The organism is Streptomyces sp. 2A115 (assembly GCF_052245575.1).
In the GTDB taxonomy this organism is placed as follows: domain Bacteria; phylum Actinomycetota; class Actinomycetes; order Streptomycetales; family Streptomycetaceae; genus Streptomyces.
The window spans coordinates 1-56717 of sequence record NZ_JBQQCG010000053.1; the positions used below are offsets into that span (position 1 = coordinate 1).

The 56717-nt window shown below is 69.7% G+C and carries 48 protein-coding genes and 2 pseudogenes (1 of these 50 running past the window's edge); 32 read left to right on the top strand and 18 right to left on the bottom strand.

Annotated elements, in window-relative coordinates; all coding sequences use genetic code 11:
• Positions 1–875 (top strand): LLM class flavin-dependent oxidoreductase (locus tag ACTWQR_RS35385; protein WP_443231321.1); only part of this gene is annotated, 875 nt, incomplete at its 5' end.
• Positions 876–1101: 226 nt separating this feature from the next.
• Here the strand turns inward: ACTWQR_RS35385 and ACTWQR_RS35390 are convergent.
• On the bottom strand, positions 1102–1617 hold the full coding sequence (locus ACTWQR_RS35390; protein WP_443231322.1) for a DinB family protein: 516 nt from the start codon (positions 1615–1617) through the stop codon (positions 1102–1104).
• Positions 1618–1782: 165 nt separating this feature from the next.
• Here ACTWQR_RS35390 and ACTWQR_RS35395 point away from each other — a divergent pair, with 165 nt between their 5' ends.
• On the top strand, positions 1783–2559 hold the full coding sequence (locus ACTWQR_RS35395) for a methyltransferase domain-containing protein (RefSeq protein ID WP_443231323.1): 777 nt from the start codon (positions 1783–1785) through the stop codon (positions 2557–2559).
• A 131-nt stretch (positions 2560–2690) separates the two neighbouring features.
• Here the strand turns inward: ACTWQR_RS35395 and ACTWQR_RS35400 are convergent, their stop codons facing one another.
• On the bottom strand, positions 2691–3041 hold the full coding sequence (locus ACTWQR_RS35400) for an ArsR/SmtB family transcription factor (RefSeq protein WP_443231324.1): 351 nt from the start codon (positions 3039–3041) through the stop codon (positions 2691–2693).
• Positions 3042–3120: 79 nt separating this feature from the next.
• Here ACTWQR_RS35400 and ACTWQR_RS35405 point away from each other — a divergent pair, with 79 nt between their 5' ends.
• Both ACTWQR_RS35405 and ACTWQR_RS35410 read left to right on the top strand, forming a co-directional pair.
• Positions 3121–5070: a heavy metal translocating P-type ATPase gene (locus ACTWQR_RS35405; protein WP_443231325.1), complete on the top strand. Its 1950-nt coding sequence runs from the start codon at positions 3121–3123 to the stop codon at positions 5068–5070.
• Between the two features lie 144 nt (positions 5071–5214).
• Positions 5215–5601: a winged helix-turn-helix transcriptional regulator gene (locus ACTWQR_RS35410; RefSeq protein ID WP_443231326.1), complete on the top strand. Its 387-nt coding sequence runs from the start codon at positions 5215–5217 to the stop codon at positions 5599–5601.
• 303 nt (positions 5602–5904) lie between these two features.
• Here the strand turns inward: ACTWQR_RS35410 and ACTWQR_RS35415 are convergent, their stop codons facing one another.
• A complete protein-coding gene (locus ACTWQR_RS35415; RefSeq protein WP_443231327.1) occupies positions 5905–6240 on the bottom strand; it encodes a DUF192 domain-containing protein in 336 nt (111 codons plus the stop codon).
• 569 nt (positions 6241–6809) lie between these two features.
• Here ACTWQR_RS35415 and ACTWQR_RS35420 point away from each other — a divergent pair.
• From ACTWQR_RS35420 to ACTWQR_RS35450, 7 genes are all read left to right on the top strand, one after another.
• Complete coding sequence (locus ACTWQR_RS35420) at positions 6810–7583, top strand: isoprenyl transferase (protein WP_443231328.1); 774 nt, start codon at positions 6810–6812, stop codon at positions 7581–7583.
• A gap of 321 nt (positions 7584–7904) precedes the next feature.
• Positions 7905–9230, top strand: coding sequence for a PhoH family protein (locus ACTWQR_RS35425; RefSeq protein ID WP_443231329.1), 1326 nt, complete (start codon positions 7905–7907; stop codon positions 9228–9230).
• Positions 9231–9647: 417 nt separating this feature from the next.
• Entirely contained in the window at positions 9648–10361 is a 714-nt protein-coding gene (locus tag ACTWQR_RS35430) for a transglycosylase SLT domain-containing protein (protein ID WP_443231330.1), read from the top strand.
• A 126-nt stretch (positions 10362–10487) separates the two neighbouring features.
• Positions 10488–11864 (top strand): AI-2E family transporter, encoded by a 1377-nt coding sequence (locus tag ACTWQR_RS35435; protein ID WP_443231331.1) that lies wholly within the window; start codon positions 10488–10490, stop codon positions 11862–11864.
• 144 nt (positions 11865–12008) lie between these two features.
• On the top strand, positions 12009–12533 hold the full coding sequence (locus tag ACTWQR_RS35440) for a PadR family transcriptional regulator (protein WP_443231332.1): 525 nt from the start codon (positions 12009–12011) through the stop codon (positions 12531–12533).
• Positions 12530–13216: an ABC transporter ATP-binding protein gene (locus tag ACTWQR_RS35445; RefSeq protein ID WP_443231333.1), complete on the top strand. Its 687-nt coding sequence runs from the start codon at positions 12530–12532 to the stop codon at positions 13214–13216. Before ACTWQR_RS35440 ends, ACTWQR_RS35445 begins: the two co-directional genes overlap by 4 nt.
• Positions 13213–15552: an ABC transporter permease gene (locus ACTWQR_RS35450; RefSeq protein WP_443231334.1), complete on the top strand. Its 2340-nt coding sequence runs from the start codon at positions 13213–13215 to the stop codon at positions 15550–15552. Before ACTWQR_RS35445 ends, ACTWQR_RS35450 begins: the two co-directional genes overlap by 4 nt.
• Positions 15553–15596: 44 nt before the next feature.
• Here ACTWQR_RS35450 and ACTWQR_RS35455 read toward each other — a convergent pair whose 3' ends face one another.
• Both ACTWQR_RS35455 and ACTWQR_RS35460 read right to left on the bottom strand, forming a co-directional pair.
• Positions 15597–15869: a hypothetical protein gene (locus tag ACTWQR_RS35455; protein ID WP_443231335.1), complete on the bottom strand. Its 273-nt coding sequence runs from the start codon at positions 15867–15869 to the stop codon at positions 15597–15599.
• Positions 15866–16801, bottom strand: a complete 936-nt coding sequence (locus tag ACTWQR_RS35460; protein ID WP_443231336.1) for an SPFH domain-containing protein — start codon at positions 16799–16801, stop codon at positions 15866–15868. Before ACTWQR_RS35460 ends, ACTWQR_RS35455 begins: the two co-directional genes overlap by 4 nt.
• A 260-nt stretch (positions 16802–17061) precedes the next feature.
• On the opposite strand from ACTWQR_RS35460, the gene ACTWQR_RS35465 reads away from it, so the two are divergent.
• The gene (locus ACTWQR_RS35465; protein ID WP_443231337.1) at positions 17062–19377 is read left to right on the top strand and encodes a transglycosylase domain-containing protein; all 2316 of its coding nucleotides are present in this window, start codon (positions 17062–17064) and stop codon (positions 19375–19377) included.
• Between the two features lie 93 nt (positions 19378–19470).
• Here the strand turns inward: ACTWQR_RS35465 and ACTWQR_RS35470 are convergent.
• The 4 genes and pseudogenes from ACTWQR_RS35470 to ACTWQR_RS35485 form a co-directional block, all read right to left on the bottom strand.
• Positions 19471–19825: pseudogene (locus tag ACTWQR_RS35470) on the bottom strand (catalase); the annotation flags it as partial.
• Positions 19826–19954: 129 nt separating this feature from the next.
• Entirely contained in the window at positions 19955–22156 is a 2202-nt protein-coding gene (locus ACTWQR_RS35475; RefSeq protein ID WP_443231338.1) for a SpoIIE family protein phosphatase, read from the bottom strand.
• Positions 22157–22537: 381 nt separating this feature from the next.
• The gene (gene fomD, locus ACTWQR_RS35480) at positions 22538–23230 is read right to left on the bottom strand and encodes a cytidylyl-2-hydroxypropylphosphonate hydrolase (RefSeq protein WP_443231339.1); all 693 of its coding nucleotides are present in this window, start codon (positions 23228–23230) and stop codon (positions 22538–22540) included.
• Positions 23231–23302: 72 nt separating this feature from the next.
• A complete protein-coding gene (locus ACTWQR_RS35485; protein WP_443231340.1) occupies positions 23303–24688 on the bottom strand; it encodes a class II fumarate hydratase in 1386 nt (461 codons plus the stop codon).
• Between the two features lie 117 nt (positions 24689–24805).
• Between ACTWQR_RS35485 and ACTWQR_RS35490 the strand changes: the two genes are divergently transcribed.
• From ACTWQR_RS35490 to ACTWQR_RS35500, 3 genes are all read left to right on the top strand, one after another.
• The gene (locus tag ACTWQR_RS35490) at positions 24806–25606 is read left to right on the top strand and encodes a helix-turn-helix domain-containing protein (protein ID WP_443231341.1); all 801 of its coding nucleotides are present in this window, start codon (positions 24806–24808) and stop codon (positions 25604–25606) included.
• Positions 25599–25820: a DUF397 domain-containing protein gene (locus ACTWQR_RS35495; protein WP_443231342.1), complete on the top strand. Its 222-nt coding sequence runs from the start codon at positions 25599–25601 to the stop codon at positions 25818–25820. Before ACTWQR_RS35490 ends, ACTWQR_RS35495 begins: the two co-directional genes overlap by 8 nt.
• 62 nt (positions 25821–25882) lie before the next feature.
• Positions 25883–26386: a hypothetical protein gene (locus tag ACTWQR_RS35500; RefSeq protein WP_443231343.1), complete on the top strand. Its 504-nt coding sequence runs from the start codon at positions 25883–25885 to the stop codon at positions 26384–26386.
• Positions 26387–26434: 48 nt separating this feature from the next.
• On the opposite strand, the gene ACTWQR_RS35505 is transcribed toward ACTWQR_RS35500, so the two are convergent.
• A complete protein-coding gene (locus tag ACTWQR_RS35505; RefSeq protein ID WP_443231344.1) occupies positions 26435–28093 on the bottom strand; it encodes a fumarate hydratase in 1659 nt (552 codons plus the stop codon).
• Between the two features lie 204 nt (positions 28094–28297).
• Here ACTWQR_RS35505 and ACTWQR_RS35510 point away from each other — a divergent pair, with 204 nt between their 5' ends.
• Both ACTWQR_RS35510 and ACTWQR_RS35515 read left to right on the top strand, forming a co-directional pair.
• Complete coding sequence (locus tag ACTWQR_RS35510) at positions 28298–28993, top strand: DUF1707 SHOCT-like domain-containing protein (RefSeq protein ID WP_443231345.1); 696 nt, start codon at positions 28298–28300, stop codon at positions 28991–28993.
• Positions 28994–29156: 163 nt separating this feature from the next.
• Positions 29157–29528: a WhiB family transcriptional regulator gene (locus ACTWQR_RS35515; protein ID WP_443231346.1), complete on the top strand. Its 372-nt coding sequence runs from the start codon at positions 29157–29159 to the stop codon at positions 29526–29528.
• Between the two features lie 271 nt (positions 29529–29799).
• Here the strand turns inward: ACTWQR_RS35515 and glpX are convergent, their stop codons facing one another.
• Positions 29800–30831 carry a class II fructose-bisphosphatase gene (gene glpX, locus ACTWQR_RS35520; protein ID WP_443231347.1) on the bottom strand — a complete coding sequence of 344 codons (1032 nt, stop codon included), beginning with the start codon at positions 30829–30831 and terminating at the stop codon, positions 29800–29802.
• 125 nt (positions 30832–30956) lie between these two features.
• Between glpX and ACTWQR_RS35525 the strand changes: the two genes are divergently transcribed.
• The gene (locus ACTWQR_RS35525) at positions 30957–31475 is read left to right on the top strand and encodes a DUF4245 domain-containing protein (RefSeq protein ID WP_443231348.1); all 519 of its coding nucleotides are present in this window, start codon (positions 30957–30959) and stop codon (positions 31473–31475) included.
• A 196-nt stretch (positions 31476–31671) separates the two neighbouring features.
• On the opposite strand, the gene ACTWQR_RS35530 is transcribed toward ACTWQR_RS35525, so the two are convergent.
• The 3 genes from ACTWQR_RS35530 to xseA form a co-directional block, all read right to left on the bottom strand.
• Positions 31672–32262: a malonic semialdehyde reductase gene (locus ACTWQR_RS35530; protein WP_443231349.1), complete on the bottom strand. Its 591-nt coding sequence runs from the start codon at positions 32260–32262 to the stop codon at positions 31672–31674.
• Positions 32263–32556: 294 nt separating this feature from the next.
• A complete protein-coding gene (locus ACTWQR_RS35535; protein ID WP_443231350.1) occupies positions 32557–32793 on the bottom strand; it encodes an exodeoxyribonuclease VII small subunit in 237 nt (78 codons plus the stop codon).
• A gap of 19 nt (positions 32794–32812) precedes the next feature.
• Positions 32813–34021, bottom strand: a complete 1209-nt coding sequence (gene xseA / locus ACTWQR_RS35540; RefSeq protein WP_443231351.1) for an exodeoxyribonuclease VII large subunit — start codon at positions 34019–34021, stop codon at positions 32813–32815.
• 353 nt (positions 34022–34374) lie between these two features.
• Between xseA and ACTWQR_RS35545 the strand changes: the two genes are divergently transcribed.
• Together ACTWQR_RS35545 and ppgK are read left to right on the top strand one after the other, a co-directional pair.
• Positions 34375–35391 carry a 4-hydroxy-3-methylbut-2-enyl diphosphate reductase gene (locus ACTWQR_RS35545; RefSeq protein WP_443231352.1) on the top strand — a complete coding sequence of 339 codons (1017 nt, stop codon included), beginning with the start codon at positions 34375–34377 and terminating at the stop codon, positions 35389–35391.
• A gap of 29 nt (positions 35392–35420) precedes the next feature.
• Entirely contained in the window at positions 35421–36167 is a 747-nt protein-coding gene (gene ppgK, locus ACTWQR_RS35550; protein WP_443231353.1) for a polyphosphate--glucose phosphotransferase, read from the top strand.
• 160 nt (positions 36168–36327) lie between these two features.
• Here the strand turns inward: ppgK and ACTWQR_RS35555 are convergent, their stop codons facing one another.
• Positions 36328–36963 (bottom strand): DUF6542 domain-containing protein, encoded by a 636-nt coding sequence (locus tag ACTWQR_RS35555; protein ID WP_443231354.1) that lies wholly within the window; start codon positions 36961–36963, stop codon positions 36328–36330.
• Positions 36964–37168: 205 nt separating this feature from the next.
• Here ACTWQR_RS35555 and ychF point away from each other — a divergent pair, with 205 nt between their 5' ends.
• Complete coding sequence (gene ychF / locus ACTWQR_RS35560) at positions 37169–38257, top strand: redox-regulated ATPase YchF (RefSeq protein ID WP_443231355.1); 1089 nt, start codon at positions 37169–37171, stop codon at positions 38255–38257.
• A 259-nt stretch (positions 38258–38516) separates the two neighbouring features.
• Here ychF and ACTWQR_RS35565 read toward each other — a convergent pair whose 3' ends face one another.
• Entirely contained in the window at positions 38517–39464 is a 948-nt protein-coding gene (locus tag ACTWQR_RS35565; protein WP_443231356.1) for a LysR family transcriptional regulator, read from the bottom strand.
• A gap of 96 nt (positions 39465–39560) precedes the next feature.
• Here ACTWQR_RS35565 and ACTWQR_RS35570 point away from each other — a divergent pair, with 96 nt between their 5' ends.
• From ACTWQR_RS35570 to ACTWQR_RS35580, 3 genes are read left to right on the top strand one after another with little or no spacing between them, the layout of a single operon-like run.
• A complete protein-coding gene (locus ACTWQR_RS35570; RefSeq protein ID WP_443231357.1) occupies positions 39561–40415 on the top strand; it encodes an alpha/beta fold hydrolase in 855 nt (284 codons plus the stop codon).
• Positions 40412–41224, top strand: a complete 813-nt coding sequence (locus tag ACTWQR_RS35575) for an LLM class flavin-dependent oxidoreductase (protein WP_443231358.1) — start codon at positions 40412–40414, stop codon at positions 41222–41224. The genes ACTWQR_RS35570 and ACTWQR_RS35575 overlap by 4 nt, the downstream gene beginning before the upstream one ends.
• A gap of 12 nt (positions 41225–41236) precedes the next feature.
• Complete coding sequence (locus ACTWQR_RS35580) at positions 41237–42013, top strand: class I SAM-dependent methyltransferase (protein WP_443231388.1); 777 nt, start codon at positions 41237–41239, stop codon at positions 42011–42013.
• A gap of 239 nt (positions 42014–42252) precedes the next feature.
• Here the strand turns inward: ACTWQR_RS35580 and ACTWQR_RS35585 are convergent.
• Positions 42253–43353: pseudogene (locus ACTWQR_RS35585) on the bottom strand (pectate lyase family protein); the annotation flags it as partial.
• A 634-nt stretch (positions 43354–43987) separates the two neighbouring features.
• Between ACTWQR_RS35585 and ACTWQR_RS35590 the strand changes: the two are divergent.
• On the top strand, positions 43988–46183 hold the full coding sequence (locus ACTWQR_RS35590; RefSeq protein WP_443231359.1) for a DEAD/DEAH box helicase: 2196 nt from the start codon (positions 43988–43990) through the stop codon (positions 46181–46183).
• A gap of 414 nt (positions 46184–46597) precedes the next feature.
• Here ACTWQR_RS35590 and ACTWQR_RS35595 read toward each other — a convergent pair whose 3' ends face one another.
• Positions 46598–47704, bottom strand: coding sequence for a threonine synthase (locus ACTWQR_RS35595; protein ID WP_443231360.1), 1107 nt, complete (start codon positions 47702–47704; stop codon positions 46598–46600).
• Positions 47705–47939: 235 nt separating this feature from the next.
• On the opposite strand from ACTWQR_RS35595, the gene ACTWQR_RS35600 reads away from it, so the two are divergent.
• The 7 genes from ACTWQR_RS35600 to ACTWQR_RS35630 all read left to right on the top strand — a co-directional run.
• Positions 47940–49517 (top strand): S8 family peptidase, encoded by a 1578-nt coding sequence (locus ACTWQR_RS35600; protein WP_443231361.1) that lies wholly within the window; start codon positions 47940–47942, stop codon positions 49515–49517.
• A 373-nt stretch (positions 49518–49890) separates the two neighbouring features.
• Entirely contained in the window at positions 49891–51201 is a 1311-nt protein-coding gene (locus ACTWQR_RS35605) for a DUF4190 domain-containing protein (RefSeq protein ID WP_443231362.1), read from the top strand.
• Positions 51202–51348: 147 nt separating this feature from the next.
• Entirely contained in the window at positions 51349–52101 is a 753-nt protein-coding gene (locus ACTWQR_RS35610) for a GntR family transcriptional regulator (RefSeq protein WP_443231363.1), read from the top strand.
• A gap of 287 nt (positions 52102–52388) precedes the next feature.
• Entirely contained in the window at positions 52389–52571 is a 183-nt protein-coding gene (locus ACTWQR_RS35615) for an SPOR domain-containing protein (RefSeq protein ID WP_055618615.1), read from the top strand.
• Positions 52572–52643: 72 nt separating this feature from the next.
• Positions 52644–53072 carry a (deoxy)nucleoside triphosphate pyrophosphohydrolase gene (locus tag ACTWQR_RS35620; protein WP_443231364.1) on the top strand — a complete coding sequence of 143 codons (429 nt, stop codon included), beginning with the start codon at positions 52644–52646 and terminating at the stop codon, positions 53070–53072.
• Positions 53073–53450: 378 nt separating this feature from the next.
• On the top strand, positions 53451–53858 hold the full coding sequence (locus tag ACTWQR_RS35625) for an ATP-binding protein (protein ID WP_443231365.1): 408 nt from the start codon (positions 53451–53453) through the stop codon (positions 53856–53858).
• A 241-nt stretch (positions 53859–54099) separates the two neighbouring features.
• Positions 54100–56717: the 5' portion of a SpoIIE family protein phosphatase gene (locus tag ACTWQR_RS35630; protein WP_443231366.1), read on the top strand. Its footprint extends 40 nt past the window's final position; only the first 2618 of its 2658 coding nucleotides appear in the window; it begins with the start codon at positions 54100–54102; the stop codon falls past the right edge of the window.

The window sequence follows — 56717 nt, forward strand, 5'->3', positions numbered from 1 at the left end:
TGACCGCACTCGGTGCTGTATTCCGGCCTCAACTGCCCCCAGAACGCCTACGGACCATGGTCCGCGTCGCGGAAGACGCCGGGCTGGAGGAACTCTGGTTGTGGGAGGACTGTTTCCTGGAAGGAGGGATCTCGGCGGCGGCAGCAGCGCTCGCCTGGACGGAACGCCTGCGGGTGGGAGTGGGGTTGCTGCCCGTGCCCCTGCGGAACGTCGCCGTGACCGCGATGGAGGCCGCCACCCTGCACCGCCTCTTCCCGGGCCGAGTCATCGTGGGCGTCGGCCACGGCGTACAGGACTGGATGGGACAGGTCGGGGCGAGGGCCGAGTCGCCTGTGACGCTTCTGCGCGAGCACCTCGTGGCGTTGCGCGCGCTGCTGCGGGGCGAGCGCGTCACCACGAACGGCCGGTACGTGAAGCTCGACGACGTCGCCCTCGACTGGCCCCCGGAGGCGGCGGTGGAGATCCTCGCGGGAGCCACCGGCCCGCGTTCGCTCCGGCTCTCCGGAGAGGCCGCGGACGGCACCATCCTCACCGCGAGCACATCACTCGAGGGCGTACGAAAGGCGCGCCGACTCATCGAAGAGGGGCGGAAAGTGGCCTCTCGTACTGACGATCCCCACCGGGTCGTCGTCTACCTCCTCACCGCCACCGGTCCGGACGCAGCCGCCCGTCTCCGGGCCGAGCTCGAGACCGAAGACCTTGCGTCGGTCCCCGCCCTCGGAGTCGCCGGGAACGCCGAGACGGTCGCCAAGGCCGTCGAACGCCTCGCGGAAGCCGGCGCCGACAGCGTGATCCTCCAGCCGACCGCCGACGAACCGGACCCCGAGGGCTTCATCCGCTTCGCGGCCGAGGACGTACGCCCCCTCGTCCCGTAAGCCCCAGCCCAGCCTGGCTCCAGCCCCGTCGTCGCTCATGCCGACTGTCAGTACCCGGTGCCAGACTCCGTCGCCATGAGCGACGACGCGCAGGCACACGCAGACGCAGACGCACACGCACATCTGAGAGCTGTGGAAGAAGCCGACCTTGACGTGTTCCGCGAGTAGGAACACGACACCGAGGCGACCCGGCGATACTCCCCGACGTCCGGGTCGTCCGGGATGCCTAGGACCCGCCTCGCGGGCGATCCCCCGTCGCCCCGTCGATCAACTCCCGCACGATGTCCATGTGTCCCGCATGCCGAGCCGTCTCCTCGATCATGTGGATCAGGACCCAGCGCAACGATGCCCCGCCCTCGCGCCACGCGGGCTTGCCGAGGGTGTCCAGCGGCAGCTCGGTGATCACGAGATCGGCCGCTGCTCGCGCACGTCCGTAGAAGTCCACGATCCGGGCTGTCGTCTCACCGGGGCCGACAGTCATGTCCTCCTCCGTGTACGGGTCGAACCAGAGCGGCTCCACCTCACGGCCGAACGTCGAGCAGAACCAGCCGTATTCGATCGAGCCGAGGTGCTTCACCAGCCCCAATAGGCTCGTGCCGGACGGCGTCATGGGCCGGCGCAGCTGCTCGTCGTCCAGCCCCTCCAGCTTCCCGAGCACGGCGTCCCGCTGGCGGTCGAGGCTCGCGTGCAGGCTCTCCTTCTCGTCGCCGGCGTACGGCATCCCAGATCCCGGAGCAGTCATACCGCGAACGTAACAGCGGCGACCGACAACGCCCACGAACAACGACGACCACGGACAGCGCCCACCGACAACGCCCACCGACAACGCCCACCGACAACGCCCGAAGAGCCACGCCCCCGGACAAACCAGTCGCGGTACCAAAACCCCACCTGCCACCATCACCGGATGAGCCGGATCACCCGTACCTCCAAGGAATTCGAAGAACTCGTCTCAGAAGCCGAAGCCGCCCCCACCGAAGGGTGGGACTTCTCGTGGTTCGAGGGGCGAGCCACCGAGGCGCGGCCCTCCTGGGGGTACGCACGGGCCATGGGGGAGCGCCTGGCCAAGGTGGAGGCCGCTCTCGACATCCAGACGGGCGGCGGCGAAGTCCTCGCGTCGGCAAGGGAGTTGCCGAGGCTCACCGTCGCCACCGAGGGCTGGCCCCCGAACGTCGCCAAGGCCACCGCCCTCCTGCACCCGCGCGGCGCGGTGGTCGTCGCCTCGCCGGAGGATGCCCCGCTGCCGTTCGGTGACGCGGCGTTCGATCTCGTCACGAGCCGGCACCCGGTGCGGGCGCACTGGACGGAGATCGTCCGCGTCCTCAGGCCGGGTGGGACGTACTTCGCCCAGCACGTGGGCCCCGACAGCGCCTACGAGATCGTCGAGTTCTTCCTCGGATCGCAGCCCGACGCCCAGCGCAACGCCCGCCACCCCGACCGCGAGCGCGCCGGGGCCGAGGCCGCCGGGCTCGAGATCGTGGACGTGCGTGCGGAGCGGCTGCGGATGGAGTTCCACGACGTCGGAGCTGTCGTGCACTTCCTGCGAAAGGTGGTGTGGATGGTCCCCGGCTTCACCGCCGGCCAGTACCTGCCCCAACTCCGCGCCCTGTACGAGCGGATCGAGGCGGAGGGCCCTTTCGTGGCGCACAGCACCCGCCACCTCATCGAAGCACGCAAGCCGTAGGCCCGTAAGCCATGGGCCCGTAAGCCATGGGCCCGTAAGCCATGGGCCCGTAAGCCATGGGCCCGTAAGCCATGGGCCCGTAAGCCATGGGCACGCAAGCCGTAGGCGAACCGGGCGAGCCCCCCGCACGCTCAGGCTTCGTCCCGCAACCCCAACCGCAGGTGCTCCACATGGCGCAGCGCCTCCTCCAGCAGCTCCGCGACGTGGTGGTCGTACAGCGCGTACACGATCGACCGTCCGCGTCGCTCACCCGTGACGAGCCCGAGGTTCCGCAGCAGCCGCAGCTGGTGTGAGCACGCCGACTGCTCCAGGCCCGCCGCCTCCGCCAGCTCGCCGACCGCGCACGGCCCCTCGCGCAGGCGCGCCAGGATGCGCAGCCGGGAAGGCGTGGCGAGGGCCTGGAGCGTCGCGGCGACGTCCGCGGCGCCGACGGCGTCCAGACGTTCGCGGGTGGTGCTCTTCTCGTCGACTCCATGGCCCATGCCGTCATCGTATCGATCCGGACGCGCCAACAGTCGGCATGAATGAAGAGGTGTTCATGTATTCCTGTACGGTGGCCGCATGGCCGTCCTCACCTCCGCACGCCCAGACACCAAGTCCCCCACCCGCGCCAAGCCGAGCCGCACCCGCTTCCTCGCCCTCCCCGAAGCCCGCTGGGCCGCCGCCTCCACGGTGGCCTTCCTGCTCGCGCTGCCGCTCCAGCTGTTCGACGCGAGCGCCTGGCTGTGGGGCCCGCTGTACGCGGCCGCTTACGTCACCGGCGGCTGGGAGCCCGCCCTCGAAGGGCTCAGGACGCTGCGCGAGAAGACACTCGACGTCGACCTGCTGATGATCGTCGCGGCGCTCGGCGCGGCCGCGATCGGCCAGGTCATGGACGGTGCGCTGCTGATTGTCATCTTCGCCACCTCGGGCGCCGTGGAGGCCCTGGCCACCGCCCGCACCGAGGACAGCGTCCGCGGCCTCCTCGACCTGGCGCCCCAGACGGCCACGCGCCTGGGTCCCGGCAGCGGTACGGAGGAGACGGTCGCCGTCGACCGACTCGCCATCGGGGACGTGGTGCTGGTACGCCCCGGCGAACGCGTCGGCGCCGACGGCCGCGTCCTCGACGGCGCGAGCGAGATCGGCCAGGCGACCATCACCGGCGAACCCCTGCCCGTACCGAAGGCGGAGGGCGACGAGGTCTTCGCCGGCACCCTGAACGGCGCCGGCGCCCTTCGCGTCCGCGTCGAGCGCGACCCCTCCGACACGGTCATCGCCCGCGTCGTCGCGCTCGTCGAGGAGGCGTCCCGCACCAAGGCGCCGACTCAGCTCTTCGTCGAGCGCATCGAGAACCGCTACGCGCTCGGCATGGTGGCCGCGACCGTCCTCGTCTTCGTCGTCCCGCTCGCCGTCGGCGCCGACCTGACCAGCGCACTGCTGCGTGCCATGACCTTCATGATCGTCGCGTCCCCGTGCGCGGTGGTCCTGGCGACGATGCCGCCCCTCCTCTCCGCGATCGCCAACGCGGGCCGCCATGGCGTCCTCACCAAGTCCGCCGTCGTCATGGAGCGGCTCGGCCAGGCCGACACCATCGCGTACGACAAGACCGGCACCCTGACGGAGGGCGATCCCCATCTCACCAAGGTGATCCCGGAGCACCCCTTCTCCGAGGACGAGTTGCTCGCCCTCGCCGCCTCAGCCGAGCATCGCAGCGAGCATCCGATCGGCCGCGCGATCGTGGCGGCAGCACAAGACCTCCCGCATCTCATGCATCTCCAGTACCTCCCGTACCTCCCGCATCTCCCGCGCCAGGAGGCCTACGACTTCCAGTCCGCCCCGGGCCGCGGAGTGACCGCAGTGGTGGGCGGGCGTGAGGTGGAGGTCGGCTCACCCGAGCGCCTCGGCGAGCGGACGGCGCCCGACGCCGAGGGCACCGCGGTCGTCGTCCGCGTGGACGGCGAGCGGGCCGGCTGGCTGCTCCTCGCCGACCGGCTCCGCCCGGGCGCCCCCGCCGCCGTCACGGCTCTGAACCGCCTCACCACCGCCCCGCCCGCCCTCCTCACCGGCGACAACCACCGCGCCGCCCACGCCGTGGCCGAACGGACCGGCATCCCGCCCGAGGGCGTGCACGCGGACCTGCTCCCGCATGAAAAGGCCGACATGGTAAAGGAGTTGGGCGGCAACGTTCTCTTCATCGGTGACGGCGTGAACGACGCGCCCGCCCTGGCCGCCGCCCACACCGGCGTCGCGATGGGCCGCGGGGGCTCGGACCTCGCCCTGGAGACCGCCGACGCGGTGCTCGTCGCCGACGACCTCACGGCCGTCCCCAAGGCCGTCGCCCTCTCCCGACGTGCCCGCCGCCTGGTCATCCAGAACCTGTGCGTCGCGGGCGCGTTCATCACCGCCCTGGTGATCTGGGATCTGGCCGGTCACCTGCCTCTGCCTCTCGGCGTCGCCGGCCACGAGGGCTCCACGATCCTGGTCGGCCTCAACGGCCTGCGCCTGCTGCGGGAGAGCGCTTGGCGGGAATGAGCCCATGGCCGACCGGAGTTGTCGTTCACCGCGCCGCGCGAGACTCGTCCCATGTGATCCTCGATGTCATGGCAGCGACGACGTCAGGCCGAAAGAGGTCGGATTCGGATTCCGTCCGCTGCCCCGGTTTGGGAGGAGTTGGCCATGTCGAAGGGCAAGGGTCCCTACAGCTGTGGTCTGGACGCCGCCGTGGACGTCGTGGGCGGCAAGTGGAAGCCGATGGTCCTGTGGGCGCTGCACGAGGGCGGGACGCTGCGCTTCGGGGAGCTGCGCCGGCATGTCTCGGGGGTCAGCGAGAAGGTGCTGAGCCAGCAGCTGCGCGAGCTGGAGGCGGACGGTGTGGTGCACCGCGAGGTGTACGGGGAGGTGCCGCCCCGGGTCGAGTACTCGCTGACCGAGCTGGGCAAGGCGTTGAACACCGCCCTGCTCCCACTGGGCGAATGGGGCGATCGACACATGAGGGAAATTATCCGCCGTAAACACCCAGAGTTGAGCAAAGAGCCATCGATCGCCGCGGTCCAGTCCGGATGAGGACCTGGAAAATCCCGGGAAACCTCACAGAGTTCCCACATCGTTATGCCGAATGGCTCGATGCACTCCTCCGTCTCGCGTAAGTTCAGACCAAGGTAATTCGCGTGAGCAAAGCCGCGCGTGACGGTACCGCGCAGCGGAGGGGGCTGCGCGGTGCCCCTGCCACCAGCACCACTGGACCCGGTGTCCTGTCACCGGCACCACCACCGGACCCGGTGCCCCGCCACTGGCACCAGCACCGGACCGCCCGCGGAAGCCGGTACGGCACCCCGAAGGCCCGCACGTCGCCTCAGGCGTTCCGCCTCAGATGTCCCGCACCGAGACCAGCGCCCCGCGCCGCAGCCCCCACCGCTCCATCGCCCCGGCCTCCGCCTCCAGCACGTGCCGGGCCCGGAACCTGGGCAGCCCGATCCGTCCCGGGCGCATGGTCCGGACCGCCAGGACCCGCAGCTTCCGGTCCAGGTAGGCGACGTCGACCGGAAATCGCATCCCCAGCGTGTGCACCGCGCTCGCCGGTGTCAGCAGCAGCGCTCCCTCGATCCCGTCCCGCCCGAGCAGCCCGCGCCGCCGTGCCCGGCCGGACTCGGCGAGCTCAAGTGGTACGGGGTCCGGTGCGTGTGGGGTCATGAGCGTGGCCATGGCTGCGAAGTTAGCGCCGGCGTCAAGTGGACGTCGGTGTCCGCGTCACCCTTGGGGCGTACGTCCGAGGCATGTGGCCGAATGTCCCAAAACAATCCCCGAACCCCCTGGATCCCTCCGGATATCTCTCGATTCCCTTGGAATCCGCTGTTATTCGGCCATGATCCGACCCTGAATGAACGGTTCCGCACCCACTCAGGCGTTGTCGGGCGATTTCGGAGAGTAGTTGTGGCACGCCGATGTACGCGTCATCCCTCACGAAGGGTTATGGTGGAAACCCCCCCTCGGGCCGGTCCGTCTCCCCCCCACGGACCGGCCCGTTTTTTTGTGCGCTGCCACGCGCCTGGCGTACGCCCCCGCCGCAACCTCGCCTCCGTGCGGCTCGCTGCCGCTCGAGGTGCGGCTCCCGCAACTCGGTCCCGACGCTCCCGAGGATCGGCCCCACCCAGTGGCGACCGGCGAGCGCTCGGCGAGCGGGAGCCCTTGTACCCCAAGGGGAAATGGCCCTCGCACAGCGGTAGGGTGTCGCCCTCGGGGACTGCCGTCTGCACGGAGGGGCTGACAAACACGTGAACCTGCGCGACAACCTGCGCCGCTTGCTGGTCAGGTTCTATGCACGCAGGGTGGAAGGCCACCTTGACCACGACCAGGTGCCCAAGCACATCGGGGTCATCATGGACGGCAATCGGCGCTGGGCGAAGGCAGCGGGCAGCACCGCCGCTCAGGGGCACCGGGCCGGAGCTGACAAGATCGAGGAGTTCCTCGGCTGGTGCTCCGAGACCGACGTCGAGGTCGTGACCCTCTGGCTGCTGTCGACGGACAACTTCGACCGCCCCAAGGAAGAGCTCGTACCGCTGCTCGGCATCATCGAGAACGTCGTACGCTCCCTCGCCGCCGACGGTCGCTGGCGCGTGCACCACGTGGGCACGCCCGACATCCTGCCCTCGCCGATGCAGACCGTCCTGAAGGAGGCCGAGGAGACCACCGCGCACGTGGACGGGATAGTCGTGAACGTCGCCATCGGCTACGGCGGCCGCCAGGAGATCGCCGACGCCGTGCGCTCGATGATCCTCGACCACGCCGACAAGGGCACCTCGATGGAGGAGCTCGCCGAGAACGTCGACATCGACATGATCGGCAAGCACCTCTACACCAGCGACCAGCCCGACCCCGACCTCGTGATCCGTACGAGTGGCGAGCAGCGGCTGTCCGGATTCATGCTCTGGCAGACGGCCCACTCCGAGTACTACTTCTGCGAGGTCTTCTGGCCGGCCTTCCGCAAGGTCGACTTCCTGCGCGCCCTGCGTGACTACGCGGCGCGACACCGGCGTTACGGAGGCTGAACCTCCGGATGTGTTCCCGCCCACAGGGAGCACCCTCAGGGACGTACGTCATCAGGAGTTAACGAGCGCGCCGTTATATGTCCTGGCATGGCCGCGCTCGTTCGAGGGCATAAGCCATGCAGGTCGACGCCCGAACCACGGGTGTCGTATCTCAGCGGACGGCACGGGGCCGTCCGCCCGGGAGGCCCTTTGCACCAGCCCGACCGTGCGGTCAGTACGGACGAAGCGGAGGGCCGGTTTTCGGCCCGTGCATCGGTGCCCGAGACCGGTCCAGTTCTCCTCCGTCGCTCCCCGACCTCATCCGAGGGGGTACGTCCTTCCGTGGTGACCAGCACAAAGCGCCGTATGCCAGACCGGCGCACCTATGTTCTCGACACCAGCGTCCTGCTGGCCGACCCGCACGCCATGAGCCGCTTCGACGAGCATGAAGTTGTGCTTCCGATCGTGGTGGTCACGGAATTGGAGGCCAAGCGGCACCATCCCGAACTCGGTTACTTCGCCCGGCAGGCCCTGCGCCTGCTCGACGACTACCGGGTGAAGTACGGCCGTCTCGATGCCCCCATCCCCACCGGGGAGATGGGCGGGACCGTACGTGTCGAGCTCAATCACTCGGACCCCAGCGTGCTGCCCAGCGGCTACCGCCTGGGGGACAACGACTCCCGCATCCTCGCGGTCGCCCGCAATCTGCAGGCCGAGGGATTCGACGTCACGGTCGTGTCCAAGGACCTGCCGCTCAGGATCAAGGCCTCGTCCGTCGGCCTCCTCGCCGAGGAGTACCGCGCGGAGCTCGCCATCACGGGCTCGTCCGGCTGGACCGGAATGTCCGAACTGACCCTGGCCGGCGAGCAGGTGGACCTCCTCTTCGAGGAGGAGAGCCTGTACGTCCCCGAGGCCTCCGAGTACCCGGTGCACACGGGCCTGATGATCCACTCCGAGCGCGGCAAGGCTCTGGGACGCGTGACGTCCGAGGGCAACGTCCGGCTCGTACGGGGCGATCGGGAGGCCTTCGGCATCAAGGGGCGCAGCGCGGAGCAGCGCATCGCGCTGGATCTGCTGCTCGACCCGGACGTCGGGATCGTGTCGATGGGCGGCCGGGCCGGCACCGGAAAGTCCGCGCTCGCGCTGTGCGCGGGCCTGGAGGCCGTGCTGGAGCGACGCCAGCACAAGAAGGTGATGGTCTTCCGGCCGCTGTACGCGGTGGGCGGGCAGGAGCTCGGCTATCTGCCCGGCTCCGAGTCCGAGAAGATGGGCCCCTGGGCGCAGGCGGTTTTCGACACGCTCTCCGCGGTCACCAGCCGCGAGGTCATCGAAGAGGTCACCGCGCGCGGCATGCTGGAGGTCCTGCCGCTCACGCACATCCGCGGCCGCTCGCTCCACGACGCGTTCGTGATCGTGGACGAGGCCCAATCCCTGGAGCGGAACGTCCTGTTGACCGTTCTGTCCCGAATCGGCGCGAATTCACGGGTCATTCTGACTCATGACGTGGCACAGAGGGACAATCTGCGCGTCGGGCGGTACGACGGTGTCGTGGCCGTCGTGGAGAAGCTGAAGGGTCATCCGCTCTTCGCGCACGTCACGCTCACCAGGTCCGAGCGGTCCCAGATTGCGGCGCTTGTGACCGAAATGCTGGAGGACGGGCATATCTGATCCCACCCGCCCCACCTGGTCCTGATTGGTCAAAAGGTGGTGGCTACACGGTAGTTGACGCCGTCCGGCAAAGGCGAAGAGCCTAGCCGGGCGGCGTCTTGGTGTGTGCTCGTTTCCGGGAAACGCGTGAGGCAAACGAGGTGTGAGCTTTCACACTCAACACAGAATTGCCTCCCGGCGCCGGGGTGCGGCAGAGTCTCAGTCCTGTCAGGCCCCGCATACGACACACCTGTACCCCCAGCGGTACGGCACAGCAGAAGCATCAGAACTCCATAACGCCGTCGTATGCCGCCCGAGCACCATGTGGCGCTCCCGTTACGGGAGTTGCCCACCGGGCCCGCGCCTCCCGTGACCCCGCAGTTGGGAGGCCAGAGTCAAGGGCACGATTGCGTCCGCGAGGGTCACCTGTAGCGGGCGATGCTGGAAGGAAACCGTGTGAGCCGGATTTCGGTCCGGGGATTCGCAGTGGCTTCGGCCACCGCGGTCACCGCTGTCGGCGCTGTCACCGGTGTTGCCTCGGGCAACACCGCACCCGCGGACGACTCCGACACAACGGCGAGCGACGCGACGCTGCTCGCGGACATACCTGCGGGCCAGCAGGCTCAGGTGCAGACCGCTTCCCTGACGCAGCAGGCGGACTCGCAGGCCATCGCCGCGGACTCGACCGCTCGGAAGGACGCCGAGGAGGCCGCGCGCAAGCAGGCAGCCAAGGACGCGATCGCCAAGCAGAAGGCCGCGGAGAAGGCTGAGCAGGAGGCGAAGGAACGCAAGGAGGCCCAGGAGGCCGCCAGCCGTTCCGCCAAACGCGACCCGTCCAGCTTCCCGGCGCAGGGTTCGTACACCGTCGCGCAGATCCAGGACATGGCCCGCCAGATCGTCCCGGCGGACCAGTTCGAGTGCTTCAGCACCATCGTGGATCACGAGTCGGACTGGAACTACCGGGCGGACAACCCCACCTCCGACGCCTACGGCCTGATGCAGGCGCTGCCGGGTTCCAAGATGTCCTCCGCCGGCGCCGACTGGGCGACAAACCCGGCCACCCAGATCAAGTGGGGCCTCAGCTACATGAACGACCGCTACGGCAGCCCGTGCGGCGCATGGGATTTCTGGCAGGCCAACAACTACTACTGAGTCGGCCCGCCGCTCAACTTCCCGAAGCCCCTCACCGTCCTACGGTGAGGGGCTTCGGCCATGTACGGTCGACCCCGAAGACTCCAGGGGGGAGTGGTGGGGAGCAACGGGGAAAAGGGACGGATCATGTCGCGAGTGCCAAGGTGGCTCGGTCGGCTCGGCGCCCGACTCACCGAGATGGGTGAGCGGTTGGACGCGCGCCGCCTCGAGGCCGAGAGGGCTGAGGGCGTCGACGGCGGCAAGGACGACGCGGACGTCCGGGGGCCGTCTTCCGAGCCGGTGCCGCCCTCGTCCTCGCCCTCCTCGTCGTCGTCCCCGCCTTCGCCTTCGGGCGCCCCCGTCGTGACCGTCATCCGTCCCGATCCCGCCGCGGCCGTCCCGTGGGGTGTCCGGGTCGCCGCAGAGGCCGGGTGGCGGTTGCTCGTACTCGCGGGCACCGTCTGGGTGTTGATGCGCGTCATCAGCGCCGTACAGCTCGTCGTCCTCGCCTTCGTCGCCGCGCTGCTCATCACCGCGCTGCTCCAGCCGACCGTGGCGCGGCTGCGGCGGTACGGGATGCCGCGCGGGCTCGCCACCGCGCTCACCGCGATCCTCGGCTTCGTGATCATGGGGCTGGTCGGCTGGTTCGTGGTCTGGCAGGTCATGGAGAACATCGACGACCTCTCCGACCAAGTCCAGGACGGTATCGACGAGTTGCAGCGCTGGCTGCTCGACAGTCCGTTCCATGTGACCGAGGACCAGATCAGGGACATCTCCAAGAGTCTCCGCGAGGCTGTCGGGGCGAACACGGAAGAGATCACGTCCGCGGGCCTCGAAGGCGTCACCGTCATCGTCGAGGCGCTGACCGGCATTCTCCTCACGATGTTCTCCACGCTCTTCCTTCTCTATGACGGCAAGCGCATCTGGGAGTGGACGCTCAAGCTCGTGCCGGCGGCTGCCCGGCCGGGGGTCGCGGGGGCGGGGCCGCGCGCGTGGCGCACTCTCACCGCCTATGTGCGAGGCACGGTGGTAGTGGCTCTCATCGACGCCATCTTCATCGGCCTCGGCATCTTCTTCCTCGACGTGCCGTTGGCGGTCCCGCTCGCCGTGTTCATCTTCCTGGGCGCGTTCGTCCCGCTGGTCGGTGCAGTGGTGTCGGGGGCGTTGGCGGTGGTGGTCGCGCTGGTGACGCAGGGGGTGTTCACGGCGGTCATGACGCTGGCGGTCGTGCTGGCCGTTCAGCAGATCGAGGGCCACATCCTTCAGCCGTTCATCCTGGGGCGTGCGGTACGGGTCCATCCGCTGGCGGTCGTTCTGTCGGTCGCCGGGGGTGGACTGATCGCGGGGATCGGCGGCGCGGTGGTCGCGGTCCCGCTCGTCGCGGTCACCAACACGGTGGTCGGCTACCTGCGTTCGTACACCCGGGAATCGGACCTCCGTCAGTCTCCGGCGCCGCACGGGGCGACGGTGATGGGCGTGGCTCCGGTGGAGCGGAGACCGCCGGACACACCGCCGTCGGCGTAGGTGTGTAGGTGCTCGATGAGCTGAGGCCTCCCGCAGTAGCGGAACCGTGACAATCGGCCCTGGCCTGCGGCTTCGTACCCCCTGAAGTCGGCTATCCACAGTGCGTATACACGCCGTGTATACGCACTGTGTAGAGTCATCCGCATGTCCATCGGTCACACGCTCCTAGGGCTCCTGGAGTCCGGGCCCCGTCACGGTTACGACCTGAAGCGGGCCTTCGACGAGAAGTTCGGTCACGACCGGCCACTGCACTACGGCCAGGTCTATTCGACGATGTCCCGGCTGCTGAAGAACGGCCTCGTGGAGGTCGACGGGATGGAGTCGGGCGGTGGTCCCGAACGGAAGCGGTACGCGATCACCGAGGCGGGCGTCACCGATGTCCGGCGGTGGCTGGCGACGCCGGAGAAGCCGGAGCCGTACCTCCAGTCGACCCTCTACACGAAGGTCGTCCTCGCCCTCCTGACGCACCGGGACGCGTCCGAGATCCTCGACACCCAGCGGTCGGAGCACCTGCGCATGATGCGGATCCTCACCGACCGCAAGCGCAAGGGTGATCTCGCCGACCAACTGATCTGCGACCACGCCCTCTTCCATCTCGAGGCGGACCTGCGGTGGCTGGAACTCACCGCCGCGCGCCTCTCGAAACTCGCCGAGGTAGTGACCCGATGACCCCCGCAGGCTCCCTGCTCGCGGCCTACGACCTGCACAAGGCGTACGGCCCCACCAAGGCCCTCGACGGTGCCGAGTTCTCCATTCACCCGGGCGAGGTCGTCGCCGTGATGGGTCCCTCGGGCTCCGGCAAGTCGACCCTCCTGCACTGCCTCGCCGGCATCGTGCCGCCCGACTCGGGCTCGATCATGTACGACGGCCGCGAGATGGCGACGATGAACGACTCCCAGCGCAGCGCGCTGCGCCGCTCCGAGTTCGGCTTCGTCTTCCAGTTCGGCCAGCTCGTCCCCGAGCTGACCTGCGTCGAGAACGTGGCCCTGCCGCTGCGGCTGAACGGCACGAGCCGCAAGGAGGCCGAGCGCACCGCCCTGTCGTGGATGGAACGCCTGGAGGTCGACGACCTGAAGGCCAAGCGGCCCGGCGAGGTCTCCGGCGGTCAGGGACAGCGCGTCGCCGTCGCCCGCGCGCTGGTCACCAGCCCGCGCATGCTCTTCGCCGACGAACCCACCGGCGCGCTCGACTCGCTCAACGGCGAGCGCGTGATGGAGCTGCTCACGGACGCGGCGCGGTCCGCCAACGCCGCCGTCGTCCTCGTCACGCACGAGGCGCGCGTGGCGGCGTACTCCGACCGCGAGATCGTCGTACGGGACGGCAAGTCACGGGACATGGAGCGCGTCGTATGAGTGCACGCCAGTGGTCCAGGGATCTGGCCATGGGCGCCAAGTTCGCGTTCACCGGGGGCCGCGAGGGCTGGGTGCGCGTCCTGCTCACGGGCATCGGCGTCGGTCTCGGCGTGGCGCTGCTGCTGCTCACCACCGCGATACCGAGCGCGCTGGACGCACGGGAGAGCCGTGAGTACGCCCGGGCGGACCAGATGTACGGCGAGAACGACATGGCCAAGGCCGACAACACCGTGCTCGTCTCGGACACCCTCGACACCGAGTACCGCGAACTGAACGTCCGGGGCCGCGCGTTGCAGCCCGAAGGCAGCCGGCCGCCGCTGCCGCCCGGGGTGACGAAGTTCCCCGCGCAGGGCGAGATGGTCGTCTCCCCGGCACTCGACAAGCTGCTGAAGTCCGGGGACGGCGAACTCCTGCGCGAGCGGCTGCCGTACCGCGTGACGGGCACGATCGGGGACAGCGGCCTCATCGGCCCGGCCGAACTCGCCTACTACGCGGGCGCCGACGGACTCGACGCGCACATCGACTCCGGCAAGGTCAGCCGCATCGACAGCTTCGGATCGCCGGACGATCAGCCGTCCGAACCGATGGACCCCGTTCTGCTGCTGCTCATCCTCACGGTCTTCGTCGTGCTGCTGATGCCGGTCGGTGTCTTCATCGCCGCGGCCGTACGCTTCGGCGGCGAGCGGCGCGACCGCAGGCTCGCGGCGCTGCGGCTGGTCGGCGCCGACAGCCGGATGACGCACCGGATCGCGGCGGGCGAGGCGCTCTCGGGCGCGGTCCTCGGGCTGGCCTTCGGCACCGGGTTCTTCCTGATCGGCCGGCAGATCGCCGGCACCCTCGAGCTCTTCGATGTCAGTGTGTTCCCGAGCAACCTCAACCCGACACCGGTTCTCGCCGTTCTGATCGGCGTCGCCGTCCCGGCGGCCGCGGTCGTGGTGACGCTGCTCGCCCTGCGCGGTGTGGTCATCGAGCCGCTCGGCGTGGTGCGTACGGCCCGGCCCGCGCGGCGCCGACTGTGGTGGCGGCTCCTGCTGCCGCTGGGCGGACTCGCGCTGCTCACCCCGATGATCGGCAGGGGCCGCAGCAACGGGGGCTTCAACGAGTACATGGTGTCCGGCGGTGTGATCCTGCTGCTCATCGGCATCACCGCGCTGCTGCCCTGGGTCGTGGAGGCCGTCGTGGCCCGCCTCAACTCCGGCTCGGTCTCCTGGCAACTGGCGGTCCGCAGGCTCCAGTTGAGCAGTGGCACCGCGGCCCGCATGGTCAACGGCATCGCGGTGGCGGTGGCCGGCGCGATCGCCCTGCAGATGCTGTTCTCCGGGGTCGCCGACGACTACACGAAGGACACCGGCCAGGACCTCTCGCGCGCCCAGATGACGGTCTCCGTGCCGACCACTGTCCCGCTCGCCGAAGCCGACCGGAAGCTCGCCGAAACCCGGGGCGTACGCGACACGACGGCAGTCGGCGACAGCTGGCTGGGCGCGAGCAGGACGGACCCCGAGTCCTCCGCGGGACTGACCGTCGGGAACTGCGCGGCACTGCGCGAGGTGGCGAAGCTGCCGTCCTGCCGCGAGGGTGACGTCTTCGCCGTGCGGAACGCCCAGGACGACACGGAGACCCCCAAGCTCAGCAAGCCCGGCACGGCGGTCTACATCGATCCCTCCTACACCGACTCCACCAAGGGCGCGGAGGCCGCCTGGACCGTGCCGCGCGACATCAAGGATGCCGCGCCGCGCAAGGACCCGACGGGCTGGGCACGCGGGGGCTTCCTGATCACCCCGAGCGCGCTGCCCGACCAGGTGGCCCGGACCGTCGCCGGACAGATCTACCTCACGCTCGACCCGTCGGTGCCGGACGTGCGCGACCGCGTACGCAACACCACGGCGGGCATCGACATGTTCGCGCAACCCATGGTGTTCGTGTCGAGCCAGCAGTCGGAGCGCTTCTCCTCCATCCGCACCGGTCTGTTCGTCGGCGCGGCCTGCGTCCTCGCGCTGATCGGCGCCAGCCTGCTGGTCTCCCAACTGGAGCAGTTGCGTGAGCGCAAGAGGCTCCTGTCGGCGCTCGTCGCCTTCGGTACCCGGCGCCGCACGCTGAGCCTGTCGGTGCTGTGGCAGACCGCGATCCCGATCGCACTCGGCCTGGTCCTCGCCTCGGTCGTGGGGCTCGCCCTGGGCGCGGTCCTGCTGAAGATGACGGCCACTTCGGTGACCGTGGACTGGCTGAGCGTCCTGTCGATGACAGGCATCGGGGCGGCGGTCGTCCTCCTGGTGACGGCCCTCAGCGTGCCGGCCCTGCTGCGGCTGATGCGTCCGGACGGGCTGCGTACGGAATAGGACACCTGGTGTGTCCCCAAGGGAGCCGGGGAGCCGGGGAGCCCCTACTCCTCGGCCTCCCCGGAACGGGGAGGCCGCCCCCGCCGAGGCATGGGGCCGGTCCCGCCCGGCAGGCGGCCGGACTCCGCCAGTGCCCGTCGCAGCAGGAACTCGATCTGGGCGTTGGCCGAGCGCAGCTCGTCCCCGGCCCAGCGGGCCAGTGCGTCGTACACCAGCGGATCCAGCCGCAGCAGCACCTGCTTGCGCTGCTGCTGCGGCCGCCGCTTGGAGGGCGTCCCCTCGGGAGCCCCCTCCGACGGTTCCGAAGACGAGGTCACTGGTAGAGGGACCCCGTGTTGAGGACGGGCTGGGGAGCGCGGTCGCCGCACAGGACCACCATCAGGTTCGACACCATCGCCGCCTTCCGCTCGGAGTCCAGCTCGACGATGTCCCGCTCGGTGATCCGGGCGAGCGCCGCCTCGACCATGCCGACCGCACCGTCCACGATCTGGCGCCGGGCGGCGACGACCGCGCCCGCCTGCTGCCGCTGGAGCATCGCCGAGGCGATCTCGGGTGCGTACGCGAGATGCGTGAAGCGCGACTCTATGATCTGGACGCCCGCGGCCTCCACGCGCGCGTGCAGTTCGACGGCGAGCTTCTCTGTGATCTCCTCCGCGTTGCCGCGCAGCGACAGGCCCTCCTCGTCGTGCGCGTCATAGGGGTACTCGATCGCGATGTGCCGCACCGCCGCCTCCGTCTGCGTGGCGACGAACTCCAGGAAGTCGTCCACCTCGAAGGTCGCCTGCGCGGTGTCCTCCACCCGCCACACCACGACCGCGGCGAGCTCGATCGGGTTGCCGTAGGCGTCGTTGACCTTGAGTACGGCCGTCTCGTGGTTGCGGACCCGCGTCGAGATCTTCGTACGCGAGGTCAGGGGGTTCACCCAGCGCAGCCCGTCCTCGCGGATCGTCCCCCGGTAGCGGCCGAAGAGCTGGACGACGCGGGCCTGGCCGGGCGCCACCATGTTCAGGCCGCACATGGCGACGAAGGCCGCGAGTGCGATCAGGATGCCGAGCACGATGAGCGTGGCCTTGCCGCCGGTGGAGTCCACCGCCGTGGCGGTGACGATCATCGCGACACCCAGCAGCAGTCCGACCAGCCCGAGCAGCAGCGCGAGCCCGCCGCCGATGCTGTGCGCGGCGAACTCCCGCACGCGCGGTGCGGGCATCTCGGGTACGTCGGCGGTGGTCGGTGAGTCGTGCGTTGACATGGGCGAATCCCCCGTTTCGTGGTCCTGCCGCCCGTTGCCCGGGCGCATAGCTTCAGTCTAGCAAAGTGATATCACTTTACCCGTCATGGCAACCTTCCACCCCTCTGAGTGGTCGGTTCCATAGGGACAGGTGCTGATTCTCACGTCCGTAAAAGGCTGGATCGGCGAACCTTTGTCCCCAGCCGCGGTGTTAGTTTGCTGAGCTGACCTGAGCTACGAACCTGTGAGACACACGAGACTGAAGCGGAGCGGCCGGACCCATGGGACGAGCGGAAGAGAGACGGGCGCGGCAGCGCGGTGGCCACCGCGCCGCGCCGAAACGCCCGTCCAAGGCCGGTGCCGAGGGTGGTGCCAAGGGCGGTATACGCCGCTTCTTCACCTGGAAGAAGATCCTGGGTACGTTCTTCGGTCTCTGTCTGCTGGGCATGGCCGCGTTCGTCGTGCTGTACCTGATCATCGACGTCCCCAAGGGCAACGCCGCCGCGAAGCAGCAGAGCAACATCTACAAGTACAGCGACGGCACGGTCCTCGCCCGCACCGGCGAAACCAACCGCGAGATCGTGGAACTCGCCGAGGTCCCCAAGCCCGTCCAGCGGACCTTCGTCGCCGCCGAGAACAAATCCTTCTACAAGGACGCCGGCGTCGACTTGAAGGGCACCGCGCGCGGCCTGCTCAACACCGTGTCCGGCAAGGGCAAGCAGGGTGGCTCGACGATCACCCAGCAGTACGTCAAGAACTACTACCTCACGCAGGACCAGACCGTCACGCGCAAGCTGAAGGAACTGGTCATCTCACTGAAGGTGGACCGCCAGTACTCCAAGGACGACATCCTCGCGGGCTACATCAACACCAGTTACTACGGCCGCAACTCCTGGGGCATCCAAGCCGCAGCACAGGCGTACTACCGCGTCGACGCGAGCAAGCTGACGGTCCAGCAGGGCGCTTACCTCGCCGCGCTGTTGCAGGCGCCGAGTCAGTACGACTGGGCGGTCGCGACCGACACCGGCAAGAAACTGGTCAAGCAGCGCTGGGACTACGTACTGGACAACATGGTCGAGGAGAACTGGCTGGACTCCTCGAAGCGGGCGGGCATGAAGTTCCCCGTGCCGAAGGACCCCCAGGGCGCGCCCGGCCAGGAGGGGCAGACCGGCTATCTGGTGAACGCGGCCAACGCGGCGCTGGAGCGGCAGCTCGTCGCCCAGGGGACCGCCACCGACTTGGAGGACGCTGAGGCGAAGGTCGAGGCGGGCGGCTGGACCGTCACCGTGAACATCGACAAGAAGAAGCAGGCCCAGCTGGAGAAGGCCGTCAAGGCGAGGCTCACCAGCAAGCTGGACAAGAAGAAGCGTGACGTCGACGCGGACGTCCAGGCCGGTGCCGTCTCCGTCGATCCGAAGACGGGCGAAGTCCTCGCGATGTACGGCGGCGTGGACTATTTCAAGCACTTCAGGAACAACGCGACGCGCCGCGACTACCAGCCCGCCTCCACGTTCAAGCCCGTGATCCTCGCCGCCGCGCTGGCGAACGAGTCGGAGACCCAGGACGGCAAGCCGATCACGGCGAACACGATCTACGACGGCACGACCAAGCGCCCCGTCGTGGACAACGGCAAGAAGGTCGGGTTCGCGCCTCCGAACGAGGACAAGCAGAGCTACGGCGACGTCACCGTCCAGACCGCGATGAACAAGTCCATCAACTCCGTCTTCGCGCAGATGGGCGTCGACGTCGGCATGGACCAGGTCATGAAGACCGCGGGCGAGCTGGGCATGGACGTCGAGGGCATGCAGGCCGTGCCCGCGCAGACCCTCGGCACGATGGGTGCCAGCCCGCTGGAGATGGCCGGGATCTACGCGACCCTCGACAACCACGGCAAGAAGGTCACCCCGGCCGTGGTGAAGTCGGCCGAGCACAAGGACCGTGCGGTCAAGTTCCCGGATGCGATCGGCGAGCAGGTCATCCCCGTCGAGGCAGCCGACACGGTGACCTCGGTGCTGACCGGCGTGGTCGACGACGGTACGGCCCAGACGTCCGTACGCGACAATCCGGCGCGTGACGGCCAGCAGGTCGCGGGCAAGACCGGTACGTCCGACTTCAACAGGTCGGCCTGGTTCACCGGCTACACGCCGGACCTGGTCACCTCGGTCGGTCTGTTCGGCGAGGACGACAAGCCCCCGAACGCGCAGGTCCCCCTGACGGGCGCCACGGGCCTCCTTCCGGGCAAGGGCCGTGTCAACGGTGGTGGTTACCCCGCCCAGATATGGGCCGCGTACACCTTCGACGCGATGGGCGACGTCACCAAGTTCGACCTGGACACCGACCAGGGCGCGGCCGTCAAGCCGACGCCCCCGCCCACGCCGACCGCGCCGCCGCCGTCGACCGAGGAGCCTCCGGACGACCCGACGACCAGCCCGCCGCCGTCGACCGACGGGCCCTCGGACGAGCCCTCGGACGATCCGTCGACCGAGGAGCCTCCGGACGACGACCCGACGACGACGCCGCCGGCCTCACCTCCGACCACGTCGCCGCCGCCGATCGAGTTCCCGGAGGACTCGGGCGACAGACCGGATGATCAGTAGCGCTCAGTGACAGAGGCCGTACGACGAGGGCGCCCGGAGCCGCACATGGCTCCGGGCGCCCTCGTCGTACGTACGGTCTCTATCGCCGTACGGTCAGCCTCCGTTGACCTCGTTGGCGATCCGGTCGCCGATCTCCCTGTCGATGTTGCGCCAGTACTGGAGTGCCCGGTCCAGGATCGGACGCGACACCACCGGCCTTCAGGTGGCCGCTGACGTTCGACACGTGGCCTCCCAGCCGGCCGGGGCGCCGAAGCGCCCGTAGTCGGCCGCGGGGACAGCCGTACGAGTTCGGCGCGTACGGCATCGCCGCGTTCGACGGCACGTACCGCATCGGGCCGTCCTCGGCGTACGCGTTCACCGGGGCGTGCGGCCGGTTGGGCGGCAGCCGCGCGTAGTTGGGGCCGATCCGGTACGGGCGGGTGTCCGGGTACGAGAACAGCCCGAGCAGCGTCTCAAGGAGGGTTTTCAGGTCGCTTCGCTCACGCCGGCCAATCGACTCCGCCGGCAGGACGTCAGCAACATTTGGAGGGGCCTGATCTCGGTTCAATTCCGAGCGCGGTCGGGCGGTCACCTCGGTTCAGCCCGAGGCTCCCCCTCGGTTCAGCTCGAACCAGACCACCTTCCCCGTGCTCAGCCGGGTCGCGCCCCACCGCCTGGCCAGTTTGTTCACCAGGTAGAGCCCGCGGCCGCCCTCGTCCGTGGCCCGTGCCTGCCGCAGCCGCGGCAGCTGCGGCACGTCGTCGCCGACCTCGCAGCGCAGCACGTCCGTGCGGAGCAGACGCAGCGAGACGGGCCGTGACGTATAGCGCACGGCGTTCGTCACGACCTCGCTGACGAGCAGCTCCAGGGAGTCCGTCAGGTCCTCCATGTCCCAGCGGGCGAGTGCCTTGCGGGCCAGTCGGCGGGCCTGCCTCGGCGCCGCGTCCTCCGGGTCCAGATGCCAGAGCGCCACGTCGCTCGGCGCGATGCCGTCGAAGCGGGCGGCGAGCAGCGCGATGTCGTCGTCCCGGTCGCCCGGGCCGAGCATGTCGAGCACCTCGTCGCACAGCGCCTCGAGCGGCGGCGGATGGTCCGCGCCGGTCAACTGGGCGGTGGCGGCGAGCCGTTCGCGCAGCTGCTCTATCCCGGTCCACACGTCACGCAGCCGGGACTCGACCAGGCCGTCGGTGTAGAGCAGCAGGGTGGCTCCGGCGGGCGCGTCCAGCTCGACCGCCTCGAAGTCCACGCCGCCCACGCCGATGGGGGCGCCCGGCGGTACGCGCAGCACCTCGGCCCGGCCGCCCAGGTGCAGCAGGACCGGCGGCGGATGGCCCGCGTTGGCGATGGTGATCCGGTGCGCGACCGGGTCGTACACGGCGTACAGGCAGGTGGCCATGCGGTCGGTGCCCAGGCGCTGGGCCTGCTCGTCGAGGTGGTGCAGGACCTCCTGCGGCGGCAGGTCGAGCCCGGCGAGGGTCTGCGCGGTGGTGCGCAGCTGGCCCATGATCGCGGCTGAGGTCATGGAGTGGCCCATGACGTCACCGACGACGAGGGCGACCCGGCTGCCGGGCAGGGGGATCGCGTCGTACCAGTCGCCGCCGACGCGGGCGGTCTCGGCGGCCGGAAGGTACCTACTGGCGAGACGTACGCCCGTGGGGTTCGGCAGGGTCTCGGGCAGCATGGTGCGCTGCAGCTCGTCGGCGATGTACGCCTCGCGGCCGTACAGCACCGCCTTGTCGATGCCGAGCGCGCTGTGCGTGGCGAGTTGGGCCGCGACCAGCAGGTCGTCGGTCTCGAAGGGCGGCCGGTCCGGGCGGCGCAGGAAGAGCGCGGCGCCGATCACGCGCCTGCGGCCGCGCAGCGGGGCCAGGATCGCGCGCTGGCCGCCCGGCACGGTCAGGTCCTCGCCGATCAGCTCGGGCAGCGCGGCACGCGCGGCGGGCGCGTCCGCGAAGACGGGCCGTACGCCGCGCAGCACCTCGGCGAGCGCGCCGCCGGGCCGCACCGTGCACAGCTCGGCGGTGATCCCGAGGTCGGGCTCGGGCTGCAGCGCGGGCAGCAGGAAACCTTCGGTGTCCCGGTCCTCCGGGATCCGGTCCGTGCGCCGCAGCCGCAGTACGACGGGCCCGGTGGGCCGTTCGTCGCCGACCGGCAGCGGGTCGCGCAGATAGACGAGGATCGCGTCCGAGAAGGTCGGCACGGTGGCCCGGCACAGGCCCATCACGATCTCGTCGAGGTCGATGCCGCGGGCGATCCGCCGGGTGGCGGCCCCCACGAAGCGCAGCCGGTCGCCGTCCCGGCGCATGGGCATGGGAGCGCCCGGCACCGGTCCCTGTCCCGTACGCCGCTCCATGCCGCCCTGGACGGCGGCCGCCTCGGTACTCGACTGGGCCGGGATGCTCTCGGGCGCGGGGCGCGGACGGTGCGGACCGGGCTGCGTGGCCGACGGCTGGGAGTGCTCGGGGCCTGATCCGGTGGGTGTGCCGGTCGGGCCGTGACCGCCTGAGGGCGCGGGAATGTCCGGGCTGCCGGCCGGGGTCCCGGACGCGGGCGTGCCGGTGGCGGCACCATGGGCCTCGGTGGGTACGGGCGAGCCCACCGGGTACTGGCCGCCGGGAGCGGGCGTGCCCGTGGCGGGCAACGGCGGAGCATCGCCGGGTCGTCCCTGTGCGGGTAAACCGGGGGAACTCTGCGCCGGCGGCTCCGGGGTACGCAGGACCGCCCCGCGGGGGTCCGCGGGGGCGGTGGGCCGGGCAGCGCTTGGCTGGCGGCGCTCGTGGGAGGTGGGGTGCTCCGTCACGCGTGTCGAATCCATCCGTCCGGTGCTGCGCGCCGTGCGTGCAGTTCGTCCCGCAGAGAACCCGATACCCGGAATGCTTGTCCCAGGAACGGAATCCCCGCGTGGTCAGACAGCCTCTCAGAGGCGAACCCGTCGGGCACCGGCGGGAACAGCCCCTCCGGACGCCTGCGAGCCGTACCGCTGTGGCCCTCGTACCGCTCGCTCACGTCCTGCCGCCCCTCGGTGACATATGGCCAAGCCCAGCGCATGCTCCGGGAGTTGTCGCTCCGCGCCCGCCCGCCGCCCGACCACCACTCCTCAACGACGGTGCTGCGCACCGACCCTGACTGCTCGTTGCGGAGGACGATCCTACGGTTCTACCACGGGGGCGCATCAAGGGTCTCATGTGGACACGTGCGCGGGCGTACGATCCCAGTCGTCGGGCAGTGCCGGGACGGACCAGGACGGATCAGGGCGCCAGTGCTGCCAGCCGTCCGAGAACGGCGGACCCCAGGTGCGGATCATCTCCACCGCGGACCGCCCCGCCTCCCTCACCCGCGCGGCCAGTCGGTCGTCCATCAGACCGTCCCGCTGAGCCTGCGCGAACTCGTCCTCGTCGCGCCAGCCCCAAGTCCGGTCCGGGTACACCGAGATGTCGAGGAAATGGTCTTCGGAGTCCACCCCGCCGACCCATCTGACCAGCGGTTCCTCCAAGTTCACATACCAGCTCTTGAACTGCCAGCCCGGCTCCCAGAACAGCCACACCGACCACGGCTCGCCGGGCCGTGCCAGCTTCAGCACGCCCGTTCCGAACCAGCGGTCGCGCTGTACGGTCCGCGGCTTGGTGTAGCGGGATTCGAGCGGCTCGACGTGCACGGGCGTGCCGTCGGTCAGGACGGGTTTGACGCATTCCGTCCCGGGCGCCATCCACACCGCCAGCAGCTCGTCGTCGTCCCGTACGACGGTCACGGGGCGCACGATGTGGAAGCGCTCGCCGGCGTTCTCCCGGTACCGCCACAGGATCTGACTCCCGGGGTTCCAGTACGCCGCCGACCCGCCCGCTTCCACGTGTGTCACCGCTCCACCCTCTGCCATGAACAGATATTAGGTGCCCATGGCATACGACGCTGCGGTGCGCGTCACGGTTCGCGCTATGGCCGGATGTCGTTACGGCCGCGTCATCCGCAGGACATCCAAAGCCTCGTCCAGCTGCTCCAGGGTGAGGTCGCCCCGGTCGACGTATCCGGACTCCAGCACGACCTGGCGGATGGTCTTCCGCTCCGCCAGGGCCTTCTTGGCGACCTTCGCGGCCTCCTCGTACCCGATGTACTTGTTCAGCGGTGTCACGACGGACGGCGACGACTCGGCGTACTCCCGGGCCCGTTCGCGGTTCGCGGTGATCCCGTCGACGGTCCGGTCGGCGAGCAGCCGCGACACGTTCGCGAGCAGCCGGATGGATTCCAGGACATTCTTCGCGATGACCGGAAGCATCACATTGAGCTCGAAGTTGCCGGAGGCGCCGGCGGTGGTGATCGTGGCGTCGTTCCCGGTGACCTGCGCGGCGACCATCAGAACGGCCTCGGGAATGACCGGATTCACCTTGCCCGGCATGATCGAGGAACCCGGCTGAAGATCGGGCAGGCTGATCTCGGCGAGCCCGGTACGCGGCCCGGAGGCCATCCACCGCAGATCGTTGGCAATCTTGGTCAGCCCGACGGCGATGGTCCGCAGCTGACCGCTGGCCTCCACGATCCCGTCCCGGGCGCCCTGCGCCTCGAAGTGGTCGCGGGCCTCGGTGAGCGGCAGCCCGGTGGCCCGGGCGACCTCGGCGATGACGGCGGCGGAGAACCCGGGCGGGGTGTTGATCCCGGTCCCCACGGCCGTACCCCCGAGGGGCAGCTCGGCGAGGCGGGGGAGCGAGGAGTTCAGCCGCTCGATCCCGTACCGCACCTGGGCCGCGTACCCGCCGAACTCCTGCCCCAGCGTCACCGGCGTCGCGTCCATGAGATGCGTACGCCCCGACTTCACGACGTCGGCGAACTCCTCGGACTTGCGCGTGAGTGAGCCGGCGAGGTGGTCGAGGGCGGGGATGAGATCGCGGGTGACGGCGGCGGTGGCGGCGATGTGAATGGAGGAGGGGAAGACGTCGTTGGAGGACTGGGACGCGTTCACATGGTCGTTCGGGTGTACGTCCCTGCCGAGCCGCTCGGTCGCGAGGGTGGCGATGACCTCGTTGGTGTTCATGTTGGACGAGGTGCCGGATCCCGTCTGGAACACGTCCACGGGGAAGTGCTCGTCCCAGCGCCCGTCGGCGACTTCGGCGGCGGCTTCCTGAATGGCCTCGGCGATGTCCTTGTCGAGCACTCCGAGGTGGGCGTTGACCTTGGCGGCGGCGCCCTTGACGCGGGCGAGGGCCTCGATGTGCGCGCGTTCGAGGTGTTGCCCGGAGATGGGGAAGTTCTCGACGGCCCGTTGGGTCTGCGCACGCCACTTGGCGTCGGCGGGAACGCGGACTTCGCCCATGGAGTCGTGCTCGATTCGGTATTCGCTCATATCGGCTACAGCGATTGAGGGGGCGGGGATGTTCCGGGGTTCGCGTCACCTGGGGTGGGCGTTCTGTGCACACTGACGGTAACGGTGTGTAAGTGATGTGTCACAAAGGGGTGTCGCATGGGGACGGCGTACGGCGACTGGTTTCGGCAGCAGCGTGAGGCGGCGGGGATGACGCAGCAGCAACTGGCCGACGAGGCGATCATGTCGCGCACGCATATCGCGCACGTTGAGGCTGGTCGGCGGGTGCCGTCCAGGGAGGATGCGCGGCGGCTGGATGAGGTGCTCAATACGCGGGGTGCGTTGAGCAGTTTTCGGCCTGGCAATGACCGCAGGCCGGTGGCCGCCCACTTCGGGGCGGCAATGGCGCTGGAGCAACAGGCGTCGGTGATCCGGGAGTTCGCGCTTTCATTCGTCCCGGGCATCCTGCAGACGGAGGCGTACGCGGATGCAGTGCTGCGGGATGCGTCGTACCCACCGTTGGTCAAGGAGGCGCGTGCCGAGGCAGTTGCCACGCGTCTGGATCGGGCGCGAATTCTCGACGATCCCCGCACGCCGGTGGTCTTGGCGCTGCTCGACGAGGCGATGCTGCGGCGGCCGATCGGTGGCCCTGAGGTGATGGCTGATCAGATCGCGCACGTCGTGAGGCTGGTGGAGAGCGAGCGGATTCGGGTGCATGTGGTGCCGTTCGGCGTCGGCTGCCATCCGCTTCTCGTGAGCGGGGTCAAGTTGATGTGGTTCGAGGATCAACCCCCGACCGTCTACGTCGAAGCGTTCCTCACCGGCACGGTGCACGACGATCCGGGTCTGGTCCAGCGCATCCAGCAGACCTACGATCTCGTGCTGGGAGACGCCCTGCCGCAGAAGGAATCGCTGGCCCTGATGCGGTCAATCGCGAAGGACTACGGTCACCATGACTGAGCAGCACATCATCCCGGAGGCCTCCACACTGAAGGGTTGGCGCAAGTCGTCGTACAGCGGCGGAAACGAGGGGGACTGCCTGGAGGTTCTCGACGACCAGCCCCACGGCCTGCCCGTCCGTGACTCCAAGGCCCCGCAGGGCCCCGCCCTGGTCTTCGGTCGGTCGGCCTGGTCGTCGTTCGTGAGCGCTGTCCGGGAGGCGGGCCTGGGGTGACCGGCGGAGAATGAGGGGCGGAAGGGGGGATGTTGGGATGTCCACCCCATAGGAGGCACGACATGCTCCGCAACCTCAGGACGGTCGGCCCGCTCGGCGTCTGCATGGCCGCCGCCGTCGCCCTCAGCGCCCCTTTCCCCGCGTCCGCCGCCACAGCCCCGGTCACCACCAGTGACGCGACGTTCACGCTCTATGCCAAGGAAGTTCCTGGTGAGGACGACGAGGAGGGCGAGCAGCAGGCACCCGGCGTCGGGGACTCCTTCGCCTTCGCCGACGACCTCTATCGCACCAAGGGCGGCGAGAAGGTCGGCCGGGACGGCGTGGTCTGCACCGTGGTGCGCCTCGGCGATCCGGGCGACGTGCAGTGTGTCGGCACCTTCGTGCTGTCCGGCGGGCAGATCACCGGTCAGGTGATCATGCCCTTGCTGGAGGAGGAATCGGAGGAACTGCCCACCTTCGACATCGCCATCACCGGTGGAACCGGCGACTACCGGGCGGCCCGTGGCCACATCCACTCGACGGACGACGGGAACTACCAACGGCTGGACTTCCACGTCCGCCGCTGAACCACGAGGCCCGGTAGCCGAAACCGCCGAGCCGAAACCGCCGTGAAGTCAGGACGAGCGCACCGGAATCGACGTGAACGTCGGCGCCGGTGCCGGATCCTTGAAGAAGTCGTTCCCCTTGTCGTCGACCACGATGAACGCCGGGAAGTCCTCGACCTCGATCTTCCAGACGGCCTCCATGCCGAGTTCCTCGTACTCGACGACCTCGACCTTCTTGATGCAGTCCTGGGCGAGACGAGCGGCGGGCCCGCCGATGGAGCCGAGGTAGAAGCCCCCGTGGGTGTCACACGCGTCGGTGACCTGCTGCGAGCGGTTCCCCTTCGCCAGCATCACCTTGGAGCCGCCCGCCGCCTGGAACTGCTCCACGTAGGAGTCCATGCGGCCGGCCGTGGTCGGGCCGAAGGAACCGGACGCGTACCCCTCCGGGGTCTTGGCCGGACCCGCGTAGTACACCGGGTGGTCCTTCAGGTACTGCGGCATCTCCTCGCCCGCGTCGAGCCGCTCCTTGATCTTGGCGTGCGCGATGTCACGCGCCACGACGAGCGGCCCGGTGAGCGAGAGCCGGGTCTTGACCGGGTACTTGGTGAGCTCGGCGAGGATGTCGTCCATCGGCTGGTTCAGGTCAATCCTGACTACGTCTGCCGACTCGGCGAGGTGCTCGTCCGTGGTCTCCGGGAGGAACCGCGCCGGATCCGTCTCCAGCTGCTCCAGGAAGACCCCCTCGGCGGTGATCTTCGCGACGGCCTGCCGGTCGGCCGAGCAGGACACGGCGATGGCGACGGGGCAGGAGGCCCCGTGCCGCGGAAGCCGGACGACCCGCACGTCGTGGCAGAAGTACTTGCCCCCGAACTGCGCCCCGATCCCGATCCGCTGCGTCAGCTCGAAGACCTTCTGCTCCAGGTCCTTGTCCCGGAACCCGTGCCCGAGCTCGGACCCCTCGGCCGGAATCTCGTCCAGGTAGTGCGCGGACGCGTACTTCGCGGTCTTCAGCGCGAACTCCGCGCTCGTACCGCCGACCACGATCGCCAGGTGGTACGGCGGACAGGCGGCCGTACCCAGCGAACGGATCTTCTCCTCCAGGAACTTCATCATGGAGGCCTCGTTCAGAACGGCCTTCGTCTCCTGGTACAGGAACGACTTGTTGGCGGAGCCGCCGCCCTTGGCCATGAACAGGAACTTGTACGCGCCGCCGTCCGTCGCGTACAGCTCGATCTGGGCCGGGAGGTTGGAGCCGGTGTTCTTCTCGTCCCACATGGTCAGCGGGGCCATCTGCGAGTAACGCAGGTTGAGGTTCTTGTACGCGTCGTAGATGCCGCGCGAGAGGGCTGCCTCGTCGCCGCCCTCCGTGAGGACGTGCTGACCGCGCTTGCCCATCACGATCGCCGTGCCGGTGTCCTGGCACATGGGGAGAACGCCCGCGGCGGCGATGTTCGCGTTCTTCAGGAGGTCGAGGGCGACGAACTTGTCGTTGTTCGACGCCTCCGGGTCGTCGATGATCCGGCGCAGCTGAGCCAGGTGCGCGGGCCGCAGGTAGTGCTGGATGTCGTGGATGGCCTCCTCGGCGAGCTTGCGCAGCGCCTCGGGCTCGACCTTGAGGAACGTCCGCCCGTCGGCTTCGAAGGCGGAGACACCCTCGGAGGTCACCAGCCGGTACGGGGTGGTGTCCTCTCCCTGGGGGAGCAGATCGGTGTACGCGAACTCAGGCATTGTTGCCCATTCCTCACTCGACGGACGGCGGCCGGCCTCCATTGGCGGGCGCCCACCAGCGTAGGACCTGCCTCGGACACCGAGCTTGTGAGGTAAGGCTCAGTTCGAGTTCCGGGCGGACGGCCGACGGGATGGCCGGGAGATTTTCCACAGGTCGCGAGGAGGGGGTAGTCGCGATCTATCGCGTTTGGGTACGCTGCTGCCGTGGACCTTCAGAAGCACACCGAACCCGACCTTCGGAAGCACACTGACCTCCGGGCCTCCGACGCCGACCGGGACCGGACCGCGGCCATCCTGCGCGAGGCGCTGGCCGAGGGCCGCCTCACGCCGGACGAGCATGCCGAGCGGGTCGAGGAGGTCTTCCGCGCGAAGACCGTCGGCGAGCTCGAACCGCCTGTGCGGGACCTGCCAGGGGCGCACCAGCCGCGCTCGGCGGCGACATTCGCGCCGGCGCCCAACCGCCCCGCCCCGGGCACGGTCCCACCGGTCGCCGACGAGAACGTGGTGGCGGTGTTCAGCGCGGCGATACGCAAGGGCCGCTGGCGAGTGGGCCGCCGCACGCACGCGTACGCGATCTTCGGCAGCGTGGAGATAGACCTCAGCGAGGCGATCTTCGAGCACCAGCAGGTCGTGATCAAGGCGATCTCTGTCTTCGGCAGTGTGGAGATCCGCGTCCCGGAGAACGTGTCGTTGAGGGGCAGCGGCGGCGGAGTCCTCGGCAACTTCGAGGTGGACACGTTGGATTCGGGCCAGCCGGACGCACCCGTGGTCTATGTGGACGGACTGGCCGTCCTGGGCCACATCGAAGCAAAACCCAAGCGGGGCAAGCTCATTGAGGATCTTCTCGACCGGGTCCACGACCGCGTGAACGACAAGTTGCGCAAACACCTGGGGCGTTGACGGTCGCGAATTTCCAGGCATGCGGAGCGAATTGGTCCGGTAGTGACAGTTCGGTGTCGGGTGAGAACTCCCGTGCTTCGGAACTGAGTGCATAGGCACGCGCACAGCGGGTAGGCCTTGCTGCATCGTCTCTCGCTCGCGAAGCCGTCGTCAGGAGTAGACCGTGCTGCATCCGCCGCATCAGTCCCTGCAGGTCGCTGCCGTTCCGCCCCAGCCGGTGCCGGTGCGCGAGAGGGACCAGGACGCCCCTTGGCACACGGAGGCCGTGTGCCGCCGCGATGAGGCCGGGCTGTTCTTCGCGCCCTCCAAGGAACCCACCGCGGCCCGGCTGTCCCGGGAGGAGGCAGCGAAGCGGGTCTGCGCCCGCTGCCCCGTCATGGTCGAGTGCCGCGAACACGCGCTGCTGCAACCCGAGCCGTACGGAGTCTGGGGCGGCCTCACCGCCGCCGAGCGCCGTGTGGTCCTCGCCCGGCGCCGCCGCCGCGACCTCGAACTGAAGAAGGCCGCGAGGGGAACGATAGCGGCGGCCGGCTGACCAGTACGCACGGGAAAGGGGCGCCCCTCCGCACAGGGGACGCCCCTTCTCCGTTCTCCATCTCCGTTGCGAGGATCCGCCGATCGGTCTCCGTACGGGTCCGTTACGAGGATCCGCGTTCGGCCTCGGTACGGGTCCGTTGCGAGGATCCGCGTTCGATCTCTGCACGGGCTCGCTGAGGCACGCCCCTATGAGGGGCGCGGGGAACTGCGCGACCAGCCACGACCAACCCGCAGCCACTCACGACCCGCAGCACCCGGCCCACGCGGAGCTACTTCCCGCGATCGAAGTCGATCGCGGAGTACGCACGCAACTTGCTCAGCCGGTGCTCTGAGGTGATCTGCCGAACCGTGCCGGACTTGGAACGCATGACGATGGAGTCGGTCGTGGCGTTCTCCGCGCGGTAACGCACCCCGCGCAGCAGCTCGCCGTCCGTGATGCCGGTCGCGACGAAGAAGACGTTCTCGCCGGAGACCAGGTCGTCGGTGAACAGGACACGGTCCAGGTCGTGGCCCGCGTCCACCGCCCGCTGCCGCTCCTCGTCGTCCTTGGGCCACAGCTTGCCCTGGATGGTGCCGCCCAGACACTTCACGGCGCAGGCCGAGATGATGCCCTCGGGCGTGCCGCCGATGCCGAGCAGCAGGTCGATGCCCGTGCCCTCGCGCAGGGCGAGGATCGAGCCGGCGACGTCGCCGTCGCTGATCAGTTTGATGCGGGCGCCGGTCTCCCGGATCTCCTTGATGATGCCGTCGTGACGCGGCCGGTCGAGGATGACGACCGTGACGTCCTCGGGCGTGGACCGCTTGGCCTTGGCGACCCGGCGGATGTTCACGGACACGGGCGCGTTGATGTCGACGAAGTCGGCAGCCTCGGGGCCGGTGACCAGCTTGTCCATGTAGAAGACCGCGGACGGGTCGAACATGGTGCCGCGGTCGGCGGCGGCCAGGACGGCGATCGCGTTGGTCATGCCCTTCGCGGTGAGCGTGGTTCCGTCGATCGGGTCGACGGCGATGTCGCACTCCGGGCCGGTCCCGTCGCCGACACGCTCCCCGTTGAAGAGCATCGGGGCCTCGTCCTTCTCGCCCTCTCCGATGACGACGACGCCGTTCATCGAGACGGTGGAGACGAGGGTCCGCATGGCGCGTACCGCGGCGCCGTCGGCGCCGTTCTTGTCGCCGCGGCCGACCCAGCGGCCCGCGGCCATCGCGGCGGCCTCGGTGACCCGCACGAGCTCCAGGGCGAGGTTTCGGTCGGGGGCCTCGGACGGGACCTCGAGTTCGGACGGCAAGTGATGCTCGGTCATCGGAGCGCACCTTTCTGATACGACGACGGCCGGATGAGGGTTCGGGCCGACTCTATCCTCAGTCCGACAAAATGAGCAGGGGGCCCCACGGATGAGCAGACCAGTACACCTGCGACGATGGGGACGTGGCAGGTATGAAAGGCAAGCAGTCGGTCCGGGACATGGTGCTGTCCCTGGGCCTGATCGGCATCGTCGCGGGCTTCATCTACATCTTTATTCCCAATGACGACTCGGAGCCCCCACTGAAACGGGTCGACTACCGAATCGAACTCCTCACGGCACGCCGAGCGGCCGCCTACCCGGTGGCGGCGCCCGAGGGCCTCCCCACGGAGTGGAAGGCGACGTCGGTGCGGTTCCGGGGCGACGACTTCGACGCCTGGCACCTCGGCTTCCACGACCCCGAGGGTGAGTACGTGGCGATCGAGCAGTCCGCTCAGAAGCCCTCCCCGTTCATCGACGAGGTGAGCCAGGGCGCCGAGGAGACGAGCGCCACGCAGCGCATCGGCGAGCAGACCTGGAAGCGGTACGAGGGCACCAAGTACGACGCCCTCGTCCTCCAGGAAACGGGCTCCACGACGGTCGTGACGGGCACGGCGTCGTTCGGGCAGCTGACGAAGATGGCCGAGGCGCTGAAGACGTCATGAGCGTCTCGCTCTCGTTCTTCCGGGCGTCCTGAGGGCTGAGCGCCGCACGTTTCATTCCGTCCGACGTCTTACTCCGTCCGACGTCTCACTCCGTACGGCGTTTCTTTCCGTGCGGCGTTTCTTTCCGTACGGCGAGGAGGGCCCCGGCGCGATGCCGGGGCCCTCCTCGTGTGTGCGGTCGTGCGTGCGGTGGGGCTCAGACCGTCGTGATGACCTGGTCGGCCTCGAGGCGCGGGGAACGCGGGAACCAGGCGTCCTCGCCCGGCTTGCCGATGTTGATCACCATCAGCGGGGTGTGGTCGTCGTCCAGGAACTCCTTCTGGACGCCGGCGAAGTCCAAGCCCGTCATCGGGCCGGCGGCCAAGCCGGCGGCGCGGATGCCGATGATGAAGTACGCGGCCTGCAGCGCGGCGTTGAGGGAGGCGGCACCTTCACGGGCCGGGCGCTCCGCGAAGAAGAGGTCCTTGGCCTGCGGGAAGTGCGGGAGGAGGTGCGGGAGCTCCTCGTGGAACTCGTTGTCCGCGGCGAGGATCGCGACGAGCGGGGCGGTGGCCGTCTTCGGCTGGTTGCCCTCGGCCATGTGCTTCACCAGGCGCTCGCGGGCCTCGGTGGAGCGGACCAGGGTGATACGCAGCGGGGACTGGTTGAAGGCGGTCGGGCCGTACTTGACCAGGTCGTAGATCGCCTGCACCTGCTCCTCGGTCACCGGCTCGTCGGTGAACGTGTTGGCGGTGCGGGCCTCGCGGAAGAGCAGGTCCTGGGCGGCGGGGTCAAGAACGAGGGACATGGAGGAACCTTCTCGAGATGTGCGTCGGATCCCGGCGGGGTTGGACTGGGATCGGCTGGCACGTCCGACAGTACGGCGATGAGGTTTAAGGTTCAACAAAATCTGGACCAGGGTGAGCCGGTTCACAGATCACGAAGGGCCGCGAGGCCGCCACCGCTATGGCGAAGCCGCCAGCCCTATGCCCCTACCCCTATGCCCCTGTGCCGCCATGACGCCATGAGCCGGCGCGGCTGCGGACCAGGCGGCCGACGGCTGCCCGGAGGCAGCAGCCGGATTGCCGGAGTCGGCCGAGGGCTACTCGGAGCCGTCGTTGTCGTCCGCCGCTTTCTTCTCCTCGGCCAGCGCCGCGTCGAGGCGCGCGCGGGCCCCGTCCAGCCATCGCCGGCACACCTTCGCCAGCTCCTCGCCCCGCTCCCACAGGGCGAGCGACTCCTCGAGCGTCGTACCGCCCGCCTCCAGGCGTCGTACGACCTCGATGAGCTCGTCCCGCGCCTGCTCGTACCCGAGCGCCTCGTCCGTCTTGCTGGTCATGCGCCCACCCTAAACATCGCTAACCATCGACTCGTACCGCGAACTCGCCCTCGGCGACCCGCGCCCGCAGCGGCTCGTCCGCCGTCACCTCGTCCGGGGTCCGGACCGCGTGGCCGTCGGACTTCTGCAGGACCGCGTACCCCCGCTTGAGGGTCGCGGCGGGGGACAGGGCCACCACGCGCGCGTGCGTGTGCGTCAGCTCCGAGTCGGCGCGGTCGAGGAGGTGCCCGAGCGTGCGCCGGCCCCGGTCGAGCAGCGAGGTGACGTGGTCGGCCCGCTCGTCGACCATCCGGTGCGGATCCTCTATCGAGGGGCGGGCCAGCGCGTGCGCGAGCCCCCGCTCCTCCCGCTCGATGAAGGACCGCACGCAGCGCCGCGCCCGGTCCTGGAGGAACTGGACCCGCTCGTACTCCTCGCCGACGTCCGGCACGACCTTCTTCGCCGCGTCGGTGGGTGTGGAGGCGCGCAGGTCGGCCACGTAGTCCAGCAGCGGGTTGTCGGGTTCGTGGCCGATGGCCGACACGACGGGCGTACGACAGGACGCGACCGCCCGTACGAGCTGCTCGTCCGAGAACGGCAGCAGGTCCTCCACGCTGCCGCCGCCGCGCGCCACGACGATCACGTCGACGTCGTCGAGCGCGTCCAGGTCCTTCACGGCCTGGACGACCTGGGGAACCGCGTGCACGCCCTGCACGGCGACGTTGCGCACCTCGAAGCGGACGGCGGGCCAGCGGTGGCGGGCGTTCTCGAGAACGTCCCGCTCGGCCGCCGACGCCCGCCCGCACACGAGCCCGATGAGCTGGGGCAGGAAGGGCAGCGCCTTCTTGCGCTCGGGTGCGAACAGTCCTTCGGCGGTGAGGGACTTCTTCAACTGCTCGAGCCGGGCGAGCAGTTCCCCGACCCCGACGGGCTTTATCTCGGCGGCCCGCAACGACAGCTGGCCGCGCGGCGCGTACCACTCCGGCTTCGCGTGCACCACCACGCGCGCGCCCTCGCTCACGATGTCGGCCACCGCGTCGAACACCTGCCGGTAGCAGGTGACGCTCACCGAGATGTCGTACGACGGGTCGCGCAGCGTCAGGAAGACGACACCCGCGCCCGGGCGCCGGGACAGCTGGGTGATCTGCCCCTCGACCCACACGGCGCCGAGCCGGTCGATCCACCCACCGATGAGCCGCGACACCTCGCCGACGGGCAGCGGCGCGTCCGCGGACGTGTTGAGAGCCATGCCGCGAGCGTAGCGGCCGGGTCGGACATCACCGTCGCCTGCGGTTGGGGGGAGCAGGCTGGTTCCCTGCGCGGGACGGCTTGCGCCCCGTCAGGGGCGCGGGGAACTGCGCGACCAGCCCCCACCCACCCGCAGCGAACGCACACACCCGAAGGCACCCCAGGTCGCGGAAGCCGAGGCTCCGCCGCAGCCCGCGGTCCTCGCCGACCTCCGCTGCCAGGGCCTCCGTATCGGCCATCAATGCCTCCGTGAGTCGCGCCCGACCCCACCCCTCCCAGCTCCCCCAACCCATCCCCAGCCCTCCTCAGTCTCCCCAAGGAGGCGATCTTTGACCCGCCGGGCGCGGCCTTACGATGGGGTGCATGACTGCTTCGACTGGCCGCCGTGTCCTGCTCGCCGCCCCCCGTGGCTACTGCGCGGGTGTCGACCGTGCCGTGATCGCCGTCGAGAAGGCCCTGGAGCAGTACGGGGCCCCGATCTATGTCCGCCACGAGATCGTCCACAACAAGTACGTCGTGCAGACCCTGGAAAAGAAGGGTGCGATCTTCGTCGAGCAGACGGAGGAGGTCCCCGAGGGGTCCATCGTCATGTTCTCGGCGCACGGCGTCTCCCCGGTCGTCCACGACGAGGCCGCGGCCGGAAAACTCGCCACCATCGACGCGACCTGCCCCCTGGTCACCAAGGTCCACAAGGAAGCCGTCCGGTTCGCGGACGAGGACTTCGACATCCTCCTGATCGGGCACGAGGGCCACGAGGAAGTCATCGGGACGTCCGGAGAGGCGCCGGACCACATCACGCTGGTCGACGGCCCCAAGGACGTCGCCAAGGTCGAGGTCCGCGACCCGTCCAAGGTGGTCTGGCTCTCCCAGACCACGCTGTCGGTCGACGAGACCATGGAGACGGTGGACGCCCTCAAGGAGAAGTTCCCGCAGCTCATCTCCCCGCCCAGCGACGACATCTGCTACGCCACGCAGAACCGTCAGCTCGCGGTGAAGCAGATGGGCGAGGAGGCGGACCTGGTGATCGTGGTCGGGTCGAAGAACTCCTCGAACTCCGTGCGGCTCGTCGAGGTCGCGAAGCTCGCCGGCGCGCGCGAGGCGTACCTCGTGGACTACGCCGACGAGATCGACGAGACCTGGCTCGAGGGCGTCTCGACGGTCGGTGTCACCTCCGGTGCCTCGGTGCCCGAGCTCCTCGTCGAGCAGGTCCTGGAGTACCTCTCCACCCGCGGCTTCGAGGACGTCGAGCTCGTCAAGGCGGCCGAGGAGTCCATCACGTTCTCGCTGCCCAAGGAACTGCGCCGTGACCTGCGCGCGGAGGCGGCGGCGCTGGTGGCCGAGCGCACCGGTTCGACCCCCTCGGTCGAGTGACTGTCAGTCGTACGACGTAACGTAGGGCCATGCAGATCTTCGGCGTGGACATCGGCGGATCAGGGATCAAGGGCGCTCCCGTGGACCTGGACCTTGGCGACCTTGCGGAGGAGCGCTACAAGGTGCTCACGCCGCACCCCGCCACACCCGACGCGGTGGCGGACGGTGTGAAGGAGGTCGTCGGTCACTTCGGCTGGGCCGGCCCGGTCGGGATCACCTTCCCGGGCGTGGTCACCGGCGGCGCCACCATCCGCACGGCGGCCAATGTGGACAAGAGCTGGATCGACACCGACGCGCGCGCCCTGCTCGGCGACCGGCTGGGCGGGCTGCCGGTGACACTGCTGAACGACGCGGACGCGGCGGGCGTCGCCGAGATGCAGTTCGGCGCGGGACGGGACCGACAGGGCACCGTCATCCTGCTCACTTTCGGTACGGGCATCGGCAGCGCGGTCTTCACCGACGGCGTCCTGGTGTCGAACACGGAGCTGGGCCACCTCGAACTGAACGGCCACGACGCCGAGAAGCACGCCTCCACCAAGGTCAAGGACGACAACGACCTGAGCTGGGAGCACTGGGCCCACCGTGTCCAGAAGTACCTCGCCCATGTGGAGATGCTCTTCTCGCCCGAGCTCTTCATCATCGGCGGCGGGGTCAGCCGCAAGTCCCACAAGTTCCTGCCGCTGATCGAGGGCATCAAGGCAGAGATGGTGCCGGCGCAGCTGCAGAACAACGCGGGGATCGTCGGGGCGGCGATGAGAGCGGCAAAGGCAGGCTAGGCGGGGCGTCCGCCGGTGGACTGCGGGGCCGAGGCCCCGTCAGGGGCGCGGGGAACTGCGCGACAAGCCCTCACCAACCCGCGGCATACGAACCAACCCCAGGGGGTCCGGGGGGCGGAGCCCCGGCTTCGGGAAGGGGCGGGGTTGGGGAAGGAAGCCCTCAGACCGTGCGCCGCTGAGGCTGGGCCGGAGGCCGAGGCCGAGGGCCAGGTCCAGGGCCGGCCTGAGCCGCGGCCGCCCGGCGCTGCGCAGCTCGTCGGCTCATCAGGCGCACCTTGCGCACGGTCACGATGACGCCGGTGATCAGCGTGCCCCCGTACAACCAGCCCGCGTGCGTCGCGAGCGCGGTGACCAGCCCCATCAGCCGGCCGCCGAGCCCCCCGCCACTGTCGGCGATGGGCAGCAGGCCGATGGCGAAGGCGATCGGGACGGCGACCGGCGCCGTAACGAGGTCGGCCCGCCGCACCCACACCGCGGTGAGCGCGCAGACCGGCAGGAACAGCACGCCGTAGACGACGAGCGACGCCCCGAACAGCAGCTGGTCGAGACAGGCCAGGGCGAACATCGACGCGGCGCAGAACAGCCCGCTGCCCAGCCCGGTGAGCCGGGGGTTCGGGAACCGGCGTACCGCCCGCACCAGCGGTGACACGGGCGGCGCGTTCCGCGGAGACCGTACGGCCCCGCCTTGCCGGGTCATCCGGGCTCCACCCCGTCCGGCCTGCGGGGGAAAGGGTGTACCGCGTCGCGGCGGCTGTGACTGAGGGGACTGAGGGGGACGTGTCCTGTGTTGCTCCACTGGTCCAACTTAGGTCGGGTTATGTGTGGAATAGGTCCTGGGACACGCCCTTTGGCGGACCTTGGCCAAGCGTTCGATACGTCGCCGGTGCGAGGTCCCGCACGCCGTAGACTGGGGGATCGGCCCGCACATCACGCAGCAGAACGCAGCAGGACCGGGCCCACCCAGCCTCAGCCCTCCATCCTCACGTACGGGAAGTCGCAACGTGTCGCTCACGATCGGAATCGTCGGTCTGCCGAATGTCGGCAAGTCGACCCTGTTCAACGCCCTGACCAAGAACGACGTGCTGGCGGCCAACTACCCGTTCGCCACGATCGAGCCGAACGTGGGCGTGGTCGGCGTGCCCGATGCCCGGCTGACCAAGCTGGCCGAGATCTTCGGCTCGCAGAAGATCCTCCCCGCCACCGTCGACTTCGTCGACATCGCCGGCATCGTGCGCGGCGCGAGCGAGGGTGAGGGCCTGGGCAACAAGTTCCTCGCGAACATCCGTGAGTCCGACGCGATCTGCCAGGTCATCCGCGCCTTCAAGGACGAGAACGTCGTGCACGTCGACGGCAAGGTCTCGCCCAAGGACGACATCGAGACGATCAACACCGAGCTGATCCTCGCGGACCTGCAGACCATCGAGAAGGTCCTGCCGCGCCTCCAGAGGGAGTCGCGGATCAAGAAGGACGTCGGGCCGAAGGTGGCCGCGATCGAGGCTGCGAAGGACATCCTGGACGCCGGTCAGACACTCTTCGCCGCGGGCATCAAGCAGGACTCGGAGCGGGAGGCCCTCCTCCACGACCTGCACCTGCTCACCGTCAAGCCGTTCCTCTACGTCTTCAACGTCGACGAGGACGAGCTGACCGACGAGGCGTTCAAGACCGAGCAGCGCGCCCTGGTCGCCCCCGCTGAGGCGATCTTCCTCAACGCCAAGCTGGAGGCGGACCTCGCCGAGCTCGACGAGGAGGAAGCCCTGGAGCTCCTCCAGTCGGTCGGCGTCGAGGAGGCCGGCCTCGCCAGGCTCGCCCACGTCGGCTTCACCACCCTCGGCCTGCAGACCTACCTGACGGCAGGCCCCAAGGAATCCCGCGCCTGGACCATCAAGAAGGGCGCCACCGCCCCCGAGGCCGCCGGTGTCATCCACACCGACTTCCAGAAGGGCTTCATCAAGGCCGAGGTCATCTCCTTCGCCGACCTCGTCGACACGGGCTCGGTCGCCGAGGCCCGCGCCAAGGGCAAGGCCCGCATGGAGGGCAAGGACTACGTGATGCAGGACGGCGACGTGGTGGAGTTCCGCTTCAACGTGTAGCGGGTGACGTGCCACCACGTCGCCGATCTGGCAAACATGCAGGTCGGGGTGGCGTCCACGATCGCCCAACACGGTCTTCGACGCCACCGGCCGCCGCATCCGCGAACTGCCCGTCACCGCCGAGGCGTTGCTCCGTCCCGGGGTCCCTCGGCCCACCGGAGCGGCCTTGCCGGCACCACGGTGCCCGCCAAGAGGAACCCAGGGGGACCCGGTCCGGCCAGGTGAACGCGACAGCGCTCGTACGCACGAGAACCCGACCTCAGCCCGAACCGAACGCGGCACGTGGACCTGGGCCCTGTCTGTCGGCACCGGTCGGCGGCGGCGCGAGTTCTGCCGCGACCTCGACGGCGATTTCGATGGCCCGGCGGGCAAGCGGTGAGCCGGTACGTCCAGACCGCCAGTGCAGGTAGATCTCCCTTGGCGGCAGGGACGGCCGCAGTTCGTGGATGCGGAGCCTGTCGTCGGACGGGACGTCGGCACCGCGGATGGCGAGCCAGGGCAGCACCGCCGATCCCAGGCCGGCTCGCACCATCGACAGCAGGGTGTCGTTGACCGCGGAACGGAACACGATCTGCGGACGGGCGCCGCTGCGGGCGACCGCCTGTTCCATCGAGGGCTGATCGCAGGTCAGCGGCCAGGCCACCATCGGTGCGCCGTCGAGCCGCTCCAGCGGGACCGGACCTTCGGGGAAGGTGCCGGCGCCTGCCACGAGCAGGTACGGATCGTCGAGCAGCTTGCGGTGCTCGACGTCGCCGTCGATGCGGCCGTCGTAGAAGAGCAGGTCGAGGTCACCGATCTGCGGCTGCTCCGGCTCCTCCTCGGACAACCTGATGTCGCAGCCGGGGTGCTCGTCTCGCAGGCGGCGTACGACCGACGGCAGGATCACGTTGGACACGCTCTGGAACGTGCCGATGTCGATCCGGCCGTCTCCCGCCTTGAACCGGTCCACGGCATCGGCCAATGCCTCCGCCTTCGCCAACAGTGCGCGACCCTGCTCCAGGACCACGGAGCCGAGTGGGGTGATCCGCACCGGCTTGGGACCGCCCGGCCGGTCGAACACCGGGCCGCCGACGGCCCTCTCCAACGCGGCGATCTGCTGGCTCACCGTCGACTGGGTGTATCCGAGACGGGTGGCGGCCCGACCGAACGAACCCTCCTCGGCGATGGCGGCCATCGCCGCCAGATGGCGCAGCTCGATGTCGCTCATGCGTTCCAGCGTAGCGACGTCCATTGCTACTAGCGATCGAATCAATCGGAAATCATCGCTTTTCGCAATGAAGTCACTGGCTCTAGCGTGCCGGACATGACCTCACATCAATCTCACGGCGAGCGACTGCTCGGGATCAACGGCGTCGAGCTGTGTGCCGAGACCTTCGGAGACCGCGCGGCCCCGGCGATCATGCTGATCGCCGGGTCGGCCGCCTCGATGCTGTGGTGGGACGCCGACCTGTGCGAACTGATCGCCGCCCGTGGCCGATTCGTGGTGCGGTACGACCATCGGGACACCGGCCGGTCCACCTGCTACCCGCCGGGACAGCCGGCCTATTCGTTCACGGACCTGACCCTCGACGTACTCGGCATCCAGGACGCCCTGGGCATCGAGCGCGCCCATGTGGTCTGTCAGTCGATGTTCGGCGGGATCGGACTCATCCTCGGTGTGGACCATCCCGATCGGGTCGCGTCGCTCACCTTCGTCTCGACCTCGACCGGTGCCGACGACCTGCCGCCGCCGTCGAGCGACCTGGCCATGGCGGCCGAGCCGGACCTCTCCGACGCGGGCGCGGTCGTCGAGTACGTGGTCGCCGGCGCGAGGGCGTACGCCGGTGGCTCGCCGTACTTCGACGAGGCCGCGATCCGGGCGTTGGCCGAACGCGACGTGGCGCGCGCCAGGAGCTACGCGTCGACTCTGGTCAACCACTACGCCATCGAGCTCGACGGTCCGGCGCGAGGCGGCTTCGCCGACATCGCGGCGCCGACGCTCGTGGTTCACGGCGACCACGACCCACTGCTGCCGCTGCCGCACGGCGAGGCGCTGCGCGACACGATCCCCGGTGCGGAGCTACTGGTCCTCAAGGGGGCTGGACATGACCTGCCGAGAGCGGTGTGGGACGACTTCGTGCCGGCTCTGGCGCGGCACACGGAAGGAGGCCGCCCATGAACCGGCTGCGGTCGGCACTCTGGCTGCCGCTCTTCGACGACCTCGCCGACCCGCGGGTGGTGGCGCGCCTCGCCGCCGAAGCGGAGGAAGCCGGGTGGGACGGCTGCTTCGTATGGGATCAGCTGTGCTGGCGGGCGCCGGTCCGGCAGGTCGCCGACCCGTGGATCGCGCTGGCGGCGATCGCGACCGCGACCGAGCGGCTCCGGCTCGGCCCGATGGTGTCGGTGCTTCCCCGTCGACGGCCGGCCAAGGTCGCGCGTGAGACCGTGACACTGGATCGGCTCAGCGACGGCCGCCTCACCCTCGGCGTCGGACTCGGCAGCGACCGGTTCGCCGGCGAGCTGTCCAGGACCGGCGAGCAGCTCGACGACCGGCGGCGCGGGCGGATGCTCGACGAGTCCCTGACGATCCTGGCCGCCGCCTGGTCGGGCGAGCCGGTGCGCCATCGCGGCGAGTTCTACACCATCGACGACATCGCGTTCCTGCCGCGGCCGGTTCAGCGGCCGGGCGTGCCGGTGTGGGCCGCTGGATTCCCGGGCAACGTCAAGCCGATCCGCCGGGCCGCCCGGCTCGATGGCTTCTTCCCGGCCAACCTCGAACACCCGGACCAGCTCGCCGAGGCCGTCGGCACCCTCACCGAACTGCGCGACGGCGAGATGGCCTCGTACGACATCGCCGTCGCTCTGCCGCTCGGTGTCGATCCCGATCCGTACGCGAGAGCCGGCGCGACGTGGTGGCTGGCAGAAGTGGAACCGGGTGTACGACTCGACACCGTGCGGGGCGTACTCAGCGACGGACCCGCGGGATAAGGAGGCGATCGCATTGTTCGACTACGACTCGGAGCTCGCCCGCTATCACGAGCGGCTGCGGAACGCCCTCGACATCCGACCCGACCCGGCGACCGTGTCCTCGACATCGGCTGCGGCACCGGCCAGACCACCCGGGACGCGGCCCGAGCCGCGTCGCCGGGTACCGCGCTCGGCGTCGACGTCTCGGGCCCGATGCTGGCGCGGGCCCGCCAGCGGGCCGAGACGGAAGGGCTCCGCAATGTCGGTTTCGTGCAGGCCGACGCCCAGGTCCATGAGTTCCCGCCAGAGCATTTCAGTCTGGGCGTCAGTCGGTTCGGCACGATGTTCTTCCCCGACCCGGTCGCCGCGTTCGCCAACATCGGGCGAGCCCTGCGTCCGGGTGCGCGCTTCGTGCAGCTGGTCTGGCAGGCCGCCGACCGTCAGGAGTGGCATGTCGCGATCCGGGCGGCGCTCTCTCCCGGGCACCCGTCAGCGGCGTCGGCCCCAGCGGCCGTCGATCCGTTCACCCTGGCAGATCCGGACGTCGTGGTCGGCCACTTGACCGCGGCGGGCTTCACCGCGGTGGACGTCGTCGACGTGCGCGAGTCCGTCTACTACGGCCCGGACGCCGCCCGCGCGCGTACTGCCGTACTCCAGTTGTGGATGGCGAAGGAATTGGTCACCGATCTGGATGCCGCGTCCGCCGGGCGCGCACTCGATCGGCTTGGCGCGACTCTCGACGCGCACGACACCGGCGACGGCGTATGGTTCGACTCCCGCGCCTGGCTGGTCATCGCGCGCCGGCTTTGACCACCTGCGAGCGGCGGCCGCCGGAATCACGCCCCAGCTCCGGGGCTCTGCTCGCCGGCATCCGCACGGTCGCCTCCGGCGAAGCCCTGCTGTCACCCGGAGCCACCCCTGCCCTCATCACCCGCTTCCTCACCACACCCGCCCCCGGCGCCCTCCTGGCACCCCGGGCGCCTGAACGACCTCACCCCCGCGTCAGCGGGCGCCGACGTGGGGGCGGCTGGTGTCGGCGTCTGCGGCTAGCACTTGCCGTCCGACACCTGCATGCCCTTGTTGGGGCCTGCCGTACGGCTCACGATGCTCGGCACGCAACTGGCCGCATCGAGGCTGTGGGAGTAAGGGATGCTGACCGTGGTGTTGGACTGCGGGTTGGGGCCGGCGGGGTGGTTCTCCTCACCGGGGCTGGACCAGGTCACGTTGTCGAAGACGTTGCCGCTGACCTGCCAGTAACCGGCCGCGTCGGTGTAGAAGGTGCCCAGGACGTCCTTGGAGTCCTCGAAGTAGTTGTTGTCCACCTTGGCGCGGGCTCCGGCCCGGGAGTTGATGCCGGACTCGTTGAGTTTCACGTAGTGGTTGTTGTACATGTGTGCTGTGCCGCCACGCAGTAGGGGAGCGCGGGAGTCGATGTTCTCGTACCGGTTGTGGTGGTACGTGATGAAGCTGTTCGAGACGTCACTCTCACTCGACCCGACGAGGCCACCGCGGCCCGAGTTGCGCAGGATGCTGTAGGAGAGGGTCACGTACTGCGTGTTGTCCTTCATGTCGAAGAGACCGTCGAACCCCTCCGACTCCCCACCCGACGCTTCCAGGGTGGTGTGATCGACCCAGACGTTGCGGACGTTGCGCTCCATGCCGATGGCGTCACCGCCGTTGGACGTGGGGGAGCCCGACTTCTTGACGTTCCGGACGGTCACGTTCTGGATGATGATGTTGCGGGCGTCGCGGATGTGGATGCCCAACTGGTCGAAGACGGCGCCGCTGCCGACCCCGATGATCGTGACGTTGCTGACCTCCTTGAGCTCGATCACGCCGGCGGCGGTGTTGCAGCTGGCGCCCGACACCTTGCTGGTGTTGCCGTGGTTGATGGTCCCCTGGACCTCGATGGTGATCGGGGTGCTGCTACTGGCCCGTCCGCACAGGGCCGCATGGATCGCGGTTCCCGTGGTGGCCCGCACCGTCTGTCCGCCCGCGCCGCCGGTGGTCCCGCCGTTCTGGGTCGCGTAGCCGGTGGCGCTACCGGTCGCTGCCGACGCCTCGGGCATCGACAGAACCGCACCGGTCGCGGCCGTGAGGGCCGCCGTGGCCAGCGCCGCATAGAGTCGGAGTGCGACTGGTCGCCTCATCCTTGCCTCCCCATTCGTCTTTGAATGCCGGGTTTGCTGCTACTGCCGTGGTTGCTTCCTTGGTCTTCGGTGACGTCAGTGCGGTTGGTTCGAGAACATGAATGACGTCGGTGACCGGATGCCGCATCGCGGGTGGGGCAAGCGCTTTCTATGGGAAGCTAGGGGCTTGCTGTGGACGCGTCAATAGACATGTACTTGATCCTTATTCACAGACATGAACTTCTGAGGGCAGGTGAGGGCCGGCCGTCCGGTCGGCCCTCACCCGCTGTGGGGCAGACCGCTCAGTGCCGTGCCCTGAGCCCCGGGTCCAGGGTGGAGGCGTCGTGCGTGGCGGCCCCGCGCTTCCGCCCATTGACGGGATGGGCGGCGCCGCGCCTCCTTCATGCGAGCACCAGATCGACGACGCCCTCCGCGCGGTACGTCGCCGCTGCAAGGCGAGTTGACTTCTGACCTCCGGGCCTTCTGACCTCCCGGCCTCCGGATCTCCTGGCCCTCCCGATCCGAACTCGGCGCTGAGCGCTGAGCAGTTCCGCGCCCGTGTGCCCTGGCGCCGCTTGCCGCACCGCCGCTGTCAGTGCCCCGTGGCAGGATGTCCGCTCATCGGTGCGTACGGCAGAGGCACGCGAGGGGCGGCATGGCGAGTGGTGAGGGGGCGGAGGGCAGCCCCGTGGCGGTGGGGCGCAAGGCACGTGTGCTGGTCGGGCGGGCCGAGCGGCTTTACGGGCTCGCGCGGGGCGTGATCGACGATCACGCCCGGGCCGTCGGCGAGGTGCGTACGGCGCTCGTGCCGATCCATGCCGAGCTGGTCGCCCGGGAGTTGGCGGGCATCCCCGTCTCCCGGCTGAAGGATGTCACCGAGGGGCGCCTGCGGATCGGGGCCCTCGAGGCGGCGGGGCTCGGGACCGTGCGGGCCGTGTTCGAGGCGAGCCGGTACGAGTTGCGGCAGATACCGGGAGTCGGGGCCCAGACCGCCGACCAGGCGCTCGCCGCCGCCCGGCAGATCGCCCGCGCGCTCGAGGAGACCGTGTCCGTACGGATCGACGTCGACCACCCGGATCCCCGGACCACCGCCCTTGTCATCGCGCTGCGCCGCCTCGTCGAGGCGGGACCAGAGCTGCGCCGCGCCGTGGACGCCGCACAAGGTCTGGATCGGAAGATCGCGGCGCTCCTTCCGGCGGCCCGCCCCGCCACCGGACGGCTGCGGATGGCCCTCACGAGCCTGACGAGCAAGGCCAAGAGCGGGAGGGCGCTCGCCGCCGTCGCCGAACTCCGGGCGCTCACGGCCGACGCCGTCGCCAAGGACGTACACCTGCTGCTCGCGCAGGCCTCCACCGACCTGCTGCGCGAGTCCGCCTCGGACGCCGAGGCGTGGGTGGACTTCGAGCTGCGTTCCGCGGAGTACTACAGCCAGCTCGTCGAGATCGCCGGCAGCGCGCCCGACGTCGAGGCCGCCGAGGGCTTCCTGCCGGCGAAGGTCGCGGACCGTGTGCACGCGCAGGGGCTCGACGACACCCACCGCCGGGTCTCGCTGCGTGGCTACCAGTCCTTCGGCGCGCGGTTCGCGCTCGCCCAGCGCCGGGTGGTCCTCGGCGACGAGATGGGGCTCGGCAAGACCATCCAGGCCATCGCCGTGCTCGCGCACCTCGCGGCGGACGGGCACAGCCACTTCCTGGTGGTGTGCCCGGCGAGCGTGCTCATCAACTGGACCCGTGAGATCCGCTCCCGCAGCACCCTGCGCGCGGTGCCCGTGCACGGCCCCGACCGGCAGGACGCGTACGCCGAGTGGCGCGAGCGCGGCGGGGTCGCGGTCACCACCTTCGACGTACTCCACAGCCTGCCGACCTCGACCGAACCTCCGGCCGCGCTCGTCGTCGACGAGGCCCACTACGTCAAGAACCCGGACGCCCGCCGCTCCCGTGCCGTCGCGGAGTGGACGGAGCGGTGCGAGCGCGTCATGTTCCTCACGGGTACCCCGATGGAGAACCGCGTCGAGGAGTTCCGCACCCTCGTCCGCTACCTCCAGCCCGAGCTGGTGCCCAGGATCCAGAGCAGCGAAGCCGTCGCGGGCCCGCACGCGTTCCGCAAGTCCGTCGCCCCCGCCTACCTGCGGCGCAACCAGCGGGACGTGCTCACCGAACTGCCCGCCCTGCTCCAGGTCGACGAGTGGGAGGAGTTCAGCGCCGCCGACCAGGACGCGTACCGGGAGGCGGTCGCCGCCGGGAACTTCATGGCGATGCGCAGAGCCGCGTACGCGCACGCCGAGAAGTCGGCGAAGCTCCAGAGGCTGCGCGAACTCGTCGCGGAGGCGGCGGCCAACGACCTGAAGGTGGTCGTCTTCTCCTACTTCCGGGACGTCCTCGCCACCGTCCAACAAGCCGTGGGCAAGGACGTGTTGGGGCCGCTGGCCGGCGGTGTCCCGGCCGCCCGCCGACAGCGGCTGGTCGACGAGTTCGCGGCGGCCCCAGGACACGCCGTGCTGCTCTGCCAGATCGAGGCCGGCGGCGTCGGCCTCAACCTCCAGGCCGCGTCCGTCGTCATCCTCTGCGAACCGCAGGTCAAACCCACCCTGGAACACCAGGCCGTCGCCCGCGCCCACCGGATGGGCCAGGTCCGCACCGTCCAGGTGCACCGCCTTCTCGCCACGGACAGCGTGGACGACCGGCTGTTGCGCATCCTGGAGAACAAGGACCGCCTCTTCGACGCGTACGCCCGTCGCAGCGACGTCGCCGAGGCCACCCCGGACGCCGTCGACGTGTCGGACGGCACGCTCGCCCGCCGCATCGTGGAGGAGGAGCAGCAGAGACTGGCCACTGTCGGCCAGGGCGGCTGATGAACCAGGTGAGTTGAACCGGGTGAGTCGAACCGGGTGAGTCGAACCGGGTGAGTCGAACCCGGGTCAGCCGAGGCGGTCGGCCGGGCCCGCCTCCAGCCGTGTGATGCGCTTCTCCCCAGCCGGGGGCCCACCGCCGCCGCGTCGAGGCGGTCGTCCACCGCCTCCCACGGGTCATCGTGGCGGGCGGCCCCCGGCACGGCGGGGCGTGCCGCCGTGGCACGTCCGCCAGTGCGCGGACAGTGCGTTTCTGGCCACGCCGAACAGCCAGGCTCGCGGGCCTCTGCCAGGGTCGAAGCCGCGCCGGGTCGCGTAGGCCTGGAGCCACAGCTTCGCTCGAGCGGGGGGACCCCCATCGCGGCGGAGCCGTATATCGACACAGCCCCGCGCCCTTATGGGGGCGCAGCCCTGCCATCAGGACTTCGCCAAGCCCGTCTTCAACCCCGCCCCGCACAACGGCACCACAGCCGTACGACTCCCCAGCACCCCGTTCCGCACAGCCGCCCAGCAAGCCACCCCCGTCGACTCCACGTACAGTCCACGCGATGCCAAGTCGCTCTGCGCGTGCCGGATCTGATCCTCCGTCACTGTGAAGAAGGAACCGCCGGACTCCCGTACCGCCCGCAGAATCTGCCGAGCCCGCGGCGGTCGCGGGATCGCGATGCCCTCCGCGAACGTGAGGGCCATCGGAGTGACCCCGACCAGGTCTTCCGCGCCCTCGTCCCAGGCGTGGGCGAGTGGCGCGACGGCGGCTGACTGGACGGCGTACAGCGCGGGACGCCGGTCGATGAGCCCCGCCGCGTGCAGCTCCGCGATCGCGAGGGCCGCGCCGAGCAGCAGCGTTCCGTTGCCGACGGGGACGACCAGTACCTCGGGGAGCCGTCCGCCGAGGTCCTCCCAGAGCTCGTGGACGTACGTTTTCGTGCCGTGCAGGAAGTACGGGTTGAAGACGTGCGAGGCGTAGAAGGTGCCCTCCTCGTCCGCCGCCTCCCGAGCAGCCCGCGCCGCCGCCTCCCGGTCGCCCGGGACCACTTCGAGCCGGGCCCCGTGCGCCCCGATCTGCTCCAGTTTCTTGGCAGACGTGCCCTCAGGGACGTAGACGGTGCACGGCAGTTGGGCCCGTGCGGAGTACGCGGCCATCGCCGTGCCCGCGTTGCCGCTGCTGTCCGCGATGACCCGCCGGGGCCGCAGCCGCAGCGCCAGCTCGGCCAGCAGCACGGCCCCGCGGTCCTTGAAGGAGAGCGTCGGCAGCAGGAAGTCCAGCTTGGCCGAGACGCCGTCCCGCAGCGGGACCAGCGGGGTACGGCCCTCTCCGAGCGACACCGTGGGGGCGGTCAGGGGCAGGCACTCCGCGTACCGCCACAGCGAATTCACGCGCCCGGAAAGGGATTTGAGGGACGCGGGCGTGGGCGCGAAGTCGAGGTCGAGCGGGCCACGGCACACCGGGCAGCACCAGGCGAGCGAGTCCATGGGCACGCGCGTGCCGTCCATCGGGCAGAAACAGTCCGGCAATGGAGTCATGTCCGCAGATTAGATGCGCCGGTTGGTGACGTTGCGTCATGACTGGCATATGGCACTCGCGTTACGTCTGTGCAGGGCTCTTGTGCAATTCCTGTGCAGGCCCCAATCTTTCGGCTGACGCACAGGATCGGCCGAGACTTGGCATGACCCTGACGTCTTTCTGTGTGCAGTACCCCAGCACCTCCTTCCGCACCACCCCCCACCAGCGCACCACCGATTGAGGAGGATCCCTCAGATGGCAGTGATGCGTCATGCCCGGCGAAGACTTGCCGGTATCGGCACGGCGGCCCTCGTCGCCGGCCTCGTCTCCGCCCTCCCCGTGAACGCCGCGAACGCCGCAGCGGACCCCGTGGGCCCGATCCAGTACGCGGGCGCGGCCAACGCGATCCCGGACAGCTACATCGTGACGTTCCACGCGGACGCCGCGAAGGCCGGCTCGGCCGAGGGCAAGGCCCTCGCGAAGGAGTACGGCGCCACGATCGAGCGCACGTACAGGAAGGCGCTGAACGGATACGCCGTCGAGGCCACCGCTTCCGAGGCGAAGAGGTTCGCGGCCGACCCGGCCGTCGCCTCCGTAGTCCAGAACCGCGTCTTCACGATCGCCGCGACCCAGCCCAACCCGCCCTCCTGGGGCCTGGACCGCATCGACCAGGCGGCGCTCCCGCTGAACCAGAGCTACACCTACGACGACACCGCAGGTGAGGGCGTCACCGCCTACATCATCGACACCGGTGTCCGCATCACCCACACCGACTTCGGCGGCCGGGCCTCCTACGGCTACGACGCCGTCGACAACGACAACACCGCCCAGGACGGCCACGGCCACGGCACGCACGTCGCCGGCACGGTCGGCGGCACGGCGTACGGCGTCGCCAAGAAGGCGAAGATCGTCGGCGTCCGCGTGCTGAACAACTCCGGCTCCGGCACGACCGCGCAGGTCGTCGCCGGCATCGACTGGGTGACGACCAACGCCGTCAAGCCGGCCGTCGCCAACATGAGCCTCGGCGGCACGGTCGACACGGCCATCGACACCGCCGTACGCAACTCCATAGCCTCCGGCGTCACCTACGCCGTCGCGGCCGGCAACGAGACGGTCAACGCCAACACCCGCTCGCCCGCCCGCGTCACCGAGGCCATCACCGTCGGCGCCACCACCAACACCGACGCCAAGGCCAGTTACTCCAACTTCGGAGCCGTCCTGGACCTCTTCGCCCCCGGCTCCTCCATCACCTCCGCCTGGGGCACGGGCGACACCGCGACCAACACCATCTCCGGTACGTCGATGGCGACCCCGCACGTCGCCGGAGCAGCCGCGCTCTACCTGGCGGACAACCCCACGGCCACCCCGGCCGCCGTCCAGACCGCGCTGGTCAACTCCGCCACCACCGGAGTCGTCACCAGCCCCGGCACCGGCTCGCCCAACCGCCTGCTGAAGGTCGGCGGCGGCGGTACGACCCCGCCGCCCACCGGCTCGCTCTTCGAGAACACCGCGGACTACTCGATCGCCGACAACTCCACGGTGAACTCCCCGGTCTCCGTCACCGGCGTCTCGGGCAACGCGCCCTCGGCCCTGAGCGTGCCGGTGAACATCGTCCACACCTACATCGGCGACCTCCAGGTCCAGCTGATCGCCCCCGACGGAACGGCCTACACGCTGAAGGCGTACGGCACGGGCGGTTCGACGGACAACATCAACACCACGTACACGGTGAACGCCTCGTCCGAGGTCGCGAACGGGACGTGGACCCTGCGGGTGAGCGACAACGCGTCAGCCGACACGGGATACATCAACTCGTGGGGACTGCAGTTCTGACCGCCGCCCCCCACCTTCACGCCTCACACCTCCTAGCGAGCTCTGACAGCTCCTTCTAAGCGGCCTTGGTCAAGTCCGGTGCGTTACCGCGCCCCGTAGGGGGCGCGGGGAACCGCGCGACCAGCCCCCACCGGCCCGCAGGTTCATCACCGCTCTTCCAGCGGAGCGCTTTGCCCTCGTCCTCGCGGCGCGGCTTCGGGTCGTCGACCCGGCCGGTCGCGAGGACGAGGTGTGAACGGCGGTGGCCATCGCCGTCACCGCGCCCGGATTCGCCGGACTCGTCCTCCGTGTTCCGCCCTCATCCGCCCCGCGCTTACCATGCGCTCTGTCGTACGTCAGTTCAGCATCACTCGGACGAGGAGCCGCGGTACCAGTGGAGACACCCCCGCCCCCTGGGCCTCAGCAGCCCCAAGGGCAGTACCCGCCGCCGGGGCCGTACGGCGCGTACCCGGGTCAGGGCCAGGGGCCGGGTCCGTATCCGGGGGAGGGGCAGGGGCCTTACGCGGGTCAGGGGCCGTATGCGGGTCAGGGGCCGTACCCACCGCAGGGGCCCTACCCGCTGCCCGGCCCGAACGGCTATCAGCCCTGGGGCCAGGGCTACTCCCCGTACAACCGCCCGGCACCGGTCAACGGCCTCGCGATCGCCGCGCTCGTGCTCAGCATCCTCTGCTTCCTGCCGCTGGTCGGGCTGATCCTCGGGTGGGTCGCGCTGGTGCAGATCAAGAAGCGGGGCGAACGCGGCAAGGGCATGGCGATCGGCGGGATGGTCTTGTCCGGGATCGGCACCGCCGGCCTCGTGCTCGCGCTCGTCACCGGCGGCGCGGCCGACCTCTGGGAGGGCGTCGAGGAGGGGGCGCGCGAGGCGAGCGAGGGCGCGGCTTTCTCCGTGGGCAAGGGCGAGTGCTTCGACGCGCCCAGTGGCTCCCTGGAAGGCTTGGCCTACGACGTCGACACGGTGCCCTGTGAGGGCAAGCACGACGGCGAGGTCTTCGGGAACTTCAAGATGGCGGGCGGCAGTTACCCCGGCGACGACGCGATCAACGAGGCCGCTGACGACAAGTGCTACACGCTCCAGTACGCCTACACGATGGACTCCTGGGCCATAGCGGACAACGTCGACATCTACTACCTCACGCCCACCCGGGACAGCTGGAGCCTGGGCGACCGCGAGATCACCTGCCTGTTCGGCAACGTGGACGAGAAGGGCAGCCTGACGGGCTCACTGCGCCTGGACGACTCGACGCTCACCGGGGACCAGCTGACGTATCTGCGGGCGGCGCAGATCCTCAACGAGGCCATGGACTCGGCGCCTCAGGAGACGTACGTCGAGGACGACCTGCCCGGCCACAAGAAGTGGGCGGACCGGGTCTCCGCGGCGCTGACCCGGCAGACCAAGACGCTGCAGGCGAACGACTGGTCCGCCAGGGCCGAGAAGCCCGTCGCCGCTCTGGTGAAGGACCTTGAAGCAGCGCGGGAGGAGTGGGCGAAGGCGGCGAAGGCCTCCGACGCGGACGCCTTCTACGACCACTACGACAACGCGCTGGAACTCACCGACGTCGAAAGGACCGTCACGACGCGCAAGGCTCTGGGCCTCGCCACGACGCCCCCGAAGGAGTACGAGGACGACGGCAGCGAGGACGGCGGGACGGGAGAGGGCTCAGGCGGCAGCGGCGCTGCGGTGTGACAACGGCCATAGCGGGGAGAAAGTGCCTGCGTAAAGCCCGCAGCGGCCCCAAGTCATCACATCGAGTGATTCTCTGGCCTTTGCTTGCCTGTCACAACCCAGGGTTGCCACCCTGTTGCTGTCTGTACAACCTGACGGGAGTGGCCAGTGACATTCGGTGAGCAGCCGGCGTATCTGCGCGTCGCAGGTGATCTTCGCAAGAAGATCGTCGACGGATCGCTGCCACCGCACGCACGGCTCCCGTCCCAGGCCAGAATCCGCCAGGAGTACGGGGTCTCGGACACCGTGGCCCTGGAGGCCCGCAAGGTGCTGATGGCCGAGGGTCTTGTCGAGGGCCGCTCCGGGTCGGGGACGTATGTGCGCGAGCGGCCGGTACCGCGCCGCATCGCCCGCTCCGGATACCGGCCGGACAGCGGCGCGACCCCGTTCCGCCAGGAGCAGGCCGACGCCGTCGCGCGCGGCACCTGGGAGTCGCACAGCGCGCAGGCCGAGGCGAGCGGCGCGATCGCGGAAAGGCTCGGCATCCAGGCCGGCGACCGCGTGATGTGCACGAATTACGTCTTCCGGGACGCGGGTGACGTGATGATGCTCTCCACCTCCTGGGAGCCCCTCGCCGTCACGGGTCGTACGCCGGTGATGCTCCCCGAGGAGGGCCCGCTCGGCGGCATGGGCGTGGTCGAGCGCATGGCGGCCATCGACGTGATCGTCGACAACGTCACGGAGGAGGTGGGCGCCCGGCCCGGCCTCGCCGAGGAGCTGTCGGCGCTGGGGGGCGTTCCGGGGCATGTCGTGCTCGTCATCCAGCGGACGTACTACGCGTCGGGGCGACCGGTGGAGACGGCGGACGTCGTCGTACCGGCGGATCGGTACCGGATCGCTTATCACTTGCCCGTGAAGTAGGCGTAGGCGGCGGTACGGGGCTCCGACGGAATCTGGCCTTTCCGACGGACGTACTCCGGCACCGTCCCCCTGCTGTCGGCGGGACCCCAAGGGGATATGAGGGGGCGCAGTCGTGAAGATGCGCCCCCTTTGTGCTGGCTGGTTGCGGCACCTCCGGCGTACCTCTTTGTGAAAAGCCGTATTCGCTGCGTGAAGGTTAGGCGTAGGCTCGGGCATATGCGGATTGCGGTTTCCTTATGGGACTGGGCAGGGCGCGAGCCGGGGGCGGGGAGCGGAGGGGCGGCGCGATGAACGACGGCACGATCACACTTCCCTGGCTCGTCATACGGCAGGACGACAACGGCAATCGCTATCGCGTCGGCCGGTACGCGACGAGGGCCGAGGCCCAGAAGATCGCGGACAGTCTCGACGATCGCGGCCACAAGCAGCTGTACTGGGTGGAGCGGATCGGGCAGAACGGCTCCAAGTAGCCGTGTGACCGCCGACGTCGTGCGTGCCACCGCGGCATCGTGTTCGCCCGCGGCTCCCGTAGGCTCCGGCGCATGACGGAACGGACGGAACGGGTCGTGGTGGTGGGAGCCGCCGTACTCAGCGACGGGCGTCTTCTCGCCGCGCGACGCAGCGCGCCTGCCGAGTTGGCCGGGCGCTGGGAGTTGCCCGGGGGCAAGGTCGAGCCCGGTGAGACTCCCGAGCGGGCCCTCGTGCGTGAGCTCCGTGAAGAACTCGGCGTCGAGGCGCTGCCGGTCGCTCGGGTCCCCGGGGAGTGGCCCCTGAAGTCGCCGTACGTCCTGTGTGTCTGGACCGCCCGCCTCCTCCCCGACTCGCCCGCCCCGAAGCCCCTCCAGGACCACGACGAACTCCGGTGGCTCACGCCGGACGAGCTCTGGGACGTGGAGTGGCTGGACCAGGATGTGGCGGCTGTGATGGAGGTCGCGCGGGGGGCTTGGGGGAGTGGGATGGCTGGGGGCTGAAATCCGCAGCCCTTCCGGCGTTTGAGGAGCGGGGGTTCGGGGGCCGGCCCCCGAAAACGGGGTCTGGGGCGGAGCCCCAGGGATGATGGGGTCCCCCGCTCGAGCGAAGCCGAGAGTGGGGGAGGGCAGGGGCGGCGGGGGCGAGCAGAACGACGCCACATGTGACCACCGCAACTCCGCCCACCCGCCCCAGCGGGATGCGAGACCCCCGCCGCACATGGGACGCTCATGCCCGCGGGGCGCATGTGACGGCTGGGGCGAGCGCCCAAGCGCCGTCCACGCGACAGCGCGCGGCCCGCGCACGGTACTCCGCCCGGGATATCGGGTATGTGCCCAATAACCCCATGAAACCGGACATGGTCCGCTTCTGGCCTGGGAGTGATCTGCGTGATCCACACCGAGGGCGACGTCGCCGAGTGGACCTTCCCCGCGGATCCGGGTGCCGTACGCACCGCCCGCACCGTCGTCCGCGGCCAGCTCCGCTCCTGGGGTCTCGACTCCCTCGGTGACGTGACCGCGCTGTTGGTCAGCGAACTGGTCACCAACGCCCTGCGGCACGCGACCGGTCCCATCGGCGTACGCCTCGTACGCCCCACGGAGACGCTCGGCGCCCTGCTGGTGGAGGTCTCCGACCCGCTGCCGGACCTGCCCCGAGAGCGCGCCGCACGTCCGGAGGACGAGAGCGGCCGAGGGCTCCAGCTGGTGGCGAACTCCTCGCGCCGATGGGGCACGCGACCAGGCGGAACGGGCAAAACGGTCTGGTTCGAGCTGGCTCTGCCGGGCTGACCGGAAGGGGCCCTGGGGGCGGCTGAGTCACGCCGGTCCTGGGGGCTGCCCGGAGTCTGTGATTCGACGGGGTGCCCTGTGGTTAGAAGACTGGGAGTGTTTGTCGTGGCCGGTCCTAAAAGCATCGGGACCGTGCTGTGATCGTGAACACCGTGTTGTGCGGCACCGTAGTGCTGGATACTGCGGGCAGCCGCCCCCGGTGACCGGTGCCGGACGCGGTGAGCTGGAGGGGACGGTTCGCGTGAGCGAGATACCAGCGAAGGCCACGGAGTCCGAGGATCCGTCGGGCGGCGCGATGGCTGATGCGACGACAGGCGATGGCGCCGCGCCCGGGCCGGGCGACGCGTCGGCCGAGGCGTTGATCGAGCCATCGGTCGAAGCGCCCGCCGAGGCGCCGGGCGAAGTGGTGTGGCAGAGCAGTCCACCCGGTTCGATCTACGACTACATCAAGGTCGCCTCGTTCTCCATCGGCCCCGACGGCCTCGTCGACCAGTGGAGTCTGCGCGCCGAGCAGCTCTTCGGCATCACGACCGAGCAAGCCCTGGGCATGGACCCCATCGAGGCCTTCGTCGCCGAGGACAAGCGCGAGCTGGGTCAGCGGAAGATGGCCGAAGTCCTCGACGGCAGGGAGTGGACGGGTGTAGTCCCCTTCCGGATACCCGACCCCGAGGGCACCGGCCAGGCCGCCGAGGGACTGGCCGAGGTCTACGTCATGCCGACGCGGACCGAGGAGGGTGAGCGCGCCGCCGTGTGCATCGTGGTGGATGTGCGCACCTTGCGTCGGATCGAGACGGATCTTGCCGCTTCGCAGGCGATTTTCGGCCAATCTCCGTTCGGTTTTCTGCTGATCGACCCGGATCTGCGGATCCGCCGCGCCAACGAGCAGTTCGCCTCGACCTTCGGCGGCACAGCCGACGACCACCGCGGACGCACCGTCAAGGACTATCTGTCGCCGGGCGAGTGCCAACGCGTCGCCGCCACCCTGCGCCGCGTCCTGGAGACCGGCGAATCCGTCACCGAGATGCTGGTCACGGGCACCGTGCCAGGTTCCACGGAGCGCCGTCACTGGTCGATCAACCTCTATCGCGTGCACAGCGGTTCGGGCCGGCCGATCGGTATCGCGTGGCTGGGTACCGACATCACCCGGCGTCGCGCCGCCGCCCGCGAGGCCGCCGCCGCCCGGCGCAATCTCGCCCTTCTGAACGAGGCAGGTGCGCGCATCGGCAACTCGCTGGACCTGGAGACCACCGCCCGCGAACTCCTCGACGTGGCCGTCCCCGGCTTCTGCGACCTCGCCTCCGTCGACCTCTACCAAGGCCTCCTGGCCGGCGACGAGACCCCGCCGGGCCTCGCCGACGGCAGTGCTGAGCTGCGCCGCGTCGCCTTCGCCAGCGCTGTGGCCGACGCGCCCTTCATCGGCGGGCCGGAATCCGTGAACGTCGGCGCCGTCCACCACTACGCGTTCAACTCACCCCTCGCGGACGCCCTGCGCACCGCACGCACACAGGCCCTCCCCGCGGAAGAGGGCGGCCTGATCCAGTCCACGCTCGCGGTGCCGATGGTCGCCCACGACACGGTCGTCGGCCTCGTCCAGTTCTCCCGTACGAAGGGCAGCGAGCCGTTCGGGGAACGCGACCGCGCCCTCGCGGTCGAACTGGCCGCGCGCGCCGCCGTCTGCATCGACAACGCCCGCCTGTACCGCCGGGAGCACGAACGGGCCCTGATACTGCAGCGCTCACTGCTCCCCCCGGGCGACCCGGAGGCCTCCGGCCTGGACATCGCCTGCCGCTACCTCCCCGGAAACGCGGCCACCGAGGTCGGCGGCGACTGGTTCGACGTCATCGAACTCCCAGGGCACCGCACGGCGTTGGTCGTCGGCGACGTGATGGGCCGCGGCCTGCGCGCGGCCGTCGCGATGGGTGAACTCCGCACGGCCGTACGCACCTTGGCTCTCCTCGATCTCGAACCGGCCGAGGTCCTCTCGGCGTTGGACGAGATCGCCCGCGGCCTGGGCACGCCCGGCGGAACCCAGCAATCTACGCGCGGTGCCCGTCAGTCCCGCGACGCCGACCTCTCCGAGGTGTACCTGGCCACCTGCGTGTACGCGGTCTACGACTCGGTCACCCGCCGGATCACCTTCGCCAACGCCGGCCATCTCCCGCCGGTCCTCGTCGAGCCGGGCGAGAGCGCGCTCATGCTCGACGTACCGCCCGGGATGCCACTCGGGGTCGGCGGCGAGCCCTTCGAGGAGGTGGAGGTGGAGCTCGCGGAGGGCGCCCTTCTGGCGCTCTACACCGATGGACTGGTCGAATCCCGCGACCACCCCCTCGACGAGGGCCTGCAAGCCTTCGTAGGAGCCCTCACCGACCCCTCCAGCCCCCTGGAGGACGTGTGCGACCACATCCTCAACACCCTTGACACGCACCACGGCGAGGACGACATCGCGTTGCTGATGGCGCGTGTCCAGGGGCTGCCCGCCGAGTCGGTCGGCGACTGGACGCTGCCGCGCGAGCCGCGCAGTGTGGGCAAGGCGAGGGAGTACGCCCGCGGCCAGCTGATCAGCTGGGACCTGGAGCCCCTCGTCGACACGGCGGAACTCCTCGTCAGCGAACTCGTCACCAACGCCCTCCGCTACGGCGAGGGCGAGATCCGCCTCCGTCTGCTCCTCGACCGCACCCTGGTCTGCGAGGTCTGGGACGCCGGCCTCGTCCAGCCCCGCCGCCGCCGGGCCCGCGACACGGACGAGGGCGGCCGCGGCCTCCAACTCGTCGGCCTCCTGAGCGCCGCCTGGGGCTCCCGCCGGACGCCCCGCGGCAAGACGGTGTGGTTCGAACTCCCCCTGCCCAACGGGGGGAAGGC

What these genes read in the sequence shown, in the direction of transcription:
- ACTWQR_RS35390 (WP_443231322.1), bottom strand. Translation starts at nt 1,617, where the DNA reads ATGACTGCTCCGGGATCTGGGATGCCGTACGCCGGCGACGAGAAGGAG.
- ACTWQR_RS35395 (WP_443231323.1), top strand. Translation starts at nt 1,783, where the DNA reads ATGAGCCGGATCACCCGTACCTCCAAGGAATTCGAAGAACTCGTCTCA.
- ACTWQR_RS35400 (WP_443231324.1), bottom strand. Translation starts at nt 3,041, where the DNA reads ATGGGCCATGGAGTCGACGAGAAGAGCACCACCCGCGAACGTCTGGAC.
- ACTWQR_RS35405 (WP_443231325.1), top strand. Translation starts at nt 3,121, where the DNA reads ATGGCCGTCCTCACCTCCGCACGCCCAGACACCAAGTCCCCCACCCGC.
- ACTWQR_RS35410 (WP_443231326.1), top strand. Translation starts at nt 5,215, where the DNA reads ATGTCGAAGGGCAAGGGTCCCTACAGCTGTGGTCTGGACGCCGCCGTG.
- ACTWQR_RS35415 (WP_443231327.1), bottom strand. Translation starts at nt 6,240, where the DNA reads ATGGCCACGCTCATGACCCCACACGCACCGGACCCCGTACCACTTGAG.
- ACTWQR_RS35430 (WP_443231330.1), top strand. Translation starts at nt 9,648, where the DNA reads ATGCTGGAAGGAAACCGTGTGAGCCGGATTTCGGTCCGGGGATTCGCA.
- ACTWQR_RS35435 (WP_443231331.1), top strand. Translation starts at nt 10,488, where the DNA reads ATGTCGCGAGTGCCAAGGTGGCTCGGTCGGCTCGGCGCCCGACTCACC.
- ACTWQR_RS35440 (WP_443231332.1), top strand. Translation starts at nt 12,009, where the DNA reads ATGTCCATCGGTCACACGCTCCTAGGGCTCCTGGAGTCCGGGCCCCGT.
- ACTWQR_RS35445 (WP_443231333.1), top strand. Translation starts at nt 12,530, where the DNA reads ATGACCCCCGCAGGCTCCCTGCTCGCGGCCTACGACCTGCACAAGGCG.
- ACTWQR_RS35450 (WP_443231334.1), top strand. Translation starts at nt 13,213, where the DNA reads ATGAGTGCACGCCAGTGGTCCAGGGATCTGGCCATGGGCGCCAAGTTC.
- ACTWQR_RS35460 (WP_443231336.1), bottom strand. Translation starts at nt 16,801, where the DNA reads ATGTCAACGCACGACTCACCGACCACCGCCGACGTACCCGAGATGCCC.
- ACTWQR_RS35465 (WP_443231337.1), top strand. Translation starts at nt 17,062, where the DNA reads ATGGGACGAGCGGAAGAGAGACGGGCGCGGCAGCGCGGTGGCCACCGC.
- fomD (WP_443231339.1), bottom strand. Translation starts at nt 23,230, where the DNA reads ATGGCAGAGGGTGGAGCGGTGACACACGTGGAAGCGGGCGGGTCGGCG.
- ACTWQR_RS35485 (WP_443231340.1), bottom strand. Translation starts at nt 24,688, where the DNA reads ATGAGCGAATACCGAATCGAGCACGACTCCATGGGCGAAGTCCGCGTT.
- ACTWQR_RS35490 (WP_443231341.1), top strand. Translation starts at nt 24,806, where the DNA reads ATGGGGACGGCGTACGGCGACTGGTTTCGGCAGCAGCGTGAGGCGGCG.
- ACTWQR_RS35495 (WP_443231342.1), top strand. Translation starts at nt 25,599, where the DNA reads ATGACTGAGCAGCACATCATCCCGGAGGCCTCCACACTGAAGGGTTGG.
- ACTWQR_RS35500 (WP_443231343.1), top strand. Translation starts at nt 25,883, where the DNA reads ATGCTCCGCAACCTCAGGACGGTCGGCCCGCTCGGCGTCTGCATGGCC.
- ACTWQR_RS35505 (WP_443231344.1), bottom strand. Translation starts at nt 28,093, where the DNA reads ATGCCTGAGTTCGCGTACACCGATCTGCTCCCCCAGGGAGAGGACACC.
- glpX (WP_443231347.1), bottom strand. Translation starts at nt 30,831, where the DNA reads ATGACCGAGCATCACTTGCCGTCCGAACTCGAGGTCCCGTCCGAGGCC.
- ACTWQR_RS35530 (WP_443231349.1), bottom strand. Translation starts at nt 32,262, where the DNA reads ATGTCCCTCGTTCTTGACCCCGCCGCCCAGGACCTGCTCTTCCGCGAG.
- ACTWQR_RS35535 (WP_443231350.1), bottom strand. Translation starts at nt 32,793, where the DNA reads ATGACCAGCAAGACGGACGAGGCGCTCGGGTACGAGCAGGCGCGGGAC.
- xseA (WP_443231351.1), bottom strand. Translation starts at nt 34,021, where the DNA reads ATGGCTCTCAACACGTCCGCGGACGCGCCGCTGCCCGTCGGCGAGGTG.
- ACTWQR_RS35545 (WP_443231352.1), top strand. Translation starts at nt 34,375, where the DNA reads ATGGGGTGCATGACTGCTTCGACTGGCCGCCGTGTCCTGCTCGCCGCC.
- ppgK (WP_443231353.1), top strand. Translation starts at nt 35,421, where the DNA reads ATGCAGATCTTCGGCGTGGACATCGGCGGATCAGGGATCAAGGGCGCT.
- ACTWQR_RS35565 (WP_443231356.1), bottom strand. Translation starts at nt 39,464, where the DNA reads ATGAGCGACATCGAGCTGCGCCATCTGGCGGCGATGGCCGCCATCGCC.
- ACTWQR_RS35570 (WP_443231357.1), top strand. Translation starts at nt 39,561, where the DNA reads ATGACCTCACATCAATCTCACGGCGAGCGACTGCTCGGGATCAACGGC.
- ACTWQR_RS35575 (WP_443231358.1), top strand. Translation starts at nt 40,412, where the DNA reads ATGAACCGGCTGCGGTCGGCACTCTGGCTGCCGCTCTTCGACGACCTC.
- ACTWQR_RS35590 (WP_443231359.1), top strand. Translation starts at nt 43,988, where the DNA reads ATGGCGAGTGGTGAGGGGGCGGAGGGCAGCCCCGTGGCGGTGGGGCGC.
- ACTWQR_RS35595 (WP_443231360.1), bottom strand. Translation starts at nt 47,704, where the DNA reads ATGACTCCATTGCCGGACTGTTTCTGCCCGATGGACGGCACGCGCGTG.
- ACTWQR_RS35600 (WP_443231361.1), top strand. Translation starts at nt 47,940, where the DNA reads ATGGCAGTGATGCGTCATGCCCGGCGAAGACTTGCCGGTATCGGCACG.
- ACTWQR_RS35615 (WP_055618615.1), top strand. Translation starts at nt 52,389, where the DNA reads ATGAACGACGGCACGATCACACTTCCCTGGCTCGTCATACGGCAGGAC.
- ACTWQR_RS35620 (WP_443231364.1), top strand. Translation starts at nt 52,644, where the DNA reads ATGACGGAACGGACGGAACGGGTCGTGGTGGTGGGAGCCGCCGTACTC.